The sequence below is a fragment of the Flavobacterium sp. ABG genome, from assembly GCF_001027725.1.
Taxonomy (GTDB): domain Bacteria; phylum Bacteroidota; class Bacteroidia; order Flavobacteriales; family Flavobacteriaceae; genus Flavobacterium; species Flavobacterium cupriresistens.
The window spans coordinates 57,672-115,342 of the sequence record NZ_LEKS01000002.1; the positions used below are offsets into that span (position 1 = coordinate 57,672).

The window sequence follows — 57,671 nt, forward strand, 5'->3', positions numbered from 1 at the left end:
ATGGCGTAATGCACGTGCAGTACTTCAATCTTGTATAATTTCACCATATCAACCAATTTGCTTGATAAAGCCAATTCATAAGGCTGATAGTGAAAAAGAGGATACTCCGGAACGTTCACTTCGTGATAATGTACATTTGGGTTCAAAAGTGCCAGTCTAACGGGCTGACTATAAGTGATAAAATGTATTTCGTGTCCGCGTCTGGCTAATTCAAGACCTAACTCAGTGGCTACTACACCACTACCGCCAAAGGTCGGATAACAAACTATAGCTATTTTCATGTATTAAATTTAGTATTACGAAAGTACTCAAAAATAGCCTTTAGTAGAAGTGAAAATTAAGTTAAAAAGCAACTAAACTTAAACTGGCGCAGTCACTATGTCTGTAGAAGCTAACTTCCTTTTTTCCCGATATACATTTGGACTTACAAAGCACTCTTTTTTAAAGGCTGCCGAAAACGAAGAAGGAGATCCGTACCCAATTTTATAAGCTATTTCTTTAATAGACAACTTGGTTGTCTTTAATATATTTTGAGCGTACTTCATCCTCATTTTAGTACTGTACTCAAAAACGCCCATGTTAAAAAGTTCTTTAAATCCCTTTTTAATTTTAAAATCGTTAATTTCAAAAAGAGTTGACAGGTTTTCAATGGTATAAAACTCATGCAGATTTTTATTTATAAAATCCTTGATATCATGTATTTTTTCAATTTCCTGCTCCTTTACTGTTTGGTGTTTTTTGTCGCCAATAATGCTTTTTCTGTTTTCTTCTTCCTCAAAAATTAGTTGCAAAAGTGTCATGATACGGCTTTTTACATAATAATCTTTAGCAATACCTTTTTTGGGATATCTTTTTATTTCTGCTAAAGCACTCATCATTTGCGAGTTTACCGGGATACCATTTTCAAATAAACTACAGGATTTTTTCTGATTGATTAAAAGAATAAACTTTTTAACAAACTCGTTTGAAGTATTAACGAGGTGATGAAAATAATCTTCGGCTACATAGATATCAAGGTTGCGATATTCTACATCTTTTTTAAAATAAATATCAACTTCTGCATCCTCCTCCGTATAATAGATATAGTTATGATACGGCAAATATTCATTAACCTGATTATTAATCCTGTCTTTCAACACTTTGTCATTGAGGAAAAATGCAATCTGGATAAAATTAGACGCTTCTGTTTTGAATTTTAAATCGTAGTCTCTAAAATAAGTACAGGAATATTCCTTGATAATAAATTCCTTGCTATCATAAATATTATTGATTTTGAAACGCCCCAAAGCATTCTCTAAAAAGTCTTTTTTGGTGACATCAGATTCTTTTTTAAAGAAAGCTACTATTTCTTTTTCTAATACTTCTACTGTTTTATTTACTCCCAAATTCAATAGTTTTTGTGCCAATTGCAAAATTAATTAATGAAGTCAAAGGCTACTTTTGCCGAACAAATTTAATTATACTAATTCTAAATAAGAAAACATGCGTGTTAAAATATTTTTATTTAGCCTAATCATCTTTCCAATGATGACTTGGGCACAAAATTCCGGACAAATAAAAGGTAAAATCACAGATTTTGACGAAAAACCACTAGACGCCTTAAAAGTAATTCTGAATCAGGGGCAACAAACCACTTACACTAACTCTCAAGGAATCTACATTTTTGACAATTTACCAAAGGGGAAATACGAAATACAAGTAGAAAATCCGGTTTTTGTAAAAACATATACGGTTACTATAGAAACCGACCAACATTTAGTCTATAACCTATCGCAGTCCTCCTATTTATATGAATTAGAAACTGTGAATGTGTCGGCAAACCGCAGGACCATTCCATCCTCTACTTTGCGAATCGGTGAAAATTTATTGCTTACACCGCAAAACATTCAGGTAATTGACCGACAAGTTTTAAGCGACCAACAAATTCTAACCACAGCCGACGGTATTAGCCGGAATATTAGTGGTGTAAGAACCATTACACACCAGGAAGAAGGTAGCGTTGGACTTGCTGTTCGCGGATTTGCAGCATCGAATTTAAGAAACGGAATGGACGTAAGCGGAAGCTTCGGACCACTCCGCGAAGACATTTCTTTTGTTGAACGCATCGAGTTTGTAAAAGGCCCTGCAGGATTCATGATGGGAAATACACAACCCGGAGGTTTTTACAATATTGTAACAAAAAAACCAATGGGTACTCAGAAAAAAGTATTCCAAATGACTTTAGGCAGTTACAATTTGTACAGAGCTTCGGCAGATATTGACGAGATACTAAGCAAAGACGGGAAATTAACCGGTAGGCTGAACGTAATGGGAACCAAAAAACAATCTTTTCAACAATATGTTGAGCATGAACAATATGTTTTCAATCCTAGTTTGAAATACGATCTCTCTGAAAACACAAATGTTACTTTAGAGTATATTTTATCACAAAATTCATTTGTTGGTGGATTTGCTAAATATTCTTACGGAATAGACGGATTTAAAGATGTTCCAAAAGAATTTAACTTTGCTGATCCTATTGTGGATCCTACAAAGTCTGCAGAAACGAATATTTTCGGAACAATTAACCATAACTTCAACGAGGATTGGTTACTTGTTGGACAATTTGGTTATGTAAAATCGGAAATGGAAGGGGAATCTTTGTACGGAATGTACAATAACATTGTTTTGGTGGATGATCTTGCCAACAACAAGAAAAAAGGGGATGTGCAAAGAGGAATCAGTATAAACGACGCCTTAAATACTTCAACAGTAGGACAGGTTTTTACGAGAGGAAAATTCACTACCGGAAGTGTCAATCATGCTGTTTTAGGAGGATTGGATATGGGAGAGAAATTCTACGTTGCCGATTGGACTGTTATAAATCAACCCGTTGGTCCGGTATTTAATATTTATAATCCTGTTTATGGCAAACTAAGAAAGTCTGACTTGCCTTCTTATGACCGATCAAGATCGTTACGTGAGCGTGGCGCAAACTACCTTACCAATTACAGCTATACCTCGCTTCACATTCAGGACGAAGCACGTTTTCTGGATGACAAATTACGAATTGCAGGAGGTTTAAGATACACTAATACGGTCAAAACAAGTGGCGCTGACAATGGTAAACGTGTAAAAAATGATGCGATTACACCTCGTTTCAGTGTAACAGGGGTACTATCTCCGAGCTGGACTGCTTATGCCTTATACGACGAAAGTTTTCAGGAACAAACCGGAATGCTAGTGGGTGGTGGAAGCGCTGATCCTTCTTATGGAAAAAACACTGAAATCGGAACCAAAAAAACATGGTTCAACAGCAAATTAATGACAGGTTTAACATTCTATCATTTAACAAAAACCAATATGTTGACATCTGCGGGTCCTGAAAATCCAGGATTATCTGAACAAACAGGTGAGAGTTTATCAAAAGGTATTGAGTTTGATTTGAATGGAACAATCGGTAACAACTGGAACGTGATGTTTAACTATGCTTTTACTGATGCAAAAGTAACTGAAGACAATGATCGTAATAAAGTAGGAATGATGTTGTACGGTACCGCGAAACACATCAGCAATGCCTGGATTAAATACACGATTACAAAAGGATCGTTAGAAGGTTTAGGTTTTACTTTAGGGTACGAATATCAAGCCAAAAGAGCTGCGTGGCCGGTAACCAAAGAAAAGTACTTACCGGATAATTTGTTTTCACTAGACTCCGGAATATCTTATAAGAGAAGTAAATACCAAATATCTTTATTGGTAAACAACGTAACAAACAGATACAATTATGTTGGTTACTACCCGGGAGCATGGGGGTACAAACATTATGGATGGAGAGTTGTAAATCCTCAAGGGTTTAGATTGAATCTTGTTTACAATTTATAAAAAAATAAACCCGACAGGTTTTAAAAACCTGTCGGGTTTGTTTCTTATTTTAAATACTTTTAGAAAAAACGACTGTGCCAGCTGTCTGCTGCCGGAACTTCCCATGATTCGTTGTATTCTTCTATATTATTTACAAGATTATTAAACACAATCGTATTCTCTGATACCGATTTATCTTTAACCATCTTCTTAAAATCAATTAATGGTTTGTGCGCAATATGCTCCCCCAATTTAAAAGTAACGTTCATTTTATCTAACAAATCAACATTGTACTTTTTTTCTAAACTTTGGATAAACTCAACTGAGCTATCAATAGAACATCCAGTTGCCGCTTGCACGTCCTGATTTACAGCCAAGATTATAAATCGGTTGTATTTCATCTCATACGAAGCTTCCAAGCTAGTTCCGTGTGCGGCCCAACCTTCAACAAACGTTTTCAGATCAGACTCTATTTCAGAAAATTCCTCATCAGAAAATTTTCTGTTTGATTGATAAATCCAAATTCTGGACTCACCAGGTAAATTTTCAAAAGGGATATACATTTTTATTATTATTTTAGATTTTAGACTGTAGATTTTAGATTGCTGATTTTAGATTGTTGATTTTAGATTTTCTAAAAATTCAACTTTCAATCCCCGCTTCCAAAACCTTTGAACCTCTGTAACTTCAAACCTTTGTTCCTTAAGAAAAAAAATCCAAGCTTAAAAACTTAGCCCCTCAGTACCTCAGAAACTTAGAATCTTAGTCTACAGATCCTGTGCATTAGCAATTAACTCTGCAATATCCATTACTCTTACAGAAGCTTCTTTTTCCTGATGTTTGATACCGTCAGTCAACATCGTATTACAAAACGGACAACCGGCTGCAATGATATCAGGCTTAACTTCCAAAGCATCTTCTGTTCTTTCTACGTTGATTTCTTTGTCTCCCGGTTCAGCATCTTTAAACATTTGTGCTCCACCTGCCCCACAACATAATCCATTGGCTTTAGAACGTTTCATTTCGACCAATTCAACGTCTAACTTCTGAATTAAGTCTCTTGGCGCTTCATATACTTTATTGGCTCTTCCTAAATAACAAGGATCGTGAAAAGTAATACGTTTTCCTTTAAATTGCCCTCCTTCAACGGTCAATCTTCCATCGTCAATTAACCCTTTTAAGAACTCCGTATGATGAATTACATCGTATTGACCACCCAATTCAGGATATTCATTTTTCAACGTATTAAAACAATGCGGACAAGCAGTAACTATTTTCTTAGCTTCATAGGCATTTAAAACCTCAATATTCATCATGGCCTGCATCTGAAACAAAAATTCATTACCGGCACGCTTCGCAGGATCTCCGGTACAACTCTCTTCTGTACCCAGTACTGCAAAAGACACATTGGTACGGTTTAAAATACGTACAAATGCTTTTGTTATTTTCTTTGCTCTATCATCAAAACTTCCTGCACAACCTACCCAAAACAACACTTCCGGCTGTTTTCCTTCGGCTAGCATTTCTGCCATTGTTGGCACTACTAAACTTTCTGACATTTCTCTCTCTTTTGTTTAAAGTTTAAAGTTCAAAGTTTCATTTATTACTCTGAAATCTGAATTCTTAATTTATTCCTGAGTCTTTTTAGTTTCCTAAATTAATTCTCATTCTTCCAATTCAATCTGTCTTGTTGGCTGTATTGCCAAGGTGCTCCATTATTTTCAATATTGGTCATCATCGCGTTTAACGACATTGGAGCAGCACTTTGTTCCATCACCAAATAACGACGCATGTCCATAATAATAGATAACGGACTAATATTTACAGGACATTCTTCTACACAGGCATTACAAGAAGTACAGGCCCATAATTCCTCTGCTGTAATATAATCGTTTAATAATGTTTTATTATCCGGTACAAAAACACCTTTATTCGCATCAATATTGTTTCCTACTTCCTGCAAACGGTCTCTTGTATCCATCATAATTTTACGAGGAGACAATTTTTTACCGGTTTGATTTGCCGGACATGAAGAAGTACAACGACCACATTCTGTACAAGTGTAGGCGTTTAACAATTGCACCCAGTTTAAGTCCTGAACATCACTTGCACCAAACTTAGCCGGAGCAGCATTTTCATCCACAGGAGCAGCAGCAAACGGATCTGCATTAGGATCCATCATTAATTTTACTTCTTTGGTAACCGACTCTAAATTATCAAATTGCCCTTCAGGATTCAGGTTCGCAAAATACGTATTTGGGAATGCTAAAAGAATGTGTAAGTGTTTTGAGAAATACAAATAGTTCATAAAAATCAAAATCCCTACAATGTGCAACCACCAAAAAGCTTCACACAATAACATTACCAATTCATTCGACATACCATTGAAAATCGGCGCGATAAACTGACTTACCGGAAAACTTCCTGCTTTATGAAAGTGCGAAAATCCTCCCGGAACATTTTGCAAATGCAAATCAGTCGCATTCATCAATAAAAATAAGGTCATTAATACCATCTCAAAATACAAGATGTAATTGGCATCACTTTTAGGAAATCCTTTTAAATCCGGATTGATAAAACGTTTCAGTCTTATTATATTTCTTCTGATCCAGAATACGATTACTGCTACTAAAACCAAAAGTGCCAGTATTTCAAAAGAGGCAATCAAAACATCATAAACCACCCCTAAATAAGGAGCAAAAATTCTATGTGTTCCAAATAATCCGTCTATAATGATTTCGAGTAACTCGATATTAATAATTATAAAACCTACATATACAAAAATATGAAGTATTCCGGCAACAGGGCGTCTCACCATTTTTGATTGCCCAAGAGCAATCATAGCCATGTTTTTCCAGCGTGCTTTAGAATTATCTTTTCGATCTACATCTACTCCCAAATTAATATTTCGGATGATCTTTTTTACACTCCTTGCAAAAAAACCGAAACCAACTATAAGAAGTATGGCGAATAAAATATTATCTAAATAACTCATTCTAATTATTTTTTAGTGGTTGAATTAGTCTCCTCTGTAGGCGCTACATAGGGTTTGTTTTTCTTTCCAAAAAGAGAAACATTTACATAACGAGTTGGATAAAGACGTACATCCTGAAGTAATAGTTCTAATTCCTTTGAAGTTTTAGCCAGATTATTGTACAACGCATCGTCATTTAATAATTTACCTGCTGTCCCTTTACCGGAATTCAGATTACTCATTAAACCATCAACTTTAGCTAAAGTCTGGTTCAGATTTTTAACCGTTTTTCCTAAATCTGCTTTATTTAAAGAATCTGATATCTTAACAAAGTTGCTTGACATTTTATTAAAGTTAGTTACAACTCCATTAATTTGTCCTTTATTGGTATCTAAAATAGAATTCATACTTCCGGCCGCTTTATGAAACTGCTCCATAGTTTGGCTTAATTCTGCCAGCGTTTTCTTGATGTCATCCTGACCTTTTTTGTCCAATACATTGTTTAGTCCTGAAACTAAAACATCAATATTGACCAACATTTTTTCCAGCTTTTGCTGAATTGGTTCTATTTTACCTCCTAAAGAATCTGTTAATCCTAATTCAACAGATGAAGATAAGGTCTGACCGTCTTCAGCAAGTTCTTTATCAGCAAAATTGGGTACAATTTTAATCTGCTTTCCTCCAATTAAACTTGGAGAATATAAAAATATTTTACTGGTTTTAGAAATAGGAAAATCTGTTTTTAACTGAAGTTCAACTAATAATTTACCTGTGGTTTCATTAATTGTAATCTTACTTACTTTACCAATTACAAGCCCGTTTAAAGTAACAGGTGCCGAAGCTGATAAATCTTCAACATTATCGTATTCTGCGTATAGTGTTTTATAATTCGTAAAAAGATCTTTACCTTTTAAAAAACTGTAGCCCCAAATAAATAATAAAATTGACGCGATGACTAAAATAGCCGTTTTAATTTCTCTTGTTAGTTTCAAAATTCTAAGTGTTTGTACAAAATTAATATAAATATTCGAACTTGCGACTATTATTTAATTGCGTCCTGGATATTGATTTTTTCTCCGTCCTTATATGCAATCAAAAAAGCAGCTCCATATCCTTTATCTTTAGCTTCTTGCAGATATTTTTGCGCTGCGTCATAACTTAAAGTCTCTTGATAGTAGTACTTATATATATTGTTTTCAAATAACATTGTTACATTTTTCAGTCCTTTAAAGTTTTTAGGCTCCAACGGTGTATTTTTGATACTTGCTATAAGTTGTACCTTAAAGAAAGTCCCTTTTGGTGCGTTTTTTTTCGCAACCGGAGTTTCAACTGCCTTTTGTTTTGTTGCGCTGGACGTATCTTTTGCAGGTCTTACATCTGACATTTCAGGTACTCCTGAACCAAAATATTCTCTTTTATAACTTAAAATAGCTTCCGCAATAGCTCTGGCGATATCATTTTGTCCTTCCTCAGAATTTAAAATATTCCCTTCTGTCGGATTAGACACGAAACCGGTTTCTACTAATACTCTTGGCATATAAGCTTTATGAAGTACCATAAAAGGCGCTTGTTTTACACCTCCCTGACGCAGTTTTTTTCCAAGTTTATCAAAATTATCTTCGATTTTACTGGCCAATGAGATACTGTTGTCCAAATATTCTTCTTGCATTAATGTCATTCCGATCATTGATTCGGGAGAATTCGGATCAAAACCTTCGTATTTACGTTTATAGTCTTTCTCCAGCGTAATTACCGAGTTCTCTTTCTTCGCCGCTTCCAGATTTGATGCTACTTTACTCAAACCCATTACATACGTTTCCGTTCCGTCTGCTGCCGTATTTTTGTTTGCATTACAATGTATAGAAACAAAAATATTGGAATTTGCACGGTTCGCGATATTGGCTCTTTCGACAAGATCTATGAAAACATCGGTTTTACGGGTGTAGATAACATTAACATTTGGATTAAGTTCTAATATTTTTCCAACTTTTAACACAATCGCCAAAGCAATATTTTTTTCTATTCTTCCGCTATAAACCGCCCCAAAATCGTGATCTCCATGTCCGGCATCCAGTGTTACTTTAAACACATTCGACTGACTGTAAGAACAAAAAGTAATTATCGTTAGAAAAAAACTAAATATTAGTCTAGTTTTGTTAAATATATTCATAAATCTAAAAGTTAATTTTAATAAAATGCAACTGCTATAATTTTTATAATTGATTATTTTTGACAAAAAATTATATGTAAGTTTGACACGTCAAAAAACAAGCCATACTTTTACAAAAATAGCATTTAAACCTTTGCATACAAACTTATTTAATATCGTTTTAATATCATTTTTCCTAACATTAGGATGTGGTAATCTATATTCCCAAGAGATAAAATCAAAAAAAAACTCGTTACCAGCTGTAAAACAAGCAACTAAAACCGAGAAAAAAACAGAGAAACCTAATGCAGTTGTTACAGACACTATTAAATTAGATACTGTAAAACCTAAAAAGGCTTTTTTAGATGGCAAAGTAAGGTATGTTGCTAAGGATTATGCCAAGATTGACCAAAAAAAGAAAACCATTACGCTTTTTAACGAAGCCGAATTATACTACAAAGATGTTGAACTGAAAGCCGGTATAATTGTACTGAACTACGATAAAGATGAAGTATACGCCGGAAGAATAAAAGATTCCGCAGGAGTTTTGACACAATATCCGAACTTCAAACAAGGCGCAAGTGAAGTTCAGCCCGATTCTATCCGATTTAATTTTAAAACTAAAAAGGCTTTAATCTTCAATTCCAGAACAGAACAAGGAGAGTTTAAAGTAAAAGCGGCCATTACCAAAAAAGAAAATGATTCTGTTTATTTCTTGAAAAAAGCTCGTTTTACAACTTCTAAAGACATCGATAACCCTGAATATTATTTCCAAACCAGTAAAGTAAAATTTATTCCGGGAAAAAAAGTAATTACAGGATTAACCAATATGGTTATTGCTGACGTACCTACTCCATTGGCCTTACCCTTTGCCTATTTCCCAATGAGTCAGGAAAAAAGTGTTTCAGGGATTATTATACCAAGTTACAATGACTCTAATACTCGTGGATTTTCACTGCAAAACATGGGATATTATTTTGCTTTAAGCGATAATTACGACTTAACGGTTTTGGGAGATTATTACACCAACGGAAGTTATGCCATGCGTTTCGAATCGGCGTATGCCACAAGATACAAGTATAGAGGAAATATAAATGTACGTTTTGAAAATTTAATAAACAGCGAAAGAGGTTACCCTGATTATTCGAAACAAAACATTTACAACATTCAGTGGTCCCATTCAAAAGACACTAAATCAAACCCAAATTCAACATTTTCTGCTTCTGTAAATATGGGAAGTAGTAAATACTTCAAACAATCGATAAATCAGGCCAACGTTGGATCGAATCTGAACAATACCTTAAGTTCATCGATCTCTTACAACAAAACCTTTAATACGATTCCGCAAGCTCGTCTTTCGTTGACAGCCACACACTCTCAGAATACTCAAACGGAACAAATCAACATGACATTACCTACTTTACAGGCAAGTGTGGATCGTGTATATCCTTTTGTTGGAAAAGATGGCGTGAAAAAAGGATTCATTAAAAACATCAATTTACAATACAACTTAAGTGGTAAAAATGAAATCGTAACAACGGATTCTCTGTTTTTTAAACCGCAAATGTTCAGAGATGCCAAGATCGGTATGCAACATAGCATCCCTTTAAGCACTAACTTTAAGTTATTTAAATATTTTAGTGCCGGTGCCTCTACCAATTATCAGGAAACCTGGGTGACCAAAACAATTGATAAAAGTTACGATACAAGCCAAAGTAAAGTTGTAGATAAAACCGTTAATGGTTTTGATTCATTCAGAACTTATAATTTCAGCACAAACTTAGGAACGACTATTTATGGAACGTTCAACTTTGGTGCAGATAAAAAAATTCAATCGATTCGTCACGTCATGCGTCCTTCTATAACTTACGCTTACACCCCAAGTTTCGAAAAATACTATGACAGTTATGCTGTTGATGCTTCCGGTCTTATTACCACTCAATACAGTCGATTTGACAATGGTGTTTACGGTGCGCCATCTAAAGACAATTCTAATATAGTAGGATTCTCTTTAAGCAATACTTTTGAAGCCAAAGTAAGAGACAAAGACAGCACAAAGACAGAGGCTAAAAAAATCATGCTGTTAAACAACTTAAACTTTAGCACCAGTTATAACTTTAATGCCGACGGAAAACAGGTTTTAGCCTGGCAACCTGTACTTGTAAGTGGTGGAACACAATTTTTTGACAATAAAATGAATGTCAATTTTGGAGCTACTCTTGATCCTTATGCTATAGACAACTCCGGAACCAAAATAAACACTTTTAACATTGACAATGGCGGAAGCTTATTCAGAATGACCAGTGCAAATGTAACGATGAATTATTCGTTCAGTAACAAGGGTGGAAAAGAAGAAAACCAGCAAAGTGAACGGAATGGTGGTCGTAAAGATGATTTATTTGGTACCAATACGGATCTAAATGATAGTAGAAACAGCCAATTTGCAAACGAAAAAGACGATGGAGAAAATGTAATTACCGAATTTTTTAAGTCGAAAATTCCGTGGGACATGACATTAGCGTACTCCTTAACCTATACAAATGCCAATCGTGAAAACAAAATTAGCGGAAACTCTATCATGATTTCTGCCAATATGGACATTACCCCTAAATGGAAGGGTGGAGTTTCTACGGGTTACGATTTTGTACAAAAAGGAGTTACGTTTACTCAATTCCGTTTTGAAAGAGATTTATTAAGCTGGAGAATGGCATTCAACTGGAACCCACTTGGAGATAATGCAAACTGGAATTTCTTCATCGGAATTAAATCTGGTGTTCTTAGTGATATCAAATGGAACAAACGAAGCGTTTCGACCCGATAAAATCATATTTAAAGAGACACTGCAAGACTATTACTCAGGAATAGGTTGCTCAAAAAATCTCTTTTCAGCATTTAAAATCAACTATTATGAAAAAAATAATTTTTACTGAAAAAGCACCAGCTCCAATCGGTCCTTACAATCAGGCCGTATTATCAGGAAACACTCTTTATGCTTCTGGTCAGATCGCAATCAATCCTGCTTCAGGAGAACTGATCACTGCGAATATCAATGACGAGACTGAGCAGGTTATGCAAAATATTGCCGCTATTTTAGAAGCAGCTGACATGACTTTCGAGAACGTAGTGAAAGCTACTATCTTTATTATGGACATGAATAATTTTGCTGCAATAAATACAGTTTACGGTTCTTATTTCAACGAAAAAACCGCTCCTGCTCGTGAAACAGTTCAGGTTGCTTGTTTGCCAAAAAATGTTAATGTAGAAATTTCTATAATTGCTGTGCAATAACAATCAATAACAATTGTGCCGTTGCTTTATTTATAACCAGCGGCACATTGTATACTCCAACCAGAAATAGTTGTTTTTTTCTATTCTCTTTTTTCAGAAGTAACAGGTTTTAATACTTTTTTATCACAGCTTTTTAAGTTTCATTTCCTAACTTCTCGCTTTGATAATCTCGCAAAGACGCCAAGTCGCAAAGTTTTTTCTTTTACTTTTAAGCTTTACGCTTGTCTTTTCTGCTTTATTACTTTGGGTTACTCTAAATGGAACGCAGTATCAAAGCCTTTTTTGCTGCTTTTTCCTTAAAAATTTGCGATTTTGCGACTCTGCGAAATTTACATCCCCGCATCTTTTGGACTTGATTCATTACAAGTCAAAGCATAAAAAAACCGCCTCACAAATGAAACGGTTCCTATGGCAAATAAATTTTGCACTATTCTTTTATGTTAGAGAAACTATAGCAATGTAACCGCATTTAACAACAATTGCGCTGTAGCTTCATTTGTAGCCAATGGCACGTTATGTACATCACAAACCCGAATCAACATATTAATATCCACTTCATGTGCATGACTTGCTAACGGGTCTTTAAAAAAGAAAACCAGCTGCGTTTTACCCTCGGCAACTCTCGCTGCAATCTGGGCATCACCTCCCATTGGACCTGAAAGCATTTTTCGGACTTTAAATCCAGCCTTTTCTGCTTTGCCTCCCGTTGTTCCGGTTGCAATTAGTTTTATATTTTCCCGAAGCAAAAGATTCTTATTTTTATTTAAAAACTGAACCATGTCTGCTTTTTTTCCATCGTGTGCAATTATTGCGATCTCCATAAATACAGAACTATTGGTTAGCAACGTGATACGCAATCAATCCGTCGATTGGTCTTCTTAATACGTTACCTAGCTGAAGTTCATATTTATTAAATGTTTCCTGCAATTCGTCTTTTAAGTAAAAAGCTATTGAACCAACAAAATGTACCGGAACTTCTTTACAGTTATCGAATTGTTTAATATAGTTTTTAACAAACGATTTCATTCCTTTAAAAATGATTTTTCTGCAAAACTCAGTGTCTTTATGTTTGATTAAGAACTTAGCAAAAGTCGCTAAATACGCGTTTGGATTAGGTTCTTTGTATAATTTATTTTTGATAAAATCAGGTTCTAAATTATATTCTCTTTCAAATTCAATCGCCAAATCTTTAGGCATTTTATTGAAATAATATTTCCTGATCAGTTCTTTTCCGAAAACATTTCCACTACAATCATCCATAGCAATATACCCTAGAGATTGTACTTTCTGATGCAATACTTTTCCATCAAAATAGCTGCAGTTAGAACCTGTTCCCAGAATACTTACAATAGCAGATTCTCCTTTTGGAGTAGTTGCATAAACCGCTGCATAGGTATCTTCGTGAACTTCAACAATTGCATTTTCAAAAAACTCACGAAAAATTCGCGATAATTCTGATTGCATTCTTTCCGTTCCACAACCTGCTCCATAGAAGAACAAATGTGTAGCATTTTTTTTGTTTTGCAAAATATCAAAACGATCGCTTATTCTGGCAATAACTTCCGGACCGTCAAGAATTTCAGGGTTTAACCCCAGGGTTTGTGTTGTGAATAATACTTTTCCATTATCATCAATTGCAATCCAATCGGCTTTAGTAGATCCACTATCAACTATTAATTTCATTTTATTTAGTTTTTGGATTAGTTTTTCTTCAAACAATTAAAAAAGTGTGCTTTCTACATTAATTAAAGAAATAACAATATAACAAAATCCCGTTACTTTGACATAACGGGATTTTGCAAAAATAGGATTTATTATTTTAAACCTGCAATATGCACAGATAAATCAATTAATTTACTAGAGTATCCGTACTCATTATCGTACCAAGATACCAATTTGAAGAAGCTTGAATTCAAACCAATTCCGGCAGTAGCATCAACGATAGATGTTCTTGAATCAGAAATAAAATCCTGAGACACAACTGCATCTTCTGTATAACCTAAAATACCTTTCATAGTAGTTTCAGATGCTTTTTTCAAAACAGCCATAATTTCTTCGTAAGTAGTTTCTTTAGCTACTTTTACCGTTAAATCAACTACAGAAACGTCAGCCGTTGGAACACGGAAAGACATACCAGTTAATTTTCCGTTCAAAGAAGGAATTACTTTTCCTACTGCTTTTGCTGCACCGGTAGAAGAAGGAATGATATTTATTGAAGCTGCACGTCCACCTCTCCAGTCTTTTCTTGACGGACCATCTGCAGTCATTTGAGTTGAAGTTGTTGCGTGAACCGTAGTCATTAAACCTTCAACAATTTCGAAATTATCGTGAATAACTTTAGCTAAAGGAGCTAAACAGTTCGTCGTACAAGATGCATTCGAAACAACTGTATCAGATGCTTTTGCCGTTTCGTGATTTACTCCCATTACAAACATCGGAGCATCTGCAGACGGAGCAGAAATGATTACTTTTTTAGCACCACCTGTGATATGTGCATTTGCTGTTTCAAGAGTTGTAAAGAAACCGGTACATTCTGCCACTACATCTACATCAACCTCATTCCATTTCAGGTTTGCTGGTTCTCTTTCGGCAGTAATACGGATATTTCTTCCGTTTACGTATAATTTTCCTTCTTTTACTTCTACAGTTCCGTTGAAACGACCGTGAACTGAATCATATTTCAATAAATAAGCTAAATGATCTACATCTAATAAGTCATTGATTGCAACTACTTCTACATTATCTCTGTTGAAAGATTCTCTGAAAACGATTCTTCCAATACGTCCAAATCCGTTTATTCCTAATTTTACTTTTGACATTTTACTTAATTTTTGTTTTTTATTACGCTAATTTAAAGTCTAATTTCCTCACAATAAACTTCATTTCTTTCTCACTTATTTTTTTATGTCGACATGATATCAGACACTCTCAATAACTCTCTATCAATTTCAGATTTCCCTTTAATTGCTTGTTCCAGAGGTGTCAAAGTAACCTTGTCATGTTGCAATCCAACCATGTAATTTGATTTTCCTTCGATTAAAGACTCCACCGCTTTTACTCCCAAGCGGCTTGCTAAAACCCTATCAAAACAAGATGGAGAACCACCACGTTGCATATGTCCTAAAACGGATACTCTTACATCATATTCAGGTAAATTAGCTTCAACGTAATCTTTTAATTCGAATACGTTTTTACCAATTTTATCGCCTTCCGCAATAACTACTATACTGGATGATTTTCCTGAAGCTTTACTTTTTTGAAGAGAATCAAGTAGTCGCTCTAGACCTAAATCTTCTTCAGGAATAAGAATTTCTTCTGCACCGGCTCCAATTCCGGCATTAAGAGCAATATGACCTGCATCTCTACCCATAACCTCTACAAAAAACAATCGGTTATGTGAACTGGCAGTATCTCTAATTTTATCAATACAATCTACAACTGTATTTAAAGCCGTATCGTACCCTAAAGTAAAACTGGTTCCAAAAATATCGTTATCAATTGTACCCGGAATTCCCATTACAGGAAAACCAAATTCTGTATTAAAAAGTAATGCTCCGGTAAAACTTCCATCGCCACCTATGACAACCAAAGCATCAACTCCGGATTTTACAAGATTTTCGTGTGCTTTTTTTCTGCCTTCCGGCGTTCTAAAATCCACAGAACGAGCCGACTTTAAGATCGTTCCTCCCTTGTTTACAATATTATTTACACTTCGAGGACCCATTTCTTTGAAATCTCCTTCGATCATTCCTTGATACCCTCTATAAATTCCTATGCATTCTATATTATGATAAGCACATGTTCGAACAACTGATCGTATTGCGGCATTCATTCCTGGTGAGTCACCTCCTGAGGTTAGAACACCTACTTTTTTTATTGTTTTTGGCATTATTTAAGTATTAAAGTGTAAAATTAGCAAACATTCACCACTTTTCGGGTTATGATTGTAATAAATTAATAAAATATGTTAAATTCAAACGTTTTCGTTAATAAGTTTTTTGATATGAAAAAATTCATTAAAAATAATAAAAGTCTCTTTTTTTAATTAAATCTCTAAAATTAACAATACAATAATGAACTGTTACAAAACTGTCGATTTTAAGAAATAGCTTCAAAAAAGGTTTTATCTCTAAATTTTAAGCATAAAAAAAACATTAAATGACGTGATAGTTTTCCATTTGTCAGGCTGAGCGAAGTCGAAGCCCTTATTAACTTGACCAGCCTTCGACTTCGCTCAGGGTGACAGTCGTACAAAAATCTCGCAAAGACGCAGAGTCGCAAAGTTAAAAAATCAGAATAGAAACTTGGCGACCTTGCGTCTTCGCGAGAAATAACCGTTTAAAAATCAACAATAAAACAAACCTCAAAAACTGCTAATTCTGATAATAGAGGCGATTTACACAAATTACTCCACAACTTCTAGACTTAATTTCCAACTTTTGAAACTGATCCTAAAAAAACTGCTTAACCCCTAAATTTAAGCATAAAAAAACCATTACGCGATGTAATGGTTTTCTATAGGATATTTTTAACACAAACTTAAAAATCATCATTATCAGGTATTAGTCCCTGATTGTTATTATTTGTTGGCTGTGGTTTTTCTTCTTCTTTTTTATCCGATTTCTTTTTATTCTTATCGGCATCTTTTTTGTTTGAAAATTTCATAAAATCCGGATTTAAATACGAATCCTGTAAATCATCTGTATTGTTTTTTAAAGCTCTTTCTAATTTATGGCTTTTGAATATTTTATTGACCAATTCACTAAAAGTATCAAAATCGACCTCGTACGAAATACCGACTCCCTGAGTATAACCAATTCCTTGTCCTATATAATTGATGTCATTTTCTTTATTAAACAGTCGTAAATTCATCGTTCCATCTTCATTAACACGGTATAGAATTTCAATATCACCAACAATAGCCGATTCATTAACACCTCCAACCGGAACTCCAACCTTACCATTAATTGTAATTCTTTCGTTGACCTGAGACGTAATATTAGCCACAAACTGACCATCTGCCTCCTGCCCTAATCGCTTATCGGCAGAAATAAAATTCAAATCGATATTGAATTTATCATTATCTGATTTTATAATTCCACCCAACAAACTGGCAGCAGTTTCGGCAAATGTTCCCGACAAATCACTTTGATTAAATCCATCTGCACTCATAAACGAACCGGTCGACAACAGATACAATGCTTGTGTCTGGCGTACGTCTTTGTCGTCTAATTTGTATTGTATCTCCGATTTCAAAACACTGCTTACCGATGGAAATTGTATATCAAAATTAGGCTCCGGACTTGTTAAATCTCCCCTTAAACCAATAACTACTTCAACCGGTACTTTTTTATTGAAAGAAGAATTTTCCAGTAATACGGCAGGATTGGCAGACGTTCTATAAACGGCTTCCAAATTTAACTGCGCTTTTAGCGGGTTACCCTCCCAAATAATGGATCCTCCTTTTTTAACGGCGAATTTTTTATCGATTAAACCACCATATTTAAAATTATAAGTTCCTTCATAAGCCTGGAAATCTCCCCACATATTAAATTTACCTAATGTATTAATCTTAAACAATAGCGATCCATATCCTTTCCCTTTCATACCATGCCCCGAATTTCTGTCCAGGATTACCTCGACTTCGGCGTCGGGTGTGATATCAAAGTCAAATTCTAGTTCAAGACCGCCGTAATTTTTTGTCTTTTCGGCTATTCCATTCTCCAGATTATATTTTTCTTGCGGCGTTACAAAGTGAATAAAACTGCTTTCGCCAACACTCTGCGCATTATTAATCGGAATCTTAACCTGCGTTCCTTTTTCTGATTTGGCAGCGACTTTAATAAACAAACTTTCTGTCGGACCTTTAATGCTTGCCGTACCATTAATAAAGGCCGTACCAAAATAGGCCGCATCCTCACTATCTTTTGTATCAAGTGCCAGCAATCGCTTGGACGAAATGTTCAAATCTAATTTCCAATCACCAAAATTATGATGCTCAATGCTACCATTCAACAGTCCTTTGGTTTTGTATTTTGTATCGGTCAGCTGATTATTTCGAAACAAAAACTTCTCATCCGTTAAATCAATAACAGTACGATCACCCAACTCATAATCTGTATTGAGATACGGAATCGTCATACCGGCTTTTTCAACATATAACCTTCCATTGATTTCGGGTTTCTTCAGATTTCCGACAACCGCTGCATTTCCCGAGACAGTTCCTCTTACATTCGACAGAACTTCGCCTCCGACTGTTCCCAGGGTAGCCAGATTAAAACCTTCGAGTTTTAGATTCATGTCTAAAAAAGTTTCTTTATTCTCTACAGAAAAATTTCCGTCTGCTTTAAACGATTCTGTAAAACCATTTTGTATGGACGAATTTATCGTAAACTTTTTAAAACTTTCATCTCCTGCGATATCAAAATTTAAAGTTCCTAAATCAATTTTATTTAAATTAAGATGATCAATTACAATAGAGGCTGTGGGCTGATAGACATCTTTATTCTGCTTGTAATTAACACTTCCGTTCAGATTACCGTTAAACACAAACTTCGAATTGAAAGGTGTTATTTTATTAATATCAACATCCTCAAAATTCAGCACAATGTCTTTATAGTCTTTTCCTTTTAAAACACCATTTAAATCAATTTTCTGATCTTCGTGAGACAAAACAATATTATCGATCTTAAAGTTTTTAAATTCTTTGTCAAAAACGATCTGATTGTCTTTTTCCGCATCTTCATTTAAGTACCACAAATAGTCTTTGAATTTCATCTCCGACTTATGAATCCCTACAATATTGTTCTTGTCTTTATCTATGGTATGATAGAGATTCATATTAAAATAATCCTCCCCCTTATCTCCCCCTTTAAACTCGGAACGAACAAACAGCGTATCATTTGCCGTAACATTAATCAAACTAAAATCACGTACTTTATAATAAGGTGTCTTAATACTGTCTAACTCTACATAGGCATTGTAAAGCTGATTTTTGTTATCGACATTGATTCTGATATTATCAAATGTATTTTTTGCCGCAGTAATCTTTTGAGAATTGAATTTAAATTTGAATTCATTTAAATCGGAATCAATTTTTCCACGTAAAACCGTTGAGGAGTCAATTTCAATTTCAGGATACAACATTTCGACTACCTTATTATAGACATGCAAATTGAATCGCAAAAACTGTCCTTTTTTGACTTTATAAGGTTTGTAATTGGTATAAAGACTTCCCACAGAATTCATGACCAGTTTATCCAGTTCTTTAAACTGAAATTTACCCACGATTTCTCCATTAACAACATCCGACGAGTTGATGTTAATAGTTCGCAATCGGTCTTTATCAAAATTAGAATTTACCGTTATTTCATCAAAAACATAAGTCGATTTTGGATTTTTATATACCGCATCTTTGATATAAACATTCCCTTGAAGATTCTCAATAGAATTTCCCGTCAGTTCAACAATAGCATCACCGGAAAAATGAGAAATGGAATCTTTTACAAATTTCAACTTTCGTAAATCGGCATTTTCAACATTGATATGAAAATCATATTTGCTTTCTCGTTTGCTTAAATCAACCAAACCATCAAATGTCAGACTTACATTCGGATCATTAATAGAGACCTGTCCTTTATAATATGGCAATTTAAAATTACCGTTTACAACAATATTATTATAGGTGTACTTATTATAATCTAATTTAGCAATATCACCCTTTACGATTGTATTGAGGTACTTCTCGGTAAAACCAACTCCGTCAACATCTAAGTTTAATGTAGTTCTGCCAATATCTTTTCGCTGTAATAAAGTCCCAACATCAAAATTATCAAGTATAATATTTCCCGAGTAAGAGGCTTTGTCAATAAAATCCATATTATTCATATGCAAATCGATTTGACCGTTTCCTAAATCGGTTGTCATTTTAAAATCAGTTTCCAAAGCCGTAGTCGAAACTTTAGCTTTCCCCACCATATTAAATCTGCCCAACCTCTGAATTTCTTTCGGAAGTTTAGTCCCTAAAACACCCGGCAGTAAAACAACCAGATCATCATAACTCGAAAGCAACTTATCAAATTTTCCATCCATAGAAAACTTTTGATTTTCACTTCCGACAAGATTTCTGAAATTGATTGTCCCAACAATTCTTGAACCGTTGGTATCGCTAAGTCTTAAGCGTCTTAGATTCAGATTATTTAAGGTACCCTTTATTTTAGTTTTAATTTTAAAATGTTGGTTTTTACCCAGTCCATCATAAAAATAACGAATATCATTAGTCGCAATCGAAGCAGAATCTAACGCAACATCAAACTTTACTTTATCTGTAAAATGCAAAAAGTCTTCTATCTTATAATTCAATATCGCCTGACCGTAAATAGAAGATCTTTTGGTTTTTATAGCCAGATTCTCGACCTTTATTTGCTTTTTGGTGTAACTAAATTTTCCGGCAAAATTAGAAACATACAAACCGCGATGATCCAAAAATGAAAACCGGTGAATCGTTGTATTTACATCAGGCCCATACAGTTTAAAATCACTTATGTAAGCGTTAAGCTTTTTAAAATCAAGAAATTTGGGTGTTTTTTTATTCTCGTCTATTACAGAAAAATTACCTCTGGAGATATAGGCATTTTTAGCGGTTAACAAAAAGTGTTTTGTCGATGTAGAAGGCTTGCCTATCTCAAACAATTTAACAAACTTATTAATATTATTTTCGTCTTCGCCTTTGTACGTTTTCAGGTTAAAAATCAATCCCGTTAAACGCAGATCGCCAAAAATCAGATCGCCGTCGAGTACTCTTTTTATGCTTACAATATCTGTATTAATGAGATCCGAATAGATTAAAGTCTTATTGTGATGATCCAGAATAAGAACTTTTTTAAGTTTGACGCCTCCAAAAATATTGATTGCTACTTTTTCTACACTTATTTTAGTTTTAAAATCGGCGTTGAGCGATTCTGTAATATACTTTGCAATTTTTGTCTGAACGACAGGCAAAGACAGTGTTATAGCAAGAGCCAACAAAAGTAAAATTAACCCAATTAGGGTTCGTGATATTATTTTCTTTACTTTTCTGATAGCTCTATAATTTTAGTTTTCTTTTAATTTTATTTTGAACAGACAAAGGACGGCTGTTTTGATAAAATTTCTTTAATTTTGGCGTTTACTGCAATCAAAGAAATTTAGAAATTTGATTTGTCAAATATAATCCAAAATTCGTGCCTTTATATGCAAAATTCAGAGGTTTTTATTCTTGCCATCGAAAGTTCCTGCGATGATACTGCTGCTGCAGTTTTACATAACGATAAAGTACTCTCCAATGTTGTTGCCAATCAGCTAATTCACAATCAATATGGTGGTGTAGTTCCTGAGCTGGCCTCAAGAGCACATCAACAAAATATTGTTCCAGTAATTGACGCTGCGCTTCGCAAGGCAAATGTACAAAAAGAACAGTTAACCGCCATTGCATTTACCCAGGGACCTGGTCTGATGGGGTCTCTTTTGGTAGGAAGTTCTTTTAGCAAATCGTTATCACTTGCTTTACAAATTCCGCTAATCGCTGTAAATCACATGCATGCTCATATTTTAGCGCATTTTATAGACGAAAAAGGTTTTGATAAACCCGATTTTCCCTTCCTGGCTTTAACGATTAGTGGCGGACATACACAAATTGTAAAAGTAAACGGTTTCTTTGACATGGAAATCATTGGCGAAACCACAGACGACGCGGTGGGAGAAGCTTTTGACAAGAGCGCCAAAATCCTTGGACTTCCTTATCCGGGTGGACCACTTATCGATAAATATGCCCAATTAGGCAACCCGAAAGCTTTTGCGTTTACAAAGCCAAAAGTTCCGGGACTGGATTTTAGTTTCTCGGGATTAAAAACGGCCATTCTATACTTTATTCAGAAGAAAAAAATAGAAAACCCAAATTTCATTGAAGAAAATCTAAATGACATTTGTGCTTCTATACAATATACGATTATCGAAATTTTAATGGACAAATTAAAATTAGCCGTTAAAGAAACCGGAATCACACAAATCGCAATTGGTGGCGGTGTTTCGGCCAATTCAGGTATCAGAACCCGATTAAAAGAAAGTGAAGGCAAATATGGCTGGAAAACTTTTGTACCCAAATTTGAATACACCACAGATAATGCCGCAATGATTGGGATTGTAGGCTATCAAAAATATTTATCAAATCGTTTTGAAACTTCTGCTGTCGTTTCAAAAGCGCGAATTCAATTTTAATTATGCAATTATTTTACAATCCGAATATAGACGAAACTACAGAAAGCTTTTCTTTTGACAAAGAAGAAAGCCGACACATTATAAAAGTTTTGCGCAAACAAGATTCGGACATTTTACATGTTACAAACGGTGTCGGTCTTTTGTTTGAAACAGAAATTACTTTGGCTTCCGACAACAAATGTACGGTTCAGGTTCTTTCTGTAAAAAAAGCGGATGAACCTAAATTTCATTTGCATTTGGCTGTGGCACCGACCAAAATGAATGACCGTTACGAATGGTTTTTAGAGAAAGCAACTGAAATTGGAATTCAGGAAATCACTCCTGTTTTTTGCGATCGCTCGGAGCGAAAAGCAATAAATCCGGAACGATTTGAAAAAATCATTCTTTCGGCAATGAAACAATCCAATGAAACTTTTTTACCAAAGTTAAATCCTGCCATTTCTTTTAAGGAATTCATTAAACAAAAAAAGGAAGGTTTACAATTGATTGCCCATTGCGAAGAAACGGATAAAAAATCACTCAAAGAAGTATTGCAACCCAACCAGAACGTAACTTTACTGATCGGTCCTGAAGGAGATTTTTCAGAAAAAGAAATTGCTTTGGCTTTAGAAAACGATTTTAAACCTGTTACTTTGGGCAATACCCGTTTGCGAACTGAAACAGCAGCAATTGTTGCCTGCCATAGTGTTGTTTTTTTTAATGAAAAATCATAAATAAATTTAGTTCTGTCCTTTCGACGAAGAAGAAATCATATCCAAATTATCACCAACTGTGTGTTTAGCCAGTGCGATTTCTCCTTCATCGAAACGACAAGAATAATGCATGCTAAAGGGAAAATACCTGAATAATTTATACTTGTATGAAAAAAATACTCTACTTATTATTACTCGTTTCTGTTTCTTCTTTTTCTCAGGAAATTGCTTTATTAAAATACAGTGGTGGTGGCGATTGGTATGCAAACCCTACTTCGTTGCCCAATTTAATTCAGTTTTGCAATGCAAACATCAACACCCGAATAAAAGCAAAACCCTCTACGGTTGAACCGAGCAATCCTGATTTACTCTCCTACCCGTTTGTCCATATGACGGGACACGGAAATGTGGTTTTCAGCGACAGCGATGTAAGCAATTTAAGAAATTACTTAACCGGTGGCGGTTTCCTTCATATTGATGATAATTTTGGAATGGATCAATACATTCGAAAAGAAATCAAAAAAATATTCCCCAACAATAATCTGATTGAACTTCCGGCTAATCATCCTATTTTTCAAAAGCCTTTTCCGTTCCCCAACGGACTACCAAAAATTCATGAACACGATGGAACCCGTGCGCAGGCTTTCGGCATTTTTATCGACAACAAATTAGTCTTGTTATATACCTACGAATGTGATTTAGGTGATGGCTGGGAAGACCCTGAAGTACACAACGACCCCGCTGCCGTTAGAGACAAAGCTTTAAAAATGGGAGCAAACATTATCAATTATATTTTTACCAACTAATCCTTAAGAAGTGCAGCTAACTCACGAAGAAAATCAATTTGAAAGAAAAACGTTTCCGATAACCTTAGTGTGCGATCATATTTATTTTCAGCAGAATATTGGTTCCCTTTTTAGAATTTCAGAAGCTTTTGGAGTGGAAAACATTATCTTTTTAGGGAAGGACATCCCCCTGACACCACGAAAAATAAACAAAACCTCCAGAAGTACACATCTTCATGTACCTCATAGTATAATTGAAAAAACAGACGATTTAATTCCTTATTTAATCGAAAACGACTTCGAAATTATTGCTTTGGAAATTGCCAGCAATAGTAAACCTCTTAGAGAAGTCCAAATTCCGGAAAACAAAAAAATTGCTCTTTTAATAGGCAGTGAAATTGATGGAATTTCAGACGAATTATTAAAAATAGCACATCAAATTGTTCACATCAACATGTTTGGGAACAACAGCAGTATGAATGTTGTACAAGCGGCGAGTATCGCTTTGTATGAATTTACTTCTTAATAATTTAATTTTATTTTTGTAGGAACTACGCTATATAAGGGATTGTAAAATTCTTACATATTTTTTTGGTGTAAATATTTTTTTACAATATTTTTTTGTCATAAAGTTGCATTATTGTTTAACTAAAACCAATAATTATAACAAAAAACCCCTATTATTATGAAAAAAGTATTATTATCATCATTATTAATTCTTTTGATGCTTTCTTGTCAAAATGATCAAACTGAGTCTTCAAAAGTAGAAACTGCTGCCCAGGATCGTCTGGCATGTTCCACACAAGAAGTATTAGAAGCACAACTAAAAGCTGATCCGACATTGGCTATCAGAATGAACGAAATCGAAGCCTTTACGGCTAAACAAGCACTTGCAAATCCAACTGGTCGTGCAATGGCTGGTCCTGTTACCATTCATGTAGTTGTAAATGTACTATACAGAACCGCTGCAGAGAACATTTCAGATGTACAAATTCAATCTCAAATCGATGTTTTAAACAAAGATTTTAATGCCTTAAATTCAGACTTCGGTAGTGTTCCGGCTCTTTTTGCAGGCGTAAAAGCCAATGTAGGAATCAAATTTGTATTGGATCAGATTATCAGAAAATCTACTACAAAAACTTCTTGGGGGACTAACGATGCTATGAAAAAAACAGCTCAAGGTGGTTTAAACCCAACTTCACCTACTACAAAGCTTAACATCTGGTCTTGTCCAATTGGTGGAGGAATTCTTGGTTATGCGCAATTTCCGGGAGGTTCAGCTGCAACTGACGGCGTAGTGCTTGATCCGAAAAACTTCGGATTATCGGGTGCAGCAAATGCTCCTTACAACTTAGGAAGAATTGGTACTCACGAAGTAGGTCACTGGGCAAATTTACGTCACATCTGGGGAGATGCAACTTGTGGAAGCGACTTAGTAGCAGACACTCCTACTCACAATACTTCAAATAGCGGTGCACCGGCCTATCCACACTACAGCACTTGTGCAGGAACTCCTGTAGAAATGACGATGAACTACATGGATTATACTAATAACTACTCTATGTATATGTTCTCTAATGGACAAAAAAGCAGAATGCTTGCTATATTTGCTACTGGTGGTATTAGAGCTGCTTATGCCCTATAAAATAACAAAAGAATTAAATTTAAAGCGAGATGTCATACATCTCGCTTTTTTATTATGAGTCCTCTTGCACTAAAAACCTCGCACTTCCTGAAAAATAATAAAGACACTTTAAACAGGAAGCCAAACGGGAAAAATCCAACCTTAAATGTTAAAATTTACCCATCGATTATTCTTACAAAAAGACTCGCTAACAAATGCATAATGAACGTTATACAAATCAAAAATATAAATTTGTAAGAAATAACGCCTTAAAAAAAATGCAGTTTTTTTAGTAAGAACTAGACTATACAAGGGATTGTAAATTTCTCACAAAATATTTATTGTAAAATTTTTGTTACAATAAATATTTAGTTATAAAATTGCCATATTGTTTAACTAATCAACAATAATATAACAAAAACCCCTTTTATTATGAAAAAAGTTTTTTTATCTGCAATTACGGCACTTTTGCTGTTTTCTTGTCAAAATGACCAAACTACTGACGCTTCCAGCCCGGAAGCTAGTGCGATTGCCCTTCGCGGATGTGCATCGCAAGACGTATTAACAGCACAATTAAAAGCTGATCCAACTTTGGCTATCAGAATGAATGAAATTGAAGCTTTTACTACAGAACAAATTCTAAGTGGCCGTGCCGGTAAATTGGTAAACGGTAAAGTTCAAATTCCGGTTATCGTAAATGTACTGTACAAAACCACTGCAGAAAACATTTCAGATGCAAGAATTCAATCTCAGATTGATGTATTAAACAAAGATTTTAATGCTTTAAATTCAGACTACAATAGTGTACCAGCGCTATTCGCAGGTGTGAAAGCTAATGTAGAAATCTCGTTCGTTTTAGAAAAAATAAACAGAAAATCTACAACAAAATCTTCTTGGGGAACCAATGATGCAATGAAAAAAACAGCACAAGGAGGTTTAGCACCAACTTCTCCAACAACAAAACTTAACATTTGGTCTTGTACTATTGGTGGAGGAATCCTTGGTTATGCACAATTTCCTGGAGGATCTACTGCAACTGATGGTGTTGTAATCGATTCAAAATATTTTGGATTATCAGGTTCTGGAAGTGCTCCGTACAATTTAGGAAGAACAGGTACTCACGAAGTGGGTCACTGGATGAATTTACGTCACATCTGGGGAGATGCAAATTGTGGAAGCGATTTAGTATCTGATACACCAACACACAATACTGCAAACTACGGTGTACCAGCTTACCCTCACTTAAGCACTTGCTCTGGAACTCCTGTAGAAATGACAATGAACTACATGGACTATACTGACGATGCTGGTATGTACATGTTCTCTATCGGACAAAAAAGCAGAATGGCTGCTATTTTTGTAACTGGCGGACCAAGAGCAGCTTTTGGTATCTAAACCAAAAATTGAAAAATATACTTAAAAGCGGGATGGTTTCATCCCGCTTTTTTTATGTTTCCTATTAAATTAAAAAGCTTTTCTTATATTTACTTGAACTTTAAAGACCCAACATGATCACATCAAAAACAATATCTAACGGAATTTTAAGAGCTCTAGCTACCATATTAATTACCGGAGTACTCTTATACTTTTTATACGAAATACAAACCGTAATCGTATATCTCTGTATATCCCTGATATTGTGTCTGATTGCAAACCCCTTGGTTCAGTTTTTAAAAAATAAATTAAAATTCGGCAATTCGTTAGCCGCATCAACCACGATCTTATTTTTTATCCTAATGATGGTTGGTTTTATACTGCTTTTTGTTCCCTTAATCATTTCTCAGGCCAACAATCTGTCTTTATTAGACACCAATCATTTGCAGCAGCAATTTGTAGAGACCGAAAAAAGTATCGAAACCTATTTTAACATTCAACATGTAGATTTAAATAAAGTACTGAAAGAATCTAAAATAACTTCCATGTTCGATTTTAGCTATTTTACCCGTTTTATAAACTCTATTATGGGATTCATGGCTGATATGGGAATGGGACTGGTTTCTGTATTCTTTATCACGTTCTTTTTTATCAAAGATCAGGATACTTTTAAAGATCAGGCCAGAAGAGTTCTTCCGGATACCAATGAGGATAAAATTCTAAATTCGATAACTAAAATAAACCATTTACTTACCCGATATTTTGTTGGTTTGCTATTACAGTTAACCGTAGTATTTATCCTTTATTTAATTGTTCTCATCATTTTCGGAAATAAAAATGCATTTGTTATCGCATTTTTGTGCGCCATTTTAAACGTGATTCCGTATGTGGGCCCCATTATAGGAACCACTTTAGCAGGAATTCTAACGATGATCAGTTTAATTGGTAAAGACTTTCAATCCGAAATTTTACCTACTACCATTTATGTAATCATAGGGTTTTTGGTTGTTCAGGCCATCGATAATAACATCAGTCAACCTATAATTTCATCAAAAAGTGTAAATTCGCACCCGTTAGAAATATTTCTGGTTATTTTAATCAGTGGAATTACTTTTGGAATTGTCGGCATGATCATCGCTATTCCGGTATTTACAATGCTAAAAGTAATTTTAAAAGAATTTTTCCCTAACAACAAAATTGTCTCCGTATTAACCGAAAGAATTTAGCATTGAACACTTCTATTTTAAGCAAACCTATTCAAGACTTTATAACTCAAAATAGTGGTGTCTCGATTTCAAAATTAGCACTCCAGAAAAATCCGTTTCCGGAAGTGGACTGGATATTAATTTTAAATCAAATTGAAGCCAAATCTAAGGCAAAAGACAAACTGCCAACCTGGTTTTCTACGGAAAATATTATTTATCCGAGTAAAATCTCAGTAGAACAAACTTCATCTGAAAAAACGGCTGTCTATAAAACGTCTTTGATTTCCGGAGCCACTTTAATAGATCTTACAGGAGGTTTTGGGGTAGATGATTATTATTTTGCAAAAAACTTCAATACAATTGCACATTGCGAAATCAATGCGGATTTATCGGCTATAGTACAACATAATTTCAAACAACTGGGCGTTAAAAACTGCAGCTTTTATGCGGAAGATTCTACTATTATTTTAAGAGAATCAAACCAAAAATGGGATTGGATGTATATTGATCCCTCGCGAAGAAATGATGCAAAGGGTAAGGTTTTTATGCTCAAGGATTGTTTGCCTAATGTTCCCGAATTGCTTCCTTTTTACTTCGAAAAAACAAATTCAATTTTAATAAAAACGGCTCCGCTATTAGACATTTCAGCAGGTTTATCTGAATTGAAATTTGTAAAGAACATTCATATTATTGCGCTAGAAAATGAAGTCAAAGAGTTACTTTTTGAAATTCACAATCACTATTCAGGTCCCATAACAATTAAAACTGCTAATATTTTAAAGGATAAAACGGAAACATTTGAATTTGTTTTAGATCATGATACTGATTTCCCAACCTATCATTTACCTCAAAAATATTTGTACGAACCCAATTCGGCGATTATGAAATCGGGTGGTTTTGATGAAGTTAGTGCCGCTTTTAAAATAAACAAACTCCATAAACATTCTCATTTGTATACCTCGACGGAATTAATCGATTTTCCCGGAAGAGTTTTTGAGATCGAAAAAACCATTTCGTACAACAAAAACGACATGAAAACGGAATTGTTAAACCAGCAGGCAAATGTTACCACAAGAAATTTTCCTGACACGGTCGAAAACATTAGAAAAAAATGGAAAATAAAAAACGGAGGAAATCTTTATTGTTTTTTCACAACTGATAAAAATGATAACAAAATAGTTTTAATTTGCAGAAAAATAACTTAACAATGAAACAACTAATTACACTAACTTTTTTTCTATTAACCTTTACAGCATTTGCACAAAAACCATGCGAATACAGCGCAAACGTAAACGATTCCATTGGTACCTATAAAGTAACAAATGAATACCTGATGAGCGAGAAGTACTTTGGAGGAAGCTTCAGTTATGTTTTCTTCACACTAGCGCAAACAGATGGTTTACCAACCTTAAACTTTCAACTTATCCAAAAAAGCAAAGACTTTATAAAAGCGAATTGTTTTGATCCAAATTCAAAAGTATATCTACAATTGGAAAACGGAAAAATCGTTACTTTAAAACATATCAATCAAGAAAGTTGCGGTACCCTTATTCATGACGAAAAAGGTTTTGACAATCGTGTTAATACCGGTATTTTTATGTTCCTGAAAGATAATTATGAAGACCTCAAAAAATCTCCGGTTTCGATTATGCGTATTAAATATTTAACTAACACTGAAGATTATATTCTAAAAGCGGACCTGGTATCTGAAATGAATACTAAAACCTATCATCCAAATACCTATTTCATGGACAATATCAGATGTGTGGAATAACTACTCGCAATTCCATTTCTGATTCGAAACCGCATCTTTTAAACCTGTTTTTAAATTATAATGCCACCATTCTGAGTCAAAAGAATTAAAGCCATTTCGCACCATCACTTTTTTAAGGTATTTTCTATTGGAAAGTACTTTTTTTGAAAGTTTCGTATAGTTATGGCTTGCCTGAATTCCGAAAAAATCAAAAGGAGTTCCCATATCCAGTTCTTTTCCGGTTGCATCAACAAGTGAAATATCAACGGCTCCTCCTCTATTGTGGATGGAGCCTTTTTTTGGATCAGCAACATACTCCGCATTTGACACAATCTCCCACATCTTTTTTTGAATCGATAAAGGTCTGTAACAATCGAAAAGTTTGATTTTATAACCGTCTTTCATAAAATCTTCATTGGCCGAGACTAAGGCCTGAACTGTCTTTAATCGCAAAAGGCATTCTGCACAATCGTACACTTTGGCTTTGAGGAAATTATCTTCAGTAGCATATTTCATGTCATACACAAACTCTTTACTGTAGTCTTTTAAATTGACAAACGTTGTGTCGGCTACAACAGTATCCGAAGTATAACATTCTAGCTGTGCCTGCATTGAAAGAACGAAGAAAAAAGCGCCACACAAGAGAATTTTTTTAAGGGATAAACACTTCATAATGGATTGTTGCAAAATTAAAAATAGACCGACGGCAACGAATTTAATAAAATTTCATCAGACATCACGCAAAATAAGCTACTGACTGCACTCTAAGGGTCTCTTTAAATTTATAATTATAGAAAGAGTATAACTTTTTTGACCTGAAATCAGGAGCATTTTTGCCACGAATTACACTAATTTTCTCTAATTTCTTTAGGAGGTTTAAAATAGGCCAAATCATTTTAATCCTTTAATCAGTGGCAAAATTTTCTACTAAAAATCGTCACAATTAATTCGTAAAAATCAGTAAATTTAATTTTTCAATTTAAACCTCAAAACGATGAAAAAACTGCTATTACTATTACTTTGTACAATTGGATTTTCGGCCTATTCACAAACTTCGAAAGAACTTGTTGGAAAATGGCAACTGGTAAAATGGACACAAAATGGAAAAGAAAAAGACATTCAGTCATACTTTAAAACAGACCAGGTTTATCAGGTCTTTTCTGATGGTGGAGAATTTCAAAGTATTAATGGCGACAAAATTAAAAAAGGCAAGTGGAAACTTTCTGATGATAACTCCGAATTAACCATCATTTCAACTCTTATGCCTATAAAATTTCAAATCGATTCTTTTGACGCTCAGAAACGTGTTATGACTTATGAATCATTGGGTACTTTTGAGTATAAAAAAGTAGTCGATTAGAGTTATCAGTTCTTTTATATTTGGAATTAGAGTCTTTATACCTCATTTTCTGAATTATATCACAAGTAATTTCAAATGATTTATTGGTAGTTTAAATTGAATCAGTCAATTGGATAGCTACTAAAATTTTGCACTATTATGAAGAATGGAAACATTCTTTTGGACTGTCTCTTGCTTTAGTTTAGTGCCATTAAGTTAAGCTGTTTTTTCACGCGGATTTTGCGGATTTTACGGATTCCGCGGATTTTTTTATTTCATTCCGCTAAAATCTGCGTGTGGCTTTTTTTGATGGTCTCTAACTTAATGATGTTTTTTCTCGCAGATTCTGGGGATTCTGCGGATTTTTTTTATTCTTTCCGCTAAAATATGCGTGTGGCTTTTTTTGATGATCTTTAACTTAATGATTTTTTTTCACGCAGATTCTGGGGATTCTGGGGAGTTTTTTTTCATTCTGCTAAAATCTGCGTGAGGCTTTTTTTGATAGTCTTTAACTTAATGATCTTTTTCACGCAGATTTTGGGGATTCTGCGGATTTTTTTTCATTTTGCTAAAATCTGCGTGAGGCTTTTTTTGATGGTCTTTAACTTAATGATTTTTTTTTCACGCAGATTTTGGGGATTCTGCGGATTTTTTTTATTCTTTCTGCTAAAATCTGCGTGTGGTTTTTTTGATAATCTTTGACTTAATGACACTAAACTAAGGCAAGAGGTAAATCAAATAAAGTAATACTCCATTTTATTTTATTTAAAAAGTATACCAAGAAGGTACAGTCAACCCTCCTTTACTATCATAAAAAACAAATTCTACTTTTTGGTAACCTGGCAAGGCATACTCCCATTGATTCAGATTAGAAACGTTATAATTTATAGTACCATGTGTACTAACGGAATCATCAGCGGCATAAATGGTAACTGTTTTATCGGATAAATTAATTATGCGGTGCAACAAACCGGGTTTAGCATTATTAGGCAAGTAAAGAGATAAATTGACCGCAAGTCGATCCGTCATTACTACTTGACTAGTCGTAGTCGACAAAGTAAAACTTGAATTGGATGTATAAATAAAATACGTTTCTGTTGTTGGTTTCCAAACTACATTACCGCTTGCATCTGCTGCAGTTGCAACCTGACCTATTATTGGAGTTGCTCTGTCTGAACCTTTTGTGATTGCTAATGAACTTAAGGTAGTTCTTCCTGTTGTTTCGTCAATAAAGAGTTCATCGAAGTTTCGGTCTTTATTATAAATCGTAAATCTTCCAAGATTTTTATATAATTGAAACTCTTTAGTATTTACTGTTGCCCGATCTTTCATAATAAGGTTTTTACCTGCTATATTCAAATCTTGCGTGGCGGTATGATTTCCTAAATTGTCTTTTCCACTGGTTACAGCTGTCGTTACAAAACCGGTTGTCGCAATAGAAGTGTCATCATCTCCTTCGAATGCTGTGACCGCTTTGGCATCACCACTGAATGTTGGGGCTACAATGGGTGCTTTTTTATCCAATTCCACTTTCAATCCTGCTGGTTGAACCGCTACTGTTGTGGAGGTTCCCAAAGTTGTTTCTGTTGCAGTTGCCAATTGAACTTTGCCTGCTTGTGTTAGTGAAGCGGCTTTAACTGTCGGAAGTGCAGCTGTACCTGTTAGATCTCCAGCTAATTGTATTTTCCCTGTCGCGGTGGCGGTTGCATCGGACGTTGCCGGAACCGCTGCCACTTTTGTGTCAACATAGTGTTTAGTAGCTGCCTCTAAATTTAAAGTTGGGTCTGCCGGCAATAATAGTGAACCAGTCATAGTACCTCCTGCAAGCGGAACGTACTGTCCACTAGCCGAAGTATTGTACCAGACCTTCCCATCCCATATTTCCAGTACGTTTGTTGTAGTATTATAAATAATCAAACCAATTGCCGCAGAAACAATAACATTCCTTTCTGCAGTCGTCATTCTTGGTGGCAAGAAGCCTTTATTGGTAGACTCCACTTCTAAAGCGGCAGAGATATTAAGTTGCATCGGATTATTTCCTATTTTCTGAACGATTTGTGCCTGAATCATACAACCGGTAAAAAAAACAAACACTCTGGTAATTATTGTTCTCATTGCTCTCCCTTTTATTTTAAGTTATACCTCACCATCTTTCTGACCCTCTATGAATTCTATTCTATCGATAAATAAAACTTTCTAAACTACTACTAATCATTATTTTTTTCTATCCAGAACAAATTCATATTAATTTGTAGTAAAATTCGCTAAATTTTATTACACTAAACTATATCTATGTATAATTGAAAGGATTTTATTAATTTACGTTACTACTTAATTAATTTATAAGTAATTTAAACACAAACAAAGTTCGTTGTGTCACTAAAACCATCTAAGGCGATTGCGAATAGGGTATTCCATATCCGGATCATTGATAAAACGTTCTTAAAAAACTGATTGTAACATTTTTCGATTGTAGTCGTCTACTCCTTAACCAACTACTCAAAATATGAACTCAGCCAAAAAAACAGCAAGAATAGCCGGTATATTGTATTTAATAATTGCCATCACGGGTGCCTTTGGAATTATGTATGTTCCAACACAATTGTTTGTGAGTAACGACATCAATTTGACGGCAAAGAATATTCTAGATCATGAATTACTCTTTCGATTTGGAGTCTTTAGTAACTTAGTTTGTCAAACGGTATTTGTCTTTTTAGCTTTGACTTTGTACAATTTATTTAAGAATGTCAGTGCGCACTTGGCACGTACTCTGGTCGCTTTAGTACTGGTGGGTGTTCCGATTGCCTTTTTCATTATTTTTAATGAATACTATTTACTACTGATTCTGAAAGAAAACTTTATGACCAACTTCTCTTCCATTCAACAAAATACGTTGGCGATGTTGAGCTTAAAAATGTATGGGAATGGAAATGTTATCATTGGAATCTTCTGGGGGCTTTGGCTCATTCCTTTTGGGCAATTAGTTTATAAATCAAAATTTATCCCGAAAATATTGGGGATACTTTTAATTCTTGGTGGTTTATCTTATTTAATAGATACTACCGCTTTTATCCTTTTCCCGGAGTATCACTCTAAAACGGGGATTCTGGTGGGTATAACATCTGCGACTGCAGAACTTGCAATGGTTTTATGGCTTTTGATAAAGGGAGTCAAAAACAATAGTATTGCGTAAGTAAGCTGCAATACTATTTTCCTTGCCTCATTGCCCTTACACTTTATTTTTCAATGTTCGAAAATATAAACATTTTCATAATTAAGGAATGCAAAATATACTGAGGAAGCTATATTCTTTCACAGCAAAAAAAATAGCCTATTGTTCTATGCTTACAGAAACTGCTGCAGGCAAATACTCGAACAAAAATAATTTTGTCCACGAAAAAATATATGGTTACAAAAACTACTTTTTTCGTAACTCATTCAATGAAAAAAAACTACTGGCCAATCAACTAATTGGAGCATTTACAATGGCTGATTGTTCCAATAGGCACAGATTTCTACACCGCATAAACGCGAGAAAGAATCCGAAACATATATCTTATTTTTTACTCTTTGAGGTTTCTACGTATTAATTTCTCCTTTAACAATTGTAGTTTGTCTTCAATTTCTATAATATCTGTAAGAATTGCACTTTCATACTTCGCGCCTGTTTCACCAACAGCATCAAGTTCCCTTTTATCCTCGATAAAAAGCGAATTCAAATCCAACTCGGGAAAATTCTTACTTAAACTGATCAAAAACTCTGAGTTAATGTTGGCAGTTCCATGTAGATATCTTCCAATCATTGCTGGACTAAAGCCTAAAATTTGACCAACTTCTTTTTGCTTAAGTCCTTTGCCTTTAAAAAATCTACTTAATTTTTCAGTATACATAATCTTTCAAAATTGTTATAAATTAGAACTATTTGTACATTTTGTATTATAAAAGACATCTTTTATATATTATTTTTCTTACTTTTACAATTCCGATAACCATATTAAGTAATAAATAATAAAGATATGTCAAATTTAATAAAAAATAATAAGATCAAAGATGAGTATTCACATAACGAAAAAGCTTACAAATTTATAGATGAGCACTTACCGTATACTTATGTAGAATTAACTATTGAATGTTTAGTTAAAAAAGGTCATAAATCACCTAGTAAAACAATTATCAGAAATGTAAGAAACAAAATAATTCTAAGGAATGATATTCTTCTTGCATTAGTCGAGGTCGCAAACGATAATAAAATAGCTATTGAAAAAATTAAAGTTTTAACCACTTAGAAAGTAAGTACAAAAACGGTTTGGTTCTCAAAAAATGAATATCAGCATTTAACTACTTAAAGTCTCCAACTATGCCAAACAGAAATTTAGAAAAAATAGATTCTTCAGTTCTTACACAATTACATAAAAAACAATTTGCTTCCTGCGAAAATAGCCCGGAAGCCTCAGACGGGATTAAAGGAATCTATTTTGACCTTAGTATGCCGTTGTATGGTATGTCACCTCAACAATATATTGAAGGAACTAAATATCATAACGAGTGTTTTTATAAGCTAAATTACGTTTAATCTGCTTTGGTATAACGGCAAAAACTTTATGAAATAGAAAAGACCCTTAATTGCATCTTAAAAAGCTGCCTTATTCTTTTGATATCTAAAAGAATAAGCCACCAATAAATTGCGGAAACAATCAAAGGCCTTTTGATAAATAAGTTACGATACCGTTAGAACAGTTACCATTTGTGGCTATATAGTGCTTAACTTTTATTTGTCAGCTTTGCCATTGCTCTCACTGGGAATGTGCCGACTCCTTTAAATTTTGGGGGAATTGCACTAAATGTAAAACCAGCTGTTGGTACTAAAGACAGGTTGCAAAGGTGCTCGACAATTAAGATTTCGGCTCCCAAAAGTGTCGTGTGTACGGGTCTGGTCTTTCCTGAGGTGCAATCTATATTATGAGAATCTATACCAACAAGCTTAACATCACACTCTTTTAAGTAGCGGGCTGCTCCCTCCGTAAGATAGGGATGGTTCTCATAATACTTTTCGGTATTCCAATGACTGTCCCAACCTGTGTGAATTAAAACTGCCCGATTTCTTATTTCATAATTTTTTAAATGATTTTCTGTTATTTCCAGCGTTTCAGTGAAGGGGACTCTGATTACAATTGCGTCAAGATCTGTCAAATGTTCCAGTCCAATTTCAGAAAGATCTTTTCCGTTTTCAAATCTGTGAAATGGACAATCGAGATAGGTTCCTGTATTGGTCACCATTTCAATTTTTCCAATTTGAAACTGAGTGCCTTCTTCATAAAACTGCTTTGAGTTTTCTCTGCTCAGATAATCGCAAACAATGGGTGCCGGCAATCCTTTATAAGTTACAAGTCCATCCTCAATAGTGTGGCTCAAATCAATTAGTAGTTCTGTTCCTGATTTTTCATTAACAGGCTTTCTTTTATGTGCTTCGTTAAAAACCTCTTTATTCAGTATTTTAGTTTGCCCAACCATAAGCAGTCGTAAATCTTCTACGATATAATCGGCAAGTTCTTTATCTGAAATTGTGTCTCCTGAAATGTCAAGTCGAAAGTCTTCTCCTTTAATGCTTCCACCGTTTGTGAAATAAATTTCGAAATCAAATTTTACTCTTTTATCCATAAGTAATTATCAATTATTTAGTACTTCTAACGTCTCACTATCAGCTCTCGGTAGTGCTTTTTTTTACTGGCGTTACTTACAAATATATCGAAAAATTATAAAAACATAAAAGAATAAAACGAAGAAAGCCGCCCCAAAAAAGAGACGGCTACTTTGTCGAATTTAGATAAAAAACTCACACTTTTTTGTGCTTTTAAATGGTCCTTAACTGGTTTAGGCTACACAAGTTTGCTTTTACTTTTTAATAAATTTATTAGAAACTTTTGAATTCCCTGTATAAACATCCAATATATATATTCCACTTGGCAAATTCTCGATATTAATTTTAGTGTGGTTTCCTTTTTCTTCTTTTACTTTTCTACCTGATAAATCGGTTATTGTTATCTTGTTAACTTCCTCATTATTTATCAATTGTACATTTAGTATTGAGGAGGAAGGATTTGGGAAAATTGAAATTTTAGCCGTTTCAAAAGAAGCAACTTTAAGATTTGTCCCGTCTAATCTCCATAACTCTTTTCCTGTTCTACCATTATCTGCTAAAAAATACAGCATTTTATTGTCATGGTTGTAAAATCCCTCCGGATAAGAAGAGGCTCCTACAGTTATCCCTGCCGGCTGAATGTCTTTCAATAGCCTGGTTCCTGCTGAAGTACCGTCACTTTCCCATAGTTCTGTTCCTACAATACCGTCGCTTGCTCCTAAATATAGCTTGTTCTTAAAGACTGCGAGTGAGCTACTGAAACTTGTTGCACTGGTAGTTAATGCTTTTGTTCCTTCTTCAGTACCGTCCGTTTTCCAGAACAGCGTCCTTCCTTCATTGCTATATGCAAAAAAATAAACCGAATTATTATATACTCTCAAATTGTTTGGAAAGGAGCTTCCTGAACCGGAATAGATGTCTTTTAGCAATTTTGTTCCTGCTTCTGTACCATCCGTTTTCCATAATTCATTCCCATAAACATTGTCTGTGGCGGTAAAAAACAAATTTCCATCGTATTCTATTAACATTGTCGGAGCCGATCTGCCTTTGCCACTAAAACTTGTATTTACATCTTTTAGTAGTTTTGTTCCTGATTCTGTTCCGTCGCTTACACATAATTCTTCCCCTGTAAGTTCGCAATTTTCACAACCACTAAAATAAATTTTGCCATTGAATGCTTTTAACTTTTTATTCTTTTCAATTAAAATGTTACTGACCTTTGTTGTTCCTTGTTCTGTACCATTTGTTTTCCATAATTGTGAGGTAATATTGGTTGCCTCTCTGGCATTAAAATATAAAAAATCATCCAGTATTCCGAATTCACTTTGTGTATCAAAAAAACCGTTATACTCTCCCGGAAGAACATCTTTTACCATTACAGTTCCTGCGGTTGTACCATCGCTTTTCCATAATTCTCTGCCGTGAACAGCATCATCTGCACTAAAATACAGCACATTATTCATTACACATAAATTCCAAATACCGTATCCGGCTGGTCCGACTTGAATGTCTTTTACTAATACTGTTCCTGCTGCCGAGCCGTCACTTTTCCATAATTCTAAACCATGAACACCATCATTGGCCGGAAAATAAACAAAACCATTCATGGCCACCAAGCTATTATTGGCTCTGATCGCTCCGGCGGTCGGATTGATATCTTTTACCATTACTGTACCTTCAATGGTTCCATCGGTTTTCCAAAGTTCACATTCGCCATATACATTTCCGTCCATAGCCGTAAAAAAAAGCAATCCATTGTTACTGCAAAAATTACCCGGCCCTGAACTTTCATAACCTTCTCTTATATCCAGTATAAGTTCCTGAGCATTTACTTTTGCGAAACCCAACAAAAGAATAAGAATCAATACATTTTTCATTTTTTAAAATTTTAAGATTGATCTGTATTTATCTCTTTTGTCATCCTCTATTACATTTTGAATAGCAGGTTCACATACCATCGGAATACAGCTTGTAAATACTGTACGTTTAAAATAAGGAAGTAAAAAGTAGTTTTTTTTCATCTCTTGGTTTTTAGCTTAATTGTTTGATAACATTTTAGATTTTCCTATTCCAGACAGAAAAAACAGTATCATTACATCATCAAAATTAAAGCTTAACAAAAGCAAAAAAAATACTCCTTTTGGAGTATTTTTCATAATCTGAAATTAAATTATACCTTGAAGAATGCAGTTCTTAATAAGCTGCGCGGAGTTTTTACAATTTGATTTGGCCAAAATATTCGTGCGATGTTTTTTTACTGTTAATGGACTAATAAACAGTTTCTCTGCAATTTCCGTATTATTTAAACCGTTGGCGATCAGTTTAATTATATCAATCTCTCTTTTTGAAAATTCCTTTAATTCCTGATCGTCTTCGTCTATAGATAAATTCATAAAAGAGGGTTCTCCGTTGAGACCGATCAAAGATATTCTGTAGGTATTGTGTGTACTTAAATGATCAATTGCCGTATGTATATTCAACGATTTTCCGTAACCTCCATTGTCATCCATTGTCAGCATTACGGCTTGGTGATTGAACAAAGCATACTCCCCATTTTGAAGCCTGGCCCTGTGACAATAGCTTATTTTGTAACTCAATAATTTACTACGATCTATTTTATCTGAAAAAAAACGGGTCAAAAAACCTTCTGCCCTTATTACAAAATTAATATCATCGGGATGAATTGCTCCTAATACATCATTAAAAGTTAAAGTATCCGGATCAAAGCCATGCATCTCATACAGAGACGGGCTGATGTAAGAAAGCGACATGTCGAAAAAATCAATTATATAGAACGAAAAAGGGCCACTACTGATAATAGAGTTGGTCAGATCATTAAAAGAAATTTGGTGGGCCGGTGAAATTTTAGCAGTTCGATTGGCCTGCCAAACATTATGTAGATTTTCTATTTCCGGAAGCATATCGATTTGTTTGCTAAATCATTTATTTGTTTAACAAATTAACATAAAAAAATGTTAAAACAAAACTTTTAGACTCAAATTAGAAAATCAGAATGCCCTATTGCTGAACTTCAAAATCAACTTTTTACAGTTGCGCTACTTTTTCAATCCAAATCCTCTATTGTTTTGAACCTAAAGCTGTTTTACTTTTTTATTATACCGCTGTAAAACAGGTATTTATACGTTACGTGGGTCTAGTTTCTTATTGTAATTTTATTCTTATAAATAACACACCAACACTACATTACGAGCTTGTAGTACGTTGTATATCAACAACTAGCAAATTTTAGACTTAGTAGATTTTACCAAATAGATTTTTACTAAGTTGACATTTTTTACCTGCATTATTTTTAAAAATAATAAAGACAGAACGCTTCTATTTTATCGAAGTATAAAAAACCGATGCTTTCTAAAATGTGTGTTATAAGATTAAGAACAAAATTATTGTTTATGGTTATTAGGCTCAATTAGAATACCTTCAATACCAATCTCCCACGCCTATATTCTTCAGGAAAATTCCAAAACAACTTATTTTTTTGCTGATCTCAAATTGATTAACAATAGGTGCTTCCTATCTGTGCTTATAGAATTACATTTTTTTATTAACCATTAAAACAACAAACAATGAACTTAAAAGAAAAACTGTCCCAAATTGGCGAAAAGCCTGACATGATCCTTATTATTACAGATGAGCAACGGGCCACACAACATTTCCCACCGGGATGGGAGGAAAAAAATCTTCCTACCCTTACGTTTCTAAAAAGAAACGGATTTAGTTTCGACAGGGCTTTTTGCAATACCTGTATGTGTTCTCCCAGTCGCACAACCTTATTTACAGGAATCTATCCTGCTAAACACGGTGTAAGTCAAACGTTAACAGAAGGAGGTCTTTTATCGCCACAAGAACCAACACTGGATAATTCTTTGCCGAATATCATGAATGTGCTTTGGGCAGATGGATATGACGTACAATACAGAGGTAAATGGCATATGAGTAAAGGAGTAGCGCCAAATGGTACTAAAACAAACTACGAAGATTTAACCGCTGCAGATCTCTCCTTGTATGGCGCAATGGGCTGGGTTGCTCCGGATGCGGGTGAAGATGTTAACCCTCTTAATTTTGGAGGCGGATATGCCAACCACGATGCCCGATATACTGCCGAGGCGATAAAATATTTAAAAGAAGTAAAAGCGAAAAGAGCAACAGGAGATCATAAACCGTATTGCCTGATCCTTTCCCTTGTAAATCCTCATGATGTTTTGGCCTATCCGAATACGGCGGCTACTTCAGGATATCATCCGGATAGTTGGTCGGGCAGAGAAATCGGGCTTCCTGCAACTGTAGGTGAAAATTTATTAGAAAACAAAAAACCAATGGCACAGGAGCAGATTTTAATTAATATGGCTGTTGGTCTGGGCGCTATTGCAACTCCTGAGGAGAAGCTAAACTATATTAATTTCTACGGTAATTTGTTAAGTCATGTTGACAAAGAAGTTGGTAATTTTATTAAAGAATTATACAAAGAGGACGAAAATGGACACAAATTGGCTGATACCGCCATTGTTACGATGACTTCCGATCATGGTGAAATGGGGCTGGCACATGGTGGTTTGCGTCAGAAAACTTTTGTGGCTTACGAAGAAGCTTTGAGAATACCACTTGTTATTTCGAATCCGATATTATTTAAAGATCGCGATCTGAAACACTCCATGGCCTTAGCAACTTTGGCAGATATTCTGCCGACTTTTATTGACATAGCCAATGTATCAAATCCACCAACAGGACTTGCTGGTACCAGTTTGTTGCCTGTTATAGAGGATAACACTGCAGTACAGCATAGTATTTTGTTTACTTATGACGATATCAAAGCGGGATCGAATAATAATTGGAACATCGTCAGAGCGGCGAATCGTATTCGTTGTATCAGAACCGAAAAGTGGAAATTCGATTACTACTTTGATGCTGCAACTGCTTTTTTCAAACAATACGAATTGTATGATCTGATCAATGATCCGTTGGAAATTACCAATTTGGCTTATGATCCTGCTTACAGCGAAATCAGAAGAGATTTAGAAGAACAATTGCATCAACTTGAAGTAGAAAAACTTTGGGTAAATGCGCCTAAAGATGTTTTTAGTACGACAACGTTCAACTAAAAACGGCTTTAGAATACCCCATAAAAATACAAATCAAATACTAATATTAAAAACCTATACATTATGTCAGAAAATATAAATTTGGAAGTTAGTACGGTACATTATACCGATTTTAATAATCCGGCTACCGGACAGACCACCATACAAGGAATAAGAGGCGTTTCAGGATCTGAAAATGTTTATATTTCAGGAAGTTTATTGGGGCAGAATAATGCGCTTCAAGGATTGATTTACGAAGGACCTCTTAAGGGTGGTGGCAACGATGGAAAATGGAATGTTGTTAATTTCCCAAGTACACCGTCAGCCGTAGTCAACAATACTTCTTGCTACGGGCCAAATAATGGTCCAAATGGAACGGTACAAATTGTTGGTTCTTATAAAACAGCAACCTCAACAGATAAAGCACCTAGCGGAAATCTCGGCTTTTATTATGAAGGTCCTGTTGATGGCTCAGGAACATGGGTACAGGTTAGTCCGAACGGAGGGAATACAAATAATGTATTTGTTCATAGTGTCATGGGCGGAATTGCGGTTGGCAATTATGATGTCGAAAACGATAAAAATGGCCATGCTTTCTTGTACAATACTACAACTAAAGAGTGTATTAATTTTAAACTCCCTGATTCGTTAACCAATACTTTATATGGTATCTGGCATAATGGTGACGATAGTTATACACTAGCCGGAGGGTATTCCAGCCTTCACTTGGGAAAACTGAGCCAGGCTTTTCTTGTTGATTACAATGCTAAAACCAGAAAAATCAGTAATCTGAAAACATTCAGCTACAAGAATGAAACTGCTTTGTCTATCATTACTCATTTTGAAGGGATCACCGTTTCTGAAGACAATGGCTATAATATGCCGGCTGACTGGATCTCTGCAAATGGAGAAGGTGGCGGAGCATCGTTTGTTTCTGTTCGCAGAAATTCTAACGGATCATTTGGAGAGGCAAACTGGGTAGATATCGAGTTTCCGAATTCAAGTGCTAACAGTGCTAACACTGTGTACAGAAATAATATTCTGGGTATTTACACCTCCGTGAATGATTCTGGTACTAAAGTGGTTTCTTCTTTTGTTGCGAAAGTTAGCGTTTAGAAATAAGCTAAGTAGTGGCTCGTACTAAGGTTTTACTTTAATCAAACTGTTAGCTAATTTTTTTTAACACATAGAGATATTGATTTTGGGCTTACAATTTAAGATTTTTGAAGAAAATTATAATTTTTTCACATAGTTCTTAGGTTTGTTTTTTTAGTAAAACGTCTTTTTTAAGCTTTGTTAACTATACTTCTTTGTTCTAAAATTAATTGTAGCCAATGGGTTTTAGTGATTGAATTGTTATAGAAAACAACTTTTTATCTAATTTTTTGTTATAAAGCGGTTAAGGGAAAGGTAATTTTTTCTTAATCGCTTTATACTTTTCAACTATAGGCTGGTAAAGGAGGATCAAGTCCGAAAGTTGTAGGGAAGTAAAAATCTCACAGAGTCGCAAAATCGCAAAGTATTAATGAAAAAACAGAAAAAAAACTTTGAGACTCTACAACATTTTTAGAAATCAAAAGCGAGAAAGTAGAAAACAGAAAATTGGATCTTAAAAATAGGAGATTCTGTTTTAAAATAATATCTAGCTAAATTAAACCCAACGGATTGTATTAATGATGTAATATACTAAAAATTAAAAGCAAAAGACTTCAATTGAGGGCGCGTTTGTAGTATACAAAAATTAGAAAAGTAATGTTCTACAATTAATTAGTATGCAAACGTTAAATCACTTATTTCATCTGCTAGTTTATGGAGACCTTTTGAAATTTGCTCCATTTTCTCCCCTGATAAAGAAGCTAGTCCTTTTGTATATTGACGGAATAAACTTTGATTTATTCCAACATAATGTTCTGCAAAGGCTGATTTATTTATAACATTAAAATACTCAAATATTTGTTCTAAATCAACAACATAGTTGATATTGAAATCCTTAATCGTTAGCGATTCCCCTTTCTCATTTAAATAATCTACATGATATTGCAAAACTTCATTGAAATTTTCCTTTAATTCCGATAGATTGCCGCCAACTGTAGTTAATCCTGGTATTTCTTTCACGTATGCCGAAAAACCAGTACTTGTTTTTTCAACTATCACCGTAGTAACGTTTTTCTTTTCCATAATAAATTTTCAAAATTGTTCTTATGTAATCTTTCTAACAGTAAAATACAAAAGCAACAAGATTACTTAAGCCCTGCAGCTTTCATAATACTATTTAAAGTACCATTTGCCAATTCTTTGCTGCCGTGTCGCGGAATTGGAATTTGGTTTGGTTTGTTTTTGTGTCTATATAAATCATGATTTCCACCACTTCTATAAAGATACCAACCCTCTTTTTTTAGCAATTTCAATATTTCATTTACTGTTGCCATTTTAAAACCAAATTAAATTACAAAACATATCAAAAAAACGTTATTGCAATTACATGATAAATATATAACATTTTTGTTATATAACAAAAATGTTATATCGTTTTTTATTTTAACAATCACTATCAATGTAACCTTAATTAATTATCTAAACCAACTATAACTTTCAAAAATTATTCACTTCTATCATTCGAAATAATAGCGCTCCACAATATATAACCTAAGGACATTTACCAACTGATCATTTTATAAATGAATCATTAAAAATAACTTTTGTAATCATGAGCCTAATAAAAAGCAAAAAACCACTCGATTGAGTGGCCTTTCATTCTTAGGAAATTTATTCCTTTATTACTGTTCTTTTTTATCCGGCAACTACCAGCCTAAATAATAAGTCGGGCTCAACCAGATTGGACGATCAAGTCCAAAATATTCCTGTAACATTTTTTCGGCTTCACAGAAAGCACCTTCTACCCAGCCTTGTTGGTCTGAATAGGCCTCTCCGCAAATATGGATTTGCTCGTTTGCATCCGGTTTTCTCATGTATTCCATTACATTTTTTACTGAGAAACCGGCTTTCCAGGCATGGTATCCTGCACCAAATGGCTCGTCTGTCCAGTCTTTAAAATACGTTACATAGGGATCCGGTATGGTTACGTCAGGTCCGTGGAGTTCGCGAAGTTGGTTTATCAATTCGTCTACCATCATTTTCGTAGCTTGAACATCATCCAGTTCATGCAGTTCTTTTAATGATGCTGATTTGTTGGCTCTAACTTCAAAAAGTATTCTGTCATCGGAAAGCGCTTTCCAGAAGGTCTGGGTGACCATATCTCCATAACTTCCTAACAACATCGAGTTATCATTTTGAGCATCTGTTCCAAAATAATAACATTGTCTCATCGGTAAATCAGTGATCGAATGTCCGGAATCAATTCCTAGTTCTTTCCACCACGGATAATCAAAACCCATTAATATTTTAAAAGCGGGTGCCATAATTACAGAACGGATATTCTCATTGAGCACTGAATTTTCATTTACATCAAAAAAGAAATTGTTCTGATCCAGAAGTTCCAAAGATTTTCTCGGCATAGCAAGGACTAATGTGTTGGCATATACTTTCCATTCGGTATCGCTCTCCAGATTTAGAAAAGTCAATTCGTATTTGTGAGTTTGACTTGAAGAATGTTCTTTGGTAAAAGTAAGCAACTTATTTTCAGCCCAAATTGTGGCCCCTTCATGATCGGTATAAGAGTTGGCCAATGCATAGGCGATACTGTCATAGCCTTCTTCAATGGTTTTATAAATGGTTCCTGCAGAGAAATCGCCTACCATGTACGGGAAAGCTTCTGCTCCATTCCAATTGATGGTATTGGAATAATATCCTCCGGCATTCGCCAAAAAGGTATATCCTTCCTCTGAAACCTGATCTTTAATCAAGTTCCAAAAACCCAGATCATTTACTTTACGCCTGTAATAGGGGGAATTAGGAAAATTGTAGACCAATTTAGGTTTTACGTCATCCCAATCTCTGCTGGTTAATTCGAAAGAATAATCATAAATTGTATCTCCTTTAATGATTTTATCACCGTAATTTTCAGCAACCCAAGGATCTGCTATTAAAACATCGTAAATAATTTTATTGAACAACTGATCTGAACTGAAACCCAAATCATCGTCGTTTAGATAAAATCGGGTTATCAATTTATCACCTGCTTCCTGAGCAACGTCCCAGGCATCTTGTTTAAAACGCTCTTTACGAAGATACATATACAGTTTTGCGGGATCTCCCATCGGAAAGGCAACGGGCGTCATTCTATCGTTCAGAACAGGAGTACGTTTGGCAGGATCCGGTTCGGTAAGCGGGTAACCTTCAATTAATGTGGTCACAATTTCCTGAGAAGTCAGGTAACGCATACCGCCTAACTCGCCCCAGAAATTCATTCCGGGCATAATAACCGATTCCAATCTGCCGCCCAGTTTGTTGTTCATATCAAAAATTTGAACTTCACTGGCAGTATACTTTTTGTCGGTTACTAAACGATATGCGGTGTATAATCCGGAAGTTCCGGCACCAATAATAGCTACTTCAGTTTTTAAATCAGGATGCATTCCTTTATTTAATGGTGTGTTTTTATTCATGATCGTATCTTTTTAAAGTGCTCTAAAGAATTTGTGTCCTAATTGGAAAGGTGTAATGTCAAAATCGGTATATCCGTCTAATGCAAGATCTGACATAATTTTGCCTAAGAAAGGGGTGAATTTTGCAGCCCAGCCGGTCGCGTACAATACGATGTTTTCGTGATTGGGTACATAACTTGGTGCGAAATCAATCAACAGCTCCTTGTTTGGGATATTACTCAGGGCAATAAGACAGGTTGAAGTATATTCCGGTTCTGCATTTAATCCGGTCATGTATTGTTTTACCCAATCAGAGGTATATCCCAGTTCTTGTGAATTTGGAATTAGTGATCTGTCGTTCGGTTCTTGTATCGGTTTCATTACGAAATCCGGTGCCACACGAATATAGCCGGGATGATCCCAATCGACTTCAGGGAAACCGTAAAACTGGTTTCCGCTTTCGCCTTCCGGGTTTTGAAATACAAACCAGGTTGGGTATTGAATGTCCGGATCGGTTTTTTTAAAATAAGCCGAAGACATATTCCAATACGTAGCGTCTATGTGAAAATTCAGTAAGTTGATTACACTGTTAATATAAGGCCCCGGAATTAGCGCCAGTTTTTTAGTGATATAAGCACCTTTTGGTGTAATAATCTCAAAGAGATCTCCCAATTGATTGATTTTAAGTACGGGTGAATTTTCTTCTAAGTGTACCGTTTCTTGTTTCTCACACAATTCTAAATACGCTTCTATCGTTGCTTTAAAATTGATACTGGCACCATCTTCCTGAAACAGTCCGCTATATTTTACCGGTAAGTTTTTAAAATGGTATTTTTCTTCTATCTCTTTTGAAGTCAGCGAAGTGTAAGGAACGCCTAATGCTTTTAGTGCTTCTTCTGCTTCAGCAATATTGCCTTCTGTAGATTGTACGGTGGGGTCTCCAAACCAGAGTGTTCCTACTTTGTCAAGCAGCTGTTTACCGGTTTCTTTTTCAAGTTCATCCCAGTACGGCTGCGAATCTAAAGCCATTTGTACCATATATTCATCCGGATATGGGATTCGGAATTGGCGTGACACTCCCGCAGAGCTCCCCAGTTGATTCACAAAGGTGAATTGTTCTAATACTAAAGTCTTTGCATTTCGTTTACCAAGATGATTCGCAGTGGCTAAGCCTATTGCTCCTCCTCCAATGACGATTACGTCGTAGTCTTCTCTAATCATTTGTTGCTTGTTTTATTTGTTTATGGTTGTTTGTGGTATTGATCGGGTATTGCTGCTTTACGTTGCCTCTTTTTTTTTTAGGTAACTTTCTTTAGTCTTCGAAAATCCTTTGTTTAAAAAAAACGTCAAACTAGTTCCAGTTGACCTAATTGGTCGCTGTCATTAGATAAATTGAGATTAGCTGTTTTTTAAAGGGTATTGTTTTGTAAGAATAGCATTGTTTAAACGAGACATGCTAAATCAAAAATAGAACTTTTATGAAGCTGAATTTAGCGTGTAAATACCTGATTTTCTATTATTATGGATGGGGTTTTGAACCTCAACCTGATAATTAAATTAGGCCTTTTGCAGTTGTTGGTGTTGTTCCAGCTATACAAGAAAAAGTTGAACACGAATTGCACTAATTTTCACTAATTTTTTGTGAATTGTAGAATCATTTTAATCCTTTAATCAGTGGCGAAAATTTCACGCTAAGAATCTCAATAATCAATTCGTGAAAATTAGTGTAATTCGTGGCAAAAAAAAACTGTCTGACACTTACTATTCTAAATGATTTTTAGACTGCATCGAAATCCTAAAAACAAAAAAACCACTCGTTGGAGAGTGGTTTTTAATAACTATAAATCATGAATCCGCATCCTACTGGGGCCGACAATGATCGCGTCTATTTTATCTTTAAAGGCTAAATGGCATTTGTATTTTTTGTCCAGAAAAATTTCTTTCACAAAAAAATATTCCTCCTCTATTTTGGCATAGTGGTTCATTACCTCAAACGATTTTAAAGGAATAGAAAGCCCTTTTCCATTTGCTTTAATAACGGCTTCTTTTTGTGTCCAATACTCAAAAAAGGCACTTTCGGTATCCTCGTTAAGCGAGAGATTGTCCCATTCTCTTTTTGTCATTTGCGATTTAAATCCTTCGAGCTCTATGTCGTGGATTATTTCAATGTCTATTCCCACATCGCTCCTATCCGACAGCACACAAACAACAATTTCTCCTGAGTGTGATATGTTAAATTTAGTGGTATCGTCATTTAGAAATGGTTTACTGTAAAGCGTATAACTCAGCTCTGCTTCGGCATAACTTTTACTCATTTTCTGAAGGCCATGGCGCAAAAGCAATCTTCCTAACAGGGACAACTGACTGTCTTGCCAACGTCTGTAAGCCAATATCTTTTTTTGAAAATCGGCCGAAAATTCATTTAGATAATTCGTTATAAGATAATTGTGATTCTCTTCAGAAATGTAAGCGTATAAAATGTGCGTCATTTTGTATCCGTATTTAATCTATATCATTAATTGGCAATCTCAAATACAATTGCTTCAACGGCACCTGTCGCAGAGTTTATAACCCCTACATCTGTTTTTACTTCTGACATTCTTACCCACACACCTCCATAACAATCTCCAAAACCAAATGAACCCCAAATAAGTTTATGCAACGTCCATTCGTTCTCTGCGTTGGGAGCCAAAAAGTCTAACGAATCGCTAAATTCCTGGGCAATAAACGCATTATTTTGCAGTGCTAATTCTAATGCTTCTTCCCATTCTTTTTCAGTTGAAAATTTGCCAATAAAAACGTCCTTCCCCTGAAATCCTCTTGCTACTTTTATCACAAATTTATCTTTGTCGGTTTTCAATAAATCAGGAAGATTATGCTCTCTGTCTTTGAAAATGACTTTTTTGTTTTCGATAAACGAAGTCCACGGAATATTTTTTAGTATTAGTTCATTTTCTTCGGGTGAAAACTTTCCGGCCTGAGCCAATTCCAACAAAATAAACAAGTTTCTTTTATCACCAAGCATCCTAAGTCCAAGATGGTCGGGAAGGTAAATCCTGTCCATCATAAAAGCTCTGAATATGGCCGGGGTAACATTCATATCCATTGTTAAAATGATCAAACTGTGTATCACTTTATCTCCTAAACATAGATTTCCATTGGTTAGTGTCAATTCATTCATATCTCCGCCATATGCACCGCCATTTAGTCCAAAATTGGCTAATTCTTCCTTAAACAGCTTGTCAAAAAAGGCCAGGCTTTCTTCTTTTTCGGCTTCATCTTCGATATCCCCCATTTCCATAAACAGGTTAATGGTACTCTGTTTACCCAACTGTTTAATGATTTGTTCGATAAGGAATTTCATATAAATCTGTAAGGTGTTCCTTCCCTTGTAATCCAGAACTTTGTCTTTATTTACTAATTCGGGATGGTTATTTCTTATCAGCGATTCAAAGCTTTGTATTTGCCATCCTCCTATTGAAGATCCAATATTCGCTTCTAAAACTTTAAACCCGTCTTCTGTAAAAGTCAAATCTAATCTACAGCCTATTTCAAGGTCTTTTTTATGACATAACATGGCAAATTCTGCCATCATTTCGTCTCCTGCGAAATAAAATTCTGCCAGTTTTTTTATATCATCATTAAAATACAACGATGGAATTTGTTTTAACAGGCTTGGGATTTTTACAGACAGTGCTGTTAACTCTTGTGTCATTTGTTTATTGATGAGCACGGGCCATCCGCTTACGGGATATTTGTAACTTTTAAATACATCAGGAACGGACTCATGGTTGGTATTTATTCTTGCGGGAATATCTTTAGTGCCTTCAAATTCTAAAAATTTTTCGGAAAGGATTGTATATTCTTCAGTCGTATTTTTTATCATAAAAAAGTGTTTTTATTTTAATGTATATGCTTCTAATTGAACTAAGACAGGTCCAAAAACCTACTCTTGTATTTTATAGTATTCCCCAATAAAGCAAATAGGTTGCTAATAGTATGTTTGAAAAAATCACGGAGAAAATGACGCTTCTGGCATCGGTTTTTTTAATGGTTAAGATGTAATACAACAACGTCAAAATCAGACACCCTAAAAAGACCAGTACCAACAGAAATATATAGTTGAAGGTTTGTGGCAGACCAAATGCCAGAATGAAATAGTTTTGTTCTGAAACTTTCGTAATGGCCATAAGCAAACATCCGAAAAGTACTAATCCGGTAATAGAAGTAATCGTTATACCGATCCTTACTATCTTATCCTGAACTGTGGTATATCTCTTTTTGATTAACTTGATAAGGTAGGCAAAAATAAACGCTAACATTACTACTAAAGCTGTTGCTAAAGGGAATAGAAAAATAGGGTCTTGTTCTCCGATACTTTTACCGGTTTTCGCAACTCCTTTGTTAATCGTAATTCCTGTAACTAGCTTTACATTATCGGCTTCCTTAAACCTATTGAGATCCAGTTTTTGTTTCGGATTGTCGATAAAACTTTCTACAACCTTGTATCCAATTTTTGTAAAACTAGGAACATGGCCATAGGTTCTGGCCTCGATATAATTGGCTTTACCGAATCTTTGTGCTACTTTCTTTCCGTTATCCAATGGTGTGATCGGATCAAATTCACCTGAAAAAACCAACACAGGATATGCCGCAGTAGCAAGGTTAGAAAGCGTATTGCCTTTTTTTGCAGCTACTGTGCGATTACTATTCCATGCGTCACACACTTTAAAATCTGATTTGTAGAATGAAATTCCTCCATTTAATCCCTTAAACTGCGATGCGTTTTGCTGATATTTTAAAAAATCATTGTTGGGAAGGGTCTCGTTACAACTCACACAATAATATACGCCATAATCCATCGACAGTAAACTTGAGAAAGCACTTACCAGGTTCCCTAAAGATTCTCCTCTTCTTTCATGAAACTGATAAATTAAGAGCGGAATTACTTCTACTAACTTTTTATTGTATAGGGCTTGCTGAACTGCTACTTTAAAATCTTCTGCATTATACGTAAATGTGCTGGAAGGGATTAATGCTTTGTCTACTGTCACAGTCAGCGGGTTTTTCTCCAGATCGGCAATTACTTCATAGTATATTTTTTCTAAATTGGGATATTGTTTATCGTAGGTCTTATCACTTTTACAGATTTTAAATACTTTCTGTAAACTCGTCATATAATTTGAAGTATTCTCTACATAATAAGTCGAAATGTCATAAACCGGAGAGTCTAACAGTAATGATTTTACATCCCCGGCAAAATTGTTTGCGTATACTTGCGCCATATAGGTTCCGTATGATACGCCGTATACATTCCAGTTTTTGTACTTTAATGCTGTTTTTAAGGCATGAAGGTCTTTTGCTACAGCTTGGCTGTTGTAAGCGTCGAGGTTGATTCCTCTGTTGATAAGCTCTTGCTTACAGGACATTGCAGCATTCGTTTTTTGCTTTTCATCTTCTTCTTCTGACTGGTTTTTTGCCAGAATTTCTAAAAATTTCTTTCCTAATCCTTGATCCAACCTTGGTTGTGAATAGCCAGTCCCGCGAACATCAAATAATACAATATCATTATTTTCCCTTAGAGGATGATTCAACCATAACCATATATTATCAATACCACTCGCGCCCGGGCCTCCTTGTATAAAAACTACTGCGTTCGAATCTTTTGCTGTTGCATTCTTTTTTAGTACAGTTACCGCAATTTTTATGGTTTTACCATCATTTGCTCCCCAGGTTTCCGGAACAGTAAGGTAGCCCCAGCTGATTTTTTTAGGATCTGATTTTTTGAATTGAGGCATAAAAGCGGTCCTATTCTCAAAAGTCACATTTTGCGCCTGCAAATTCCCGATCAGGATTGCAAATAAAAAAGAAATAGTACTAATTGTTTTTCTTAATCTCATGATGTTTATCTTATGTTTTTTTCTATTTATTTCAGTTAAAAATTGAAACCTATATCTATTGTTCTTTCTTTTTCAATAGCCAATTCTATGTCTATTGTTTTTAAAGATTGATTGGCGTTTTCTACAATTTCGCGAAGTAGTTTTTCATATTTTAGTAGTATTAACTCAATTGTAGCTGCTTCGTACTTTGTGGTATTGTAACTTATTGTTCCTGCCACATTTCCCTCGTTTACGACAAAGTTGATCAACAAAGGAAGTCTGCTGTAGGAAGTACTCATAGGCGCTATTTCCAGCTGCAACTTTTCATTGATCGCAATGTTTGTGTAGCTAAACGAAGGGTTTTGCAATACCAACAGTACGTCTAATCGTAATTTATTCTGTAGAACTTCAGGAAGATCCTGGTGTTCATCAATCTGTAACAGATTTTGGTGCGTTTCTTTTAGTAGTTCACTAAGACTGTTTTCTGAATTTATACGATTCCTCAAGGGCAACGTTTTCGCAAACATTCCAAGTTGATTGTGCAGTTCGGAGTGGGTTCTTCCGGAATTAACTGTTCCAATACAAAAATCTTCTTCTCCGTACATTTTATGCAGGAGCAAACTAAATGTACCGACCAAAAGGGTGTGAAGCGATATATTTTGCTGTTGTGTGAATTCGTTTAATTCCGAAAATGTAAGAGAGTCAAATACAAAATCATGATCTGTTCCTGTATGTTTCTCTTCATAGTCATCGGCATCGAAAGGAATACTGTTTTTCCAGGTATGTCCTTCGAGGTATGTTTTCCAGAATTTTAAATTGGTCTCATTAGCACTTCTTTGTTGTTCTTGATGCCATACAACATAATCCTTAAATTGAAACTTTAATTTGTGAACCTCTATGTTATTCTGTTGTTCTATTTGTTTGTACTGACTAACAAACTCCTTTACTAAAATTTCTAAAGACCAACCGTCCATAATGATATGATGGGTGCAAAATACCAAATAAGAATCCCCGTTTTTCTGATGAAACAATGCCACTCTCAGCAATGTTTCCTTTTCTAAATCAAAGGCTTTGTTTACGTACTCCTGTATCGACTTTGTTCGCTCTTTTTCTTCATAGAAAAATTCATCAATTACTACCTGTGTTTGTTCCGCAGTAGCAATTTTTTGATTGGGAATTCCTTCTATCTCAATAAAATTTGTTCTTATGATTTCATGTTTCTTTTGCAACTCTAAAAACACTTGCTCTAAAACCGTTTTTTTAATTTGACCTTGTACTTTGAATACGGCCGACATATTGTAGGATATCGATTTTTCTTTTAGTTGCGATGCCAGCCATATGTTGTATTGAGAAGCCGTAATTGCATAATGCAAACGTTCTGCTACCGGTAGAATCGCGGTCGTTTGTACAGTTTCTTTTTGCTCGAGATATTTTGCTAATTTTTGTACGGTAGGATAGTCAAAAATGTCCTTTAAAGTTATTCTGTACTGCAGTTTTTCGTTTATACTGTTTATTAATTTCACTGCATTCAGGGAGTGACCACCAAGCTGGAAAAAATTATCGGTAATGCCAATTTCTGTAGCTGTTCCTAATACCTCATGGTAATACGAACAGAGCTTATTTTCTATTTCTGTTGTTGGTTTTTCATAAGAAAGTGCTGTTTTTTCTGTGGTAATTTTTACCTGTGACAGCGCTTTTCTATCGACTTTTTTATTGGGTGTTAACGGAAATTCATCTAAAGAAAATAACGCATGTGGAATCATATATTCCGGTAATTCTTCTCTCAATGTGTTAATGATCTCAGTCGTATTAAAGGTTCCGGTTTGCACAATTACATAGGCAATTAATACGGCTTCCTGTCCGGCACTTTGCCTGGCAATTACTACGGCTTCTTTAATATTTTCTATTTGATTTAACTTCGTTTCTATGTCTCCAAGTTCTATGCGATATCCTCTTATTTTGACCTGATTATCGTTGCGTCCCAGGAATTCTATTTCCCCTTTTTCGTTCCATTTTCCTAAATCTCCCGTATTGTACATTCTTTCGTTTTCCTTAAAGGTATTTTGAATGAATTTTTCATTGGTCAACTCTTCATTTTTAAAATACCCCTGTGCTAATCCGTCACCACCAATATAAATCGTTCCCACACTACCAACAGGCAACAATTGCATACAATCGTCGAGTATATACAATTCGGTGTTGTGAATGGGTTTCCCAATATTTGAGGCTTCATTTGCCTGAGTTACTTTTTTACAGCTGGACCAAATTGTTGTTTCTGTCGGGCCGTACATGTTCCATACTTCAGCAGTAGTTGCTATTAATTTTTCGGCCAGTGTTTCGCTTAACAGATCGCCTCCACACAAAATTTTGAGCGTTTTATCTCCTTCCCAACCCGCATTGTAAAGCATTTGATAAAAGCTTGGAGTCGCCTGAATTATCGTCGGTTTTAGTTCTGCCAACTTTACAACAATAGCCAATGGATCTGCTAAAAGTTCTGGACTAGCGATGTATAGTTTAGCTCCTGAAATTAACGGTACAAAAAATTCAAGTATAGAGATATCAAACGATTGTGTGGTAACCGAAAATAAATAATCCTGTTCTTCTACTTTAGGTTTGTGTTGTATACTAATTAGAAAGTTCAGTAATGCTTTGTGGCTTATGGCTACTCCCTTAGGCTTGCCAGTAGACCCCGAAGTATAGATGATATAGGCCGTAGAAACAGCTGCTATTTCTTTTTGTTCCGTTTCTTCTAACTCAATTTCTTCTTTTATAATAACTTCAATATCTATAATACTGTCCTTTAGATCCAGATTGTGTTTTAGATTTTGGGTTGCTATAATTTGTTGTACGCCGCTGTGTTCAATAATGTATTCTAAACGTTCTTTTGGAAAAGAGGGGTCTAATGGAATATAAGCACTGCCCGACTTTAATATCCCTAATAAGGTCGCCACAAGATTGGCCGAACGATCCATTAAAACTGCAATTGGGGCAGTATTTTGTTCTTTGTTTATTCGCTGCAAATAAACTGCTATTTGATTGGATAGCGCATCCAGCTCCCTATACGTATACGTTCTTTGCTCGTCTACCAGTGCAATTTTGTTCGCATTTTTGCTTACCTGCTCACTAAAAAGAGTTAAAAAAGTAGCCTCGCACGGATAACTAAATTCTGTTTTATTGAAATCTTCTACGACTTCTTGTCTTTCTGATGCGGTCAGGTATTGAAATTTTGAAAGTGATTCAACCGGATTGGCAATTACAGCGGAAAGCAAGGTTTCAAAATGCGTTACCATTTTCAAACTATCGGATGCACTAAAATAATTGACATTATAATCAAAGTCAATTTTAACATCTTCCGATTCGTCAAATTCCCGAATGTAAATGGCCAAAGCGACACGTTCTGACTGGTGTGACAAGGGTACTACTGTGGTCTCCGAATTGGCAAAATGATCTGCATAATTTTGTTTTTCGTAAGATAAAGTGATATTAAAAAGTCTGTCTTTTTCCTGAAACAATTCCAGTTCTTTAATCAGTTTTCCTAATGGGAATCGCTGATGACGATAGTCTTGTCGCAGTTGTTGCTTGATGTTTTTTACCAGATCTCCGAAATTATCTTCAAAATCAAATTGAATTCGCAATGGCGATACGCCCATGAATAATCCCACTGTTTTTTTGAATATCGATTTTCCTCTGTTTAAAACCGGAAGCCCTATTGCGAAATCTTTATTCTGGTGTTTTCTGCCAAAATAAAGGTACAATACGCCTAAAATTACATGAAATGTTGTAGCTCCCAAATCTTTACCAACTTGCTCCAGTTGGTTATAAACAGCCCGTTTGATTATTATTTCTTGTCTTTTGCTTCGATTTGGTTTGTTGTTTTGGTCGATTTTTTCAAATAGTCTTTCGGGAAGTTTTTCAAATTTTTCTTTCCAATACAACTTATCTCCTTCATAATCATCGGATATTGCATACGCACTGTCGTCTTTTATGAAATCCTTGTACGTAAAAGGATATTCTGTCACTACTTTTCCGAATCTTGAAAGTTCATTATAGTTTTTCACCAATCTTTGAAACATTAAGGAGGTTCCCCATCCATCTGTTATAATATGGTGGTACACTGAGAATAAATAGTGAAGCGTATCATTTACTTTTACCAGAATAAATTTATGCAGTACTTTTTTTTCATTTAATTGAAATGGAATTTCAAACGTATTCTGCATGAATTCGTTGGCCTCAGCATCAGCATTTACTTTAGAGGAGAAATCAACAAATTCTAATGCCATAACATACTCCTCAATAGTCTCTATTCTTACCTCCGTATCCAATAGATTCAGAATACTTCTATAGGTATCATGCTGATTGATGAGCGCTATATAAGCCTTATTTAATACTTCGAAAACTATTTCTCCTTTAATTATTATTTTTGCTCCTATGTTGTAAATAGGATCTTCAGGATACATTAGTTGTTCAAAATAAACATCTTGTTGTGGAAGTGTGAGTTTCATTTTTTTTAGTTTTAAAACAATTATAAGAATCAAATCCCCTGTCATCTTCGTTGCTTTGAAGACTCTAAAAATGCCTTATCGGCCCGGGCATTTAAACAAAAAAGGGTTACACCCAAAGATTTTCGGTTAGTTCTTCTTTTGTAGTTGTTTTTAAATCTCTGACAATTTTTCCGTAATCAAATTTTACAATTCGGTCTGCAAGATGAAAATAAGCATCATCGTGTGTTACCGCTATTATTGTTTTTCCTTCTTCTTTAAGTTTGGGGATTAATTGTTCGTAGAAATATTTTCTAAAATGAGGATCCTGATCTGCAGCCCATTCGTCAAGTACCAATACCGGTTTTTTCTCGAGCAAAGCAAAGATTAGCGACATACGTTTGCTTTGTCCTTTGGAGAATCTTCTTCTGGCGGACTCTTCTTTGTCGTTTTCAACAACTCCGTTTAATTGCATCGTTTTTAGCAATGCGGCATATTCCTCATTGTTTTCAAGCTGGTAATCATCATAGTTATGAGAGAACAGGTGATTGTCTGTAAATACGGCCGAAATTAAACTTTGTGTTATTTCGGTAACGTCTGCTTTCTCTTCTCCATTCATTAACATAGATCCTCCGGTTGGCTTGTATAAACCGGTAAGCAAATTGATAAAAGTACTTTTACCGGATCCGTTACCTCCTACTATAAATATGGTTTCACCTTGTTGGATGTCAAAATTGATCGGGCCCGAAGTAAAGG

The 57,671-nt window shown here is 34.9% G+C and carries 46 protein-coding genes (2 of these 46 cut by a window edge); 18 read left to right on the plus strand and 28 right to left on the minus strand.

All coding sequences use genetic code 11. The annotated features are described in order from the left end of the window. On the minus strand, positions 1 to 281 hold the beginning of the coding sequence (gene bshA, locus AB674_RS01830) for an N-acetyl-alpha-D-glucosaminyl L-malate synthase BshA (protein WP_047773371.1). Its footprint begins 856 nt before the window's first position; 281 of the gene's 1,137 nt are visible here — the first part of the coding sequence; the start codon lies at positions 279 to 281; the stop codon falls past the left edge of the window. Positions 282 to 359: 78 nt separating this feature from the next. Beyond that, positions 360 to 1,385, minus strand: a complete 1,026-nt coding sequence (locus tag AB674_RS01835; RefSeq protein WP_047773753.1) for a helix-turn-helix domain-containing protein — start codon at positions 1,383 to 1,385, stop codon at positions 360 to 362. A 97-nt stretch (positions 1,386 to 1,482) separates the two neighbouring features. Here AB674_RS01835 and AB674_RS01840 point away from each other — a divergent pair, with 97 nt between their 5' ends. Continuing rightward, entirely contained in the window at positions 1,483 to 3,864 is a 2,382-nt protein-coding gene (locus AB674_RS01840; protein WP_047773373.1) for a TonB-dependent siderophore receptor, read from the plus strand. Positions 3,865 to 3,923: 59 nt separating this feature from the next. Here AB674_RS01840 and AB674_RS01845 read toward each other — a convergent pair whose 3' ends face one another. The 5 genes from AB674_RS01845 to AB674_RS01865 form a co-directional block, all read right to left on the minus strand. Next, positions 3,924 to 4,406 (minus strand): hypothetical protein, encoded by a 483-nt coding sequence (locus AB674_RS01845; RefSeq protein ID WP_047773374.1) that lies wholly within the window; start codon positions 4,404 to 4,406, stop codon positions 3,924 to 3,926. Positions 4,407 to 4,610: 204 nt separating this feature from the next. Further along, positions 4,611 to 5,402 (minus strand): (Fe-S)-binding protein, encoded by a 792-nt coding sequence (locus AB674_RS01850; RefSeq protein ID WP_047773378.1) that lies wholly within the window; start codon positions 5,400 to 5,402, stop codon positions 4,611 to 4,613. A gap of 98 nt (positions 5,403 to 5,500) precedes the next feature. Further along, the gene (locus AB674_RS01855) at positions 5,501 to 6,838 is read right to left on the minus strand and encodes a (Fe-S)-binding protein (protein WP_047773379.1); all 1,338 of its coding nucleotides are present in this window, start codon (positions 6,836 to 6,838) and stop codon (positions 5,501 to 5,503) included. Positions 6,839 to 6,843: 5 nt separating this feature from the next. Beyond that, complete coding sequence (locus AB674_RS01860; protein ID WP_047773381.1) at positions 6,844 to 7,809, minus strand: MlaD family protein; 966 nt, start codon at positions 7,807 to 7,809, stop codon at positions 6,844 to 6,846. A gap of 50 nt (positions 7,810 to 7,859) precedes the next feature. Then, entirely contained in the window at positions 7,860 to 8,987 is a 1,128-nt protein-coding gene (locus AB674_RS01865; protein WP_047773754.1) for an N-acetylmuramoyl-L-alanine amidase, read from the minus strand. Positions 8,988 to 9,069: 82 nt separating this feature from the next. On the opposite strand from AB674_RS01865, the gene AB674_RS01870 reads away from it, so the two are divergent. Both AB674_RS01870 and AB674_RS01875 read left to right on the plus strand, forming a co-directional pair. Continuing rightward, positions 9,070 to 11,787 carry a putative LPS assembly protein LptD gene (locus tag AB674_RS01870; protein WP_047773755.1) on the plus strand — a complete coding sequence of 906 codons (2,718 nt, stop codon included), beginning with the start codon at positions 9,070 to 9,072 and terminating at the stop codon, positions 11,785 to 11,787. An 86-nt stretch (positions 11,788 to 11,873) separates the two neighbouring features. Further along, complete coding sequence (locus AB674_RS01875; protein WP_047773382.1) at positions 11,874 to 12,254, plus strand: RidA family protein; 381 nt, start codon at positions 11,874 to 11,876, stop codon at positions 12,252 to 12,254. Between the two features lie 449 nt (positions 12,255 to 12,703). Here AB674_RS01875 and AB674_RS01880 read toward each other — a convergent pair whose 3' ends face one another. From AB674_RS01880 to AB674_RS01900, 5 genes are all read right to left on the minus strand, one after another. Continuing rightward, complete coding sequence (locus AB674_RS01880; protein ID WP_047773384.1) at positions 12,704 to 13,075, minus strand: methylglyoxal synthase; 372 nt, start codon at positions 13,073 to 13,075, stop codon at positions 12,704 to 12,706. A gap of 10 nt (positions 13,076 to 13,085) precedes the next feature. Beyond that, positions 13,086 to 13,937: an N-acetylglucosamine kinase gene (locus tag AB674_RS01885; RefSeq protein WP_047773386.1), complete on the minus strand. Its 852-nt coding sequence runs from the start codon at positions 13,935 to 13,937 to the stop codon at positions 13,086 to 13,088. Between the two features lie 131 nt (positions 13,938 to 14,068). Continuing rightward, positions 14,069 to 15,073, minus strand: a complete 1,005-nt coding sequence (gap, locus tag AB674_RS01890; RefSeq protein WP_047773388.1) for a type I glyceraldehyde-3-phosphate dehydrogenase — start codon at positions 15,071 to 15,073, stop codon at positions 14,069 to 14,071. 83 nt (positions 15,074 to 15,156) lie between these two features. After that, the gene (gene pfkA, locus AB674_RS01895; protein ID WP_047773389.1) at positions 15,157 to 16,143 is read right to left on the minus strand and encodes a 6-phosphofructokinase; all 987 of its coding nucleotides are present in this window, start codon (positions 16,141 to 16,143) and stop codon (positions 15,157 to 15,159) included. A 650-nt stretch (positions 16,144 to 16,793) separates the two neighbouring features. Then, positions 16,794 to 21,281 carry a translocation/assembly module TamB domain-containing protein gene (locus AB674_RS01900; RefSeq protein WP_047773390.1) on the minus strand — a complete coding sequence of 1,496 codons (4,488 nt, stop codon included), beginning with the start codon at positions 21,279 to 21,281 and terminating at the stop codon, positions 16,794 to 16,796. A 204-nt stretch (positions 21,282 to 21,485) separates the two neighbouring features. Here AB674_RS01900 and tsaD point away from each other — a divergent pair, with 204 nt between their 5' ends. From tsaD to AB674_RS01945, 9 genes are all read left to right on the plus strand, one after another. Then, positions 21,486 to 22,508 carry a tRNA (adenosine(37)-N6)-threonylcarbamoyltransferase complex transferase subunit TsaD gene (tsaD, locus tag AB674_RS01905; protein WP_047773391.1) on the plus strand — a complete coding sequence of 341 codons (1,023 nt, stop codon included), beginning with the start codon at positions 21,486 to 21,488 and terminating at the stop codon, positions 22,506 to 22,508. A 2-nt stretch (positions 22,509 to 22,510) separates the two neighbouring features. Then, entirely contained in the window at positions 22,511 to 23,221 is a 711-nt protein-coding gene (locus AB674_RS01910; RefSeq protein ID WP_047773393.1) for a 16S rRNA (uracil(1498)-N(3))-methyltransferase, read from the plus strand. Between the two features lie 146 nt (positions 23,222 to 23,367). Next, positions 23,368 to 24,006 (plus strand): DUF4159 domain-containing protein, encoded by a 639-nt coding sequence (locus tag AB674_RS01915; protein WP_047773394.1) that lies wholly within the window; start codon positions 23,368 to 23,370, stop codon positions 24,004 to 24,006. A gap of 10 nt (positions 24,007 to 24,016) precedes the next feature. After that, the gene (locus tag AB674_RS01920) at positions 24,017 to 24,511 is read left to right on the plus strand and encodes a TrmH family RNA methyltransferase (RefSeq protein WP_047773395.1); all 495 of its coding nucleotides are present in this window, start codon (positions 24,017 to 24,019) and stop codon (positions 24,509 to 24,511) included. Positions 24,512 to 24,670: 159 nt separating this feature from the next. Then, on the plus strand, positions 24,671 to 25,630 hold the full coding sequence (locus tag AB674_RS01925) for a zinc metalloprotease (protein WP_047773397.1): 960 nt from the start codon (positions 24,671 to 24,673) through the stop codon (positions 25,628 to 25,630). A gap of 411 nt (positions 25,631 to 26,041) precedes the next feature. Further along, positions 26,042 to 27,004 (plus strand): zinc metalloprotease, encoded by a 963-nt coding sequence (locus AB674_RS01930; RefSeq protein WP_047773398.1) that lies wholly within the window; start codon positions 26,042 to 26,044, stop codon positions 27,002 to 27,004. 113 nt (positions 27,005 to 27,117) lie between these two features. After that, the gene (locus AB674_RS01935; RefSeq protein WP_047773400.1) at positions 27,118 to 28,209 is read left to right on the plus strand and encodes an AI-2E family transporter; all 1,092 of its coding nucleotides are present in this window, start codon (positions 27,118 to 27,120) and stop codon (positions 28,207 to 28,209) included. A 2-nt stretch (positions 28,210 to 28,211) separates the two neighbouring features. Then, the gene (locus AB674_RS01940) at positions 28,212 to 29,393 is read left to right on the plus strand and encodes a THUMP-like domain-containing protein (protein ID WP_047773401.1); all 1,182 of its coding nucleotides are present in this window, start codon (positions 28,212 to 28,214) and stop codon (positions 29,391 to 29,393) included. Between the two features lie 2 nt (positions 29,394 to 29,395). Next, positions 29,396 to 29,962: a hypothetical protein gene (locus AB674_RS01945; RefSeq protein WP_047773406.1), complete on the plus strand. Its 567-nt coding sequence runs from the start codon at positions 29,396 to 29,398 to the stop codon at positions 29,960 to 29,962. Here AB674_RS01945 and AB674_RS01950 read toward each other — a convergent pair whose 3' ends face one another. Further along, positions 29,963 to 30,553 (minus strand): M15 family metallopeptidase, encoded by a 591-nt coding sequence (locus tag AB674_RS01950; protein WP_240478057.1) that lies wholly within the window; start codon positions 30,551 to 30,553, stop codon positions 29,963 to 29,965. A 382-nt stretch (positions 30,554 to 30,935) separates the two neighbouring features. On the opposite strand from AB674_RS01950, the gene AB674_RS01955 reads away from it, so the two are divergent. After that, on the plus strand, positions 30,936 to 31,301 hold the full coding sequence (locus AB674_RS01955) for a lipocalin family protein (RefSeq protein WP_047773410.1): 366 nt from the start codon (positions 30,936 to 30,938) through the stop codon (positions 31,299 to 31,301). 744 nt (positions 31,302 to 32,045) lie between these two features. Here the strand turns inward: AB674_RS01955 and AB674_RS01960 are convergent. Continuing rightward, complete coding sequence (locus tag AB674_RS01960; RefSeq protein ID WP_131701505.1) at positions 32,046 to 33,395, minus strand: hypothetical protein; 1,350 nt, start codon at positions 33,393 to 33,395, stop codon at positions 32,046 to 32,048. Positions 33,396 to 33,786: 391 nt separating this feature from the next. Between AB674_RS01960 and AB674_RS01965 the strand changes: the two genes are divergently transcribed. After that, positions 33,787 to 34,473 carry a DUF4386 domain-containing protein gene (locus tag AB674_RS01965; RefSeq protein ID WP_047773413.1) on the plus strand — a complete coding sequence of 229 codons (687 nt, stop codon included), beginning with the start codon at positions 33,787 to 33,789 and terminating at the stop codon, positions 34,471 to 34,473. 370 nt (positions 34,474 to 34,843) lie between these two features. Here the strand turns inward: AB674_RS01965 and AB674_RS01970 are convergent, their stop codons facing one another. Further along, on the minus strand, positions 34,844 to 35,170 hold the full coding sequence (locus AB674_RS01970; protein WP_047773415.1) for a helix-turn-helix domain-containing protein: 327 nt from the start codon (positions 35,168 to 35,170) through the stop codon (positions 34,844 to 34,846). Positions 35,171 to 35,296: 126 nt separating this feature from the next. On the opposite strand from AB674_RS01970, the gene AB674_RS01975 reads away from it, so the two are divergent. Then, a complete protein-coding gene (locus tag AB674_RS01975) occupies positions 35,297 to 35,566 on the plus strand; it encodes a hypothetical protein (protein ID WP_047773416.1) in 270 nt (89 codons plus the stop codon). A gap of 71 nt (positions 35,567 to 35,637) precedes the next feature. Next, positions 35,638 to 35,853: a hypothetical protein gene (locus AB674_RS01980; protein ID WP_047773418.1), complete on the plus strand. Its 216-nt coding sequence runs from the start codon at positions 35,638 to 35,640 to the stop codon at positions 35,851 to 35,853. Between the two features lie 188 nt (positions 35,854 to 36,041). On the opposite strand, the gene AB674_RS01985 is transcribed toward AB674_RS01980, so the two are convergent. The 4 genes from AB674_RS01985 to AB674_RS21815 all read right to left on the minus strand — a co-directional run bounded on the left by AB674_RS01985 (position 36,042) and on the right by AB674_RS21815 (position 39,839). Continuing rightward, positions 36,042 to 36,938 (minus strand): cyclase family protein, encoded by an 897-nt coding sequence (locus tag AB674_RS01985; protein WP_047773420.1) that lies wholly within the window; start codon positions 36,936 to 36,938, stop codon positions 36,042 to 36,044. Between the two features lie 234 nt (positions 36,939 to 37,172). Then, positions 37,173 to 38,795, minus strand: a complete 1,623-nt coding sequence (locus AB674_RS01990; RefSeq protein ID WP_053004174.1) for an ELWxxDGT repeat protein — start codon at positions 38,793 to 38,795, stop codon at positions 37,173 to 37,175. Positions 38,796 to 38,798: 3 nt separating this feature from the next. Then, a complete protein-coding gene (locus AB674_RS22735) occupies positions 38,799 to 38,939 on the minus strand; it encodes a hypothetical protein (RefSeq protein WP_165579343.1) in 141 nt (46 codons plus the stop codon). Between the two features lie 144 nt (positions 38,940 to 39,083). Continuing rightward, the gene (locus tag AB674_RS21815) at positions 39,084 to 39,839 is read right to left on the minus strand and encodes a helix-turn-helix transcriptional regulator (protein ID WP_053004175.1); all 756 of its coding nucleotides are present in this window, start codon (positions 39,837 to 39,839) and stop codon (positions 39,084 to 39,086) included. 663 nt (positions 39,840 to 40,502) lie between these two features. Here AB674_RS21815 and AB674_RS02000 point away from each other — a divergent pair. Further along, complete coding sequence (locus AB674_RS02000) at positions 40,503 to 42,035, plus strand: sulfatase-like hydrolase/transferase (protein WP_047773421.1); 1,533 nt, start codon at positions 40,503 to 40,505, stop codon at positions 42,033 to 42,035. Positions 42,036 to 42,098: 63 nt separating this feature from the next. Continuing rightward, positions 42,099 to 43,130 carry a hypothetical protein gene (locus tag AB674_RS02005; protein ID WP_047773423.1) on the plus strand — a complete coding sequence of 344 codons (1,032 nt, stop codon included), beginning with the start codon at positions 42,099 to 42,101 and terminating at the stop codon, positions 43,128 to 43,130. 651 nt (positions 43,131 to 43,781) lie between these two features. On the opposite strand, the gene AB674_RS02010 is transcribed toward AB674_RS02005, so the two are convergent. The 9 genes from AB674_RS02010 to AB674_RS02050 form a co-directional block, all read right to left on the minus strand. Then, positions 43,782 to 44,192: a type II toxin-antitoxin system HicB family antitoxin gene (locus AB674_RS02010; protein ID WP_047773425.1), complete on the minus strand. Its 411-nt coding sequence runs from the start codon at positions 44,190 to 44,192 to the stop codon at positions 43,782 to 43,784. Positions 44,193 to 44,254: 62 nt separating this feature from the next. Then, positions 44,255 to 44,443 carry a type II toxin-antitoxin system HicA family toxin gene (locus AB674_RS02015; protein WP_047773426.1) on the minus strand — a complete coding sequence of 63 codons (189 nt, stop codon included), beginning with the start codon at positions 44,441 to 44,443 and terminating at the stop codon, positions 44,255 to 44,257. Positions 44,444 to 44,815: 372 nt separating this feature from the next. After that, positions 44,816 to 46,579, minus strand: a complete 1,764-nt coding sequence (locus tag AB674_RS02020) for a flavin monoamine oxidase family protein (RefSeq protein WP_047773428.1) — start codon at positions 46,577 to 46,579, stop codon at positions 44,816 to 44,818. 12 nt (positions 46,580 to 46,591) lie between these two features. Next, complete coding sequence (locus tag AB674_RS02025; RefSeq protein ID WP_047773429.1) at positions 46,592 to 47,779, minus strand: FAD-dependent oxidoreductase; 1,188 nt, start codon at positions 47,777 to 47,779, stop codon at positions 46,592 to 46,594. 617 nt (positions 47,780 to 48,396) lie between these two features. Next, positions 48,397 to 49,047: a 4'-phosphopantetheinyl transferase family protein gene (locus tag AB674_RS02030; RefSeq protein WP_047773434.1), complete on the minus strand. Its 651-nt coding sequence runs from the start codon at positions 49,045 to 49,047 to the stop codon at positions 48,397 to 48,399. A gap of 26 nt (positions 49,048 to 49,073) precedes the next feature. Next, positions 49,074 to 50,444, minus strand: coding sequence for a hypothetical protein (locus AB674_RS02035; protein ID WP_047773436.1), 1,371 nt, complete (start codon positions 50,442 to 50,444; stop codon positions 49,074 to 49,076). 73 nt (positions 50,445 to 50,517) lie between these two features. After that, positions 50,518 to 52,458, minus strand: coding sequence for an alpha/beta fold hydrolase (locus tag AB674_RS02040; protein ID WP_047773437.1), 1,941 nt, complete (start codon positions 52,456 to 52,458; stop codon positions 50,518 to 50,520). A gap of 35 nt (positions 52,459 to 52,493) precedes the next feature. Beyond that, positions 52,494 to 56,939 carry a non-ribosomal peptide synthetase gene (locus AB674_RS02045; protein ID WP_047773760.1) on the minus strand — a complete coding sequence of 1,482 codons (4,446 nt, stop codon included), beginning with the start codon at positions 56,937 to 56,939 and terminating at the stop codon, positions 52,494 to 52,496. 106 nt (positions 56,940 to 57,045) lie between these two features. Next, positions 57,046 to 57,671, minus strand: the final stretch of a protein-coding gene (locus tag AB674_RS02050) for a cyclic peptide export ABC transporter (RefSeq protein ID WP_047773439.1). The gene runs 1,012 nt beyond the window's last position; 626 of the gene's 1,638 nt are visible here — the last part of the coding sequence; the start codon falls outside the window, past its right edge — the gene reads right to left on this strand; its stop codon occupies positions 57,046 to 57,048.

What these genes read in the sequence shown, in the direction of transcription:
- AB674_RS01945 (WP_047773406.1), top strand. Translation starts at nt 29,396, where the DNA reads ATGAAACAACTAATTACACTAACTTTTTTTCTATTAACCTTTACAGCA.
- AB674_RS01970 (WP_047773415.1), bottom strand. Translation starts at nt 35,170, where the DNA reads ATGTATACTGAAAAATTAAGTAGATTTTTTAAAGGCAAAGGACTTAAG.
- AB674_RS01985 (WP_047773420.1), bottom strand. Translation starts at nt 36,938, where the DNA reads ATGGATAAAAGAGTAAAATTTGATTTCGAAATTTATTTCACAAACGGT.
- AB674_RS02010 (WP_047773425.1), bottom strand. Translation starts at nt 44,192, where the DNA reads ATGGAAAAGAAAAACGTTACTACGGTGATAGTTGAAAAAACAAGTACT.
- AB674_RS01880 (WP_047773384.1), bottom strand. Translation starts at nt 13,075, where the DNA reads ATGGAGATCGCAATAATTGCACACGATGGAAAAAAAGCAGACATGGTT.
- AB674_RS02035 (WP_047773436.1), bottom strand. Translation starts at nt 50,444, where the DNA reads ATGATAAAAAATACGACTGAAGAATATACAATCCTTTCCGAAAAATTT.
- AB674_RS01980 (WP_047773418.1), top strand. Translation starts at nt 35,638, where the DNA reads ATGCCAAACAGAAATTTAGAAAAAATAGATTCTTCAGTTCTTACACAA.
- AB674_RS01935 (WP_047773400.1), top strand. Translation starts at nt 27,118, where the DNA reads ATGATCACATCAAAAACAATATCTAACGGAATTTTAAGAGCTCTAGCT.
- AB674_RS01955 (WP_047773410.1), top strand. Translation starts at nt 30,936, where the DNA reads ATGAAAAAACTGCTATTACTATTACTTTGTACAATTGGATTTTCGGCC.
- pfkA (WP_047773389.1), bottom strand. Translation starts at nt 16,143, where the DNA reads ATGCCAAAAACAATAAAAAAAGTAGGTGTTCTAACCTCAGGAGGTGAC.
- AB674_RS02020 (WP_047773428.1), bottom strand. Translation starts at nt 46,579, where the DNA reads ATGAATAAAAACACACCATTAAATAAAGGAATGCATCCTGATTTAAAA.
- AB674_RS02045 (WP_047773760.1), bottom strand. Translation starts at nt 56,939, where the DNA reads ATGAAACTCACACTTCCACAACAAGATGTTTATTTTGAACAACTAATG.
- AB674_RS01840 (WP_047773373.1), top strand. Translation starts at nt 1,483, where the DNA reads ATGCGTGTTAAAATATTTTTATTTAGCCTAATCATCTTTCCAATGATG.
- AB674_RS01910 (WP_047773393.1), top strand. Translation starts at nt 22,511, where the DNA reads ATGCAATTATTTTACAATCCGAATATAGACGAAACTACAGAAAGCTTT.
- AB674_RS01865 (WP_047773754.1), bottom strand. Translation starts at nt 8,987, where the DNA reads ATGAATATATTTAACAAAACTAGACTAATATTTAGTTTTTTTCTAACG.
- AB674_RS01915 (WP_047773394.1), top strand. Translation starts at nt 23,368, where the DNA reads ATGAAAAAAATACTCTACTTATTATTACTCGTTTCTGTTTCTTCTTTT.
- AB674_RS01965 (WP_047773413.1), top strand. Translation starts at nt 33,787, where the DNA reads ATGAACTCAGCCAAAAAAACAGCAAGAATAGCCGGTATATTGTATTTA.
- AB674_RS01930 (WP_047773398.1), top strand. Translation starts at nt 26,042, where the DNA reads ATGAAAAAAGTTTTTTTATCTGCAATTACGGCACTTTTGCTGTTTTCT.
- AB674_RS01845 (WP_047773374.1), bottom strand. Translation starts at nt 4,406, where the DNA reads ATGTATATCCCTTTTGAAAATTTACCTGGTGAGTCCAGAATTTGGATT.
- AB674_RS01975 (WP_047773416.1), top strand. Translation starts at nt 35,297, where the DNA reads ATGTCAAATTTAATAAAAAATAATAAGATCAAAGATGAGTATTCACAT.
- AB674_RS02005 (WP_047773423.1), top strand. Translation starts at nt 42,099, where the DNA reads ATGTCAGAAAATATAAATTTGGAAGTTAGTACGGTACATTATACCGAT.
- AB674_RS01875 (WP_047773382.1), top strand. Translation starts at nt 11,874, where the DNA reads ATGAAAAAAATAATTTTTACTGAAAAAGCACCAGCTCCAATCGGTCCT.
- AB674_RS02040 (WP_047773437.1), bottom strand. Translation starts at nt 52,458, where the DNA reads ATGAGATTAAGAAAAACAATTAGTACTATTTCTTTTTTATTTGCAATC.
- AB674_RS22735 (WP_165579343.1), bottom strand. Translation starts at nt 38,939, where the DNA reads ATGAAAAAAAACTACTTTTTACTTCCTTATTTTAAACGTACAGTATTT.
- AB674_RS02030 (WP_047773434.1), bottom strand. Translation starts at nt 49,047, where the DNA reads ATGACGCACATTTTATACGCTTACATTTCTGAAGAGAATCACAATTAT.
- tsaD (WP_047773391.1), top strand. Translation starts at nt 21,486, where the DNA reads ATGCAAAATTCAGAGGTTTTTATTCTTGCCATCGAAAGTTCCTGCGAT.
- AB674_RS02000 (WP_047773421.1), top strand. Translation starts at nt 40,503, where the DNA reads ATGAACTTAAAAGAAAAACTGTCCCAAATTGGCGAAAAGCCTGACATG.
- gap (WP_047773388.1), bottom strand. Translation starts at nt 15,073, where the DNA reads ATGTCAAAAGTAAAATTAGGAATAAACGGATTTGGACGTATTGGAAGA.
- AB674_RS02025 (WP_047773429.1), bottom strand. Translation starts at nt 47,779, where the DNA reads ATGATTAGAGAAGACTACGACGTAATCGTCATTGGAGGAGGAGCAATA.
- AB674_RS01990 (WP_053004174.1), bottom strand. Translation starts at nt 38,795, where the DNA reads ATGAAAAATGTATTGATTCTTATTCTTTTGTTGGGTTTCGCAAAAGTA.
- AB674_RS01960 (WP_131701505.1), bottom strand. Translation starts at nt 33,395, where the DNA reads ATGAGAACAATAATTACCAGAGTGTTTGTTTTTTTTACCGGTTGTATG.
- AB674_RS01885 (WP_047773386.1), bottom strand. Translation starts at nt 13,937, where the DNA reads ATGAAATTAATAGTTGATAGTGGATCTACTAAAGCCGATTGGATTGCA.
- AB674_RS01855 (WP_047773379.1), bottom strand. Translation starts at nt 6,838, where the DNA reads ATGAGTTATTTAGATAATATTTTATTCGCCATACTTCTTATAGTTGGT.
- AB674_RS02015 (WP_047773426.1), bottom strand. Translation starts at nt 44,443, where the DNA reads ATGGCAACAGTAAATGAAATATTGAAATTGCTAAAAAAAGAGGGTTGG.
- AB674_RS01925 (WP_047773397.1), top strand. Translation starts at nt 24,671, where the DNA reads ATGAAAAAAGTATTATTATCATCATTATTAATTCTTTTGATGCTTTCT.
- AB674_RS01950 (WP_240478057.1), bottom strand. Translation starts at nt 30,553, where the DNA reads ATGCAGGCACAGCTAGAATGTTATACTTCGGATACTGTTGTAGCCGAC.
- AB674_RS21815 (WP_053004175.1), bottom strand. Translation starts at nt 39,839, where the DNA reads ATGCTTCCGGAAATAGAAAATCTACATAATGTTTGGCAGGCCAATCGA.
- AB674_RS01850 (WP_047773378.1), bottom strand. Translation starts at nt 5,402, where the DNA reads ATGTCAGAAAGTTTAGTAGTGCCAACAATGGCAGAAATGCTAGCCGAA.